Origin of the sequence: Bradyrhizobium sp. Cp5.3, from assembly GCF_000426265.1 — a bacterium.
Lineage (GTDB): Bacteria > Pseudomonadota > Alphaproteobacteria > Rhizobiales > Xanthobacteraceae > Bradyrhizobium > Bradyrhizobium neotropicale.
In genome coordinates this window covers 396,684-453,829 of sequence record NZ_AUFA01000001.1, presented here as the reverse complement: position 1 = coordinate 453,829, position 57,146 = coordinate 396,684, and the positions used below count along the sequence as shown (strand labels likewise).

Genomic DNA, 57,146 nt, shown 5'->3' with positions numbered 1-57,146 from the left:
GGTTGGTAAACGAGACCTTGGCGCCGGTGCGTTCGAGCAGCGTGCGCGCGATGAACACACCCAACCCGAGGCCGCCGCCCTCGTCCTGGGTGCGGCGCCGCGACAGATAGGGCTCGCCGATCCGGTTGAGGAGATCGGGCGGGATGCCGGGACCGTCGTCCGAGATCACGAGTTCGATCGTGTCGTTGTTCCACCAGGCATTCACCTCGACGGTGGTGTGGGCGAAATCGACGGCGTTCTCGACGATGTTGCCAACGCCGTAGAGGATCGCCGGGTTGCGCGAACCGACCGGCTCGGCCGCGGCGGCCACCGCAATCCGAACCTTGATCGCGACGCCGAAATCGCGATGCGGGGCCACCACCTCCTCGATCAGCTCCGACAGTTTCATGCGATCGAACGGCGCACCGGTGGAGGAGAGCTGAGTGATCTTGCTCAAAATGTCGCGACAGCGCTGCGTCTGCTCGCGCAAGGTTTTCAGGTCGGCGGCAAAGCTCGGGTCCTTCACCGTCTTCTCCAGCTCGCGCGAGATCAGGAAGATCGTGGCGAGCGGCGTGCCGAGCTCATGCGCGGCGGCCGCCGCCAGCCCGTCGAGCTGGGTCAGATGCTGCTCGCGCGTCAGCACCAGTTCGGTTGCGGCAAGCGCGTCCGCAAGCTTCCTCGCCTCTTCGGTGACCTGGAAGGAGTAAAGGCTGGTGACGCCGATCGCGAGCACGATCGAGAGCCAGACGCCGACGAGATAGATCGGCGGCAGCACCAGGGGATCGTCCGAGTCCCAGGGCAGCGGCAGATGAAAGAAGAAAAGGATCGAGGCGCAGGCGACGGCCAATAGACCAAGGCCGAAGGTGAGGCGGGCCGGCAGCGCGGTCGCCGAGATCAGCACGGGGGCGAGGAACAGGAACGAGAACGGGTTCTGCAATCCGCCGGTGAAGAAGAGCAGGCCGGCCAGTTCCACGATGTTCAGTGCAAGCAGCGCGGCGGCGTGGACCGGGGCGAGCCGCTGCATCGGATTGGCGGCGGTCTGGAGCACCAGATTGAGCGCTGCCGACAGGGCGATGATGCTGACGCAGGGAACGATCTCGACGTTGAACTCGAGCCCCTGCGCCACGATGAAGATCGCGGCAAGCTGGCCGAGCACAGCGAGCCAGCGCAGCCGCAGGATCGTGTCCAGGCGGATATGCCGCTGTGAGGGGCGGAATTCGGACGTGGCGATTTCGGTCATATCGGCCAATGGGGCGGCGCCTTCTCGATCACAAACACGGTGGCTCACACAATCCGTCTGGTTACAAGCCTTGCGCTTGCCGCTGCAATAGCAGAAGAACGCCCAGCATGACCGAGAATGACAAGGCTTCAAGTCGGCTCACTGTCGCGGACCGCTCCCCGACCGCGGCGATCGAGGTCGACCATCTCGTCAAGGTCTACAAGCAGACCCGCGCCGTCGACGGTATCTCATTCACCCTGCCGCCCGGCAGCATCGCGGGACTTCTGGGCGGCAACGGCGCCGGCAAGACCACCACCATCGCGATGATCATGGGCCTGGTGCTCCCGACCTCGGGGCGCGTGCGCGTGCTCGGCCACGCCATGCCGGAGGAGAGCGCCGAGGTTCTGGGGCGGATGAATTTCGAGAGCCCTTATGTCGACATGCCGATGCGGCTGACCGTGCGGCAGAACCTCACCATCTTCGGCAAGCTCTATGCGGTGAAGAATCTGTCCGACCGCATCGCAAAGCTGGCCGACGATCTCGATCTCACCGAGTTCATCGACCGCGCCAACGGCAAGCTCTCCGCCGGACAGAAGACCCGCGTTGCGCTCGCCAAGGCGCTGATCAATACGCCCGAGCTGCTCCTGCTGGACGAGCCGACCGCCTCGCTCGATCCTGATACTGCCGATTGGGTGCGGGCGCATCTGGAGCGCTACCGCAAGGACAACAACGCCACCATCCTGCTCGCCTCGCACAACATGCTCGAGGTCGAGCGGCTCTGCGACCGCGTCATCATCATGAAGCGCGGCCGCATCGAAGACGACGACACGCCCGAGGCCATCATGGCGCGCTACAACCGCTCGACGCTGGAGGACGTGTTCCTGGACGTCGCGCGCGGACGCGTGAACGGCGTCCGCGAAGAGGCGGCGCGATGAGGGAGGTCGCCCTCCATCGCGGCCTGTCCATGCACCGTATCGGCGCGATGATCCTGCGCTACTGGTACCTGCTGATGTCATCCTGGCCGCGGCTCCTGGAGCTTCTGTACTGGCCGGCGCTCCAAGTCATCACCTGGGGCTTCCTTCAGCTCTACATCGCGCAGAATGCCAATTTCTTCGCGCGCGCCGGCGGCACGCTGATCGGCGCTGTCATCCTGTGGGACATATTGTTCCGGGGGCAGCTCGGCTTCTCCATCTCTTTCCTGGAGGAGATGTGGGCGCGCAACCTCGGCAACCTCATGATGAGCCCGTTGAAGCCGATCGAGTTTCTGCTCGCGCTCATGATCATGAGCCTGATCCGGCTCGCGATCGGCGTCATTCCGATGACGCTGCTCGCTCTGTTCCTGTTTCACTTCAACGTTTACAGCCTCGGCCTGCCGCTGATCGCCTTCTTCTGCAACCTGATCTTCACGAGCTGGGCGGTCGGCATCTTCGTCTCCGGCCTCGTCCTGAGGAACGGCCTGGGGGCCGAGAGCATTGTCTGGACGCTGATGTTCGCGGTCATGCCGCTCGCCTGCATCTACTATCCCGTCAGCGTGTTGCCCGGCTGGCTGCAATACGTCGCCTGGTCGCTGCCGCCGACCTATGTGTTCGAGGGGATGCGCGCGCTCCTGATCGAGCACACCTTCCGGACCGACCTGATGCTGGATGCGCTGGCGATCAATGCCGGCCTCCTGGTTGCATCCTTTTGGGCATTCCTTGCCCTTTTGCGCAGCGCCAAGAAGCACGGGTCACTGCTCTCGAGCGGTGAATAGTCGTCACTTTCCCGTGGATTTTCGCTGTTTTATCCATTCGGGCTACGTAAATGTACGGAAGCATACATTGACGCAATATTACGCATTCGGCAGTATGCTGCGATGCGAGAGGAATTGAATATGCCCATTGGTGAGTTTGGCGGCGCACCGCCCCTGGCGGCCGAAGGCAGTCCGGTCCTGACGACGCCGATGTACTGGATGTACGAGATGGCGCACGCCTCTCTCAATCCGGCACGCGCGGTCACCGACGCCACCAAGATCCTGTTTCAGAATCCCATGAATCCCTGGGCGCACACCGAGGTCGGCAAGTCGGTGGCAGCGGCCTGCGAGCTGTTCGAGCGCACCACGCGCCGCTACGGCAAGCCGGAATGGGGCTTGGACGACACCGAGGTCAACGGCATCCGGGTCCCCGTCGAGATCCGCCCGGTCTGGGAAAAGCCGTTCTGCAGGCTGCTCTACTTCGATCGCAAGTTCACCCGCCCGCTGCGCAGCCCGCAGCCGCGCGTGCTGATCGTGGCGCCGATGTCCGGCCACTATGCAACGCTCCTGCGCGGCACGGTGGAAGCCTTCCTGCCGGCGCATGAGGTCTACATCACCGATTGGGCCGACGCCCGCATGGTGCCGCTCAGCGAGGGCCGCTTCGATCTCGACGACTACATCGACTACGTCATCGAGATGCTGCACGTGCTCGGCGGCAACACCCATGTGATGGCGGTGTGCCAGCCTTCCGTTCCGGTCGTCGCTGCTGTCTCGATCATGGAAGCGCGGCGCGACCCGTTCGTGCCGCTGTCGATGACGCTGATGGGCGGGCCGATCGACACCCGTCGCAATCCGACCGCGGTGAACAAGCTCGCCGAAGAGCGCGGCATCGACTGGTTCCGCAACACCGTCATCAGCAAGGTGCCGTTCCCGCATCCGGGCATGATGCGCGACGTCTATCCGGGATTCCTGCAGCTCAACGGCTTCATCAGCATGAATCTCGACCGTCACATGGACGCGCACAAGCAGCTCTTCGCCAATCTGGTGAAGGGTGACGGCGACCTCGTCGACAAGCATCGCGACTTCTACGACGAATATCTCGCGGTGATGGACCTCTCGGCGGAGTATTATCTGCAGACGGTCGACACGGTGTTCGTGAAGCACGCGCTTCCGAAGGGCGAGATGACCCATCGCGGAACACGCGTCGACCCCTCGAAGATCACGCGCGTGGCGTTGATGACGGTCGAAGGCGAGAACGACGACATCTCGGGTCTCGGTCAGACCGAAGCAACGCACGGATTGTGCAGTTCGATTCCTGATCATCGCCGCGTTCACTACGTCCAGAAGGGTGTTGGACATTACGGCGTGTTCAACGGCTCGCGCTTCAAGTCGGAAATCGTGCCGCGGATTCATGATTTCATGGTCTCGGCCGCGAATCCGAAGGCGGCGCAGGCTCTCGCTGCCGAATAGCCGCGTTTTTCGGCTTTCCCGCTGCAAATTTGGCCTCTGTCGCAGGTCTCGACAGGGCTGCGATACCGCCAGATTCGCGGTATTTAGGTAGTCTTATAAGAGTGAGTCTTCCCTCAACCCTTGGGGAGGCCGCATGCGCCGGGCGGGGGCGAAAAATTGGGGTTCCAACCCCAGTCTGTAGGGTCTCCCGGTCCGCCAACCCCTGTATATTGGGCAAATGATTTGTTTTTGCGCCGAGCGCTTTCCCTGGCGGCGGTTATGGCAGAATCCGGGCGAACTCCTGCTCCCCGGACTCACAGACATGGCCACTCGCGCGCTCCTCTATCGGCGGCCCCACGAACCAAAGACCCTCCTGATCACCCACGGATCGCAATATTTTGCCATCCGATTGCGCCGGCACCGCCGCGCGCGTCGCTACACGCTCAGAATTCATCCGAGCGATCGCGAAGCCATCCTTACAATGCCGCCGCGGGGCACACTCGCCGAAGCCAAAGACTTCGCGCAGCGCCACGGCGCGTGGATCGCGGCACGCCTCGGCCGTTTGCCGAAGGCAGCACCCTTCCAGGCGGGCACAGTGATACCGCTGCGTGGCGTGTCCCATCGCATCGTGCATCGCGCCGGCATTCGCGGGACGGTGTGGACGGAAGTGCGCGATAGCGGCGAGCGCATCATCTGCGTCGCCGGCGGTCTCGATCATGTCGATCGCCGCGTCCATGACTTCCTCAAGCGCGAGGCGCGGCGCGATCTGCAGCGTTCGGCCGAAGCCTATGCCGCCGAGCTCGGCGTCAGGGTCAAGCGGCTCTCGATCCGCGACCAATCGAGCCGCTGGGGCTCCTGCACCTCGGCGGGCTCGCTGTCATTCTCCTGGCGCCTGATCCTGGCGCCGCCCTTCGTGCTCGACTATCTCGCCGCCCACGAGGTCGCCCATCTCGTCGAGATGAACCACTCGGCGCGGTTCTGGCGCGTGTGCGGAAAGGTCTGCCCGTCAATGGAGCGCGCCAAGAAGTGGCTCGACACCCACGGCAACGATCTGCACCGGTACGGGATCGAGGATTAGGGCTCGCTGTTGCCCCAACTGACGCTGTCATCGCCCGCCTTGTGCGCAATTGCGCGCTGGAGCGGGCGATCCAGTATTCCAGAGGCAGTGACGCATTACGGAGAAGCCGCGGCGTACTGGATTCCCCGCTTTCGCGGGGAATGACAGTCGAAAATGCGGCGACGTCTGCGCCCTTCCAGGCGCCGACAACAATTCATCTCCAGGGTCAGGCGTTGAAATCCGCGCTTGTCCCCGGCGGCGTGGGTGACGCGAGATAGGGCGATTGCCGTTGCGCAGTGGCCTTTTGGCCCTCGGCCAGCATCGCCTGGAAAGCCGCGTCGAGTTGATCGCGGCTATAAGCCGCGGAACTGCTTTCACGCGGCGTCCATTGCGATTGCGTGATCGCGGTGGGAGCCTTTTCGACAGTGCCACCAAGCAGCTTGGCGTAGCTGTCGGCCCGCCACTGCGCCAGATCTGGTCCGCTCAGATCCGGAGGGTCCTTGAGGTCGCCGATCCTTGCGGCCGCCTCGTTGGTCATTGCCGACGACCCGCCATTGTACAGAGTGGCAACCACCTTGCCGTTAACCGTCACCCGAGCATAAGTGTTCTCGGGTGCATTGTCCGCGACGGACGATTGAGTTGCAGTCGCGCCGTGGGTCATCAGCCAGTTCGTCGCCATCAGGTCGCGCAGAACGGGATTGTCCGCCGCCGATATTGGCTTGGCACCTTGCAGCGGCTTGAGCTGGGAGACGTCGATCCGGGGGCCACCGGCCGCCGCGTCGCTTGCAGCCGACACCTCCGATTGGACGCCCGCTGTCGATGTCGCATTTGAACTGGACGTTGATGCAGGGCGCAGATAAGTCGACGCCGCACTGGCTAGGCCTGAAATCATGGAACGCTCCTCGGCACTAAACTCAATTCCTCAGCACAACCTAAGGGAGCAAATCCTGGGCCGATGATGGGAGCTTGAAGGGACTGGAGTTTTTGCGTTCAGGGATACCCCGGCCTCGGTAAGTCTTGCCGCCGTAGGCAGGACTTGCCTCTCCGAGCCGCGGATCGCAGGCTTGTGGCATCGCGCGACCGAATGATCCGACGCGTCAATAACTTCGCAAATTCCACCTCGCATCGCGCCGCCAATCACCGGCTACTTTGCATGGGGTTGTTTTCGAGATTTTGGCTTTGACGTCACGAAGACCTCAGGCCGAGGCTACCTGTTGCCGCCAAACAGCCGGTCCATCAGCCAGCCATCGAGCCCCGCCGCCGCTTCCGGCCGCACATTCGCGCGCGTAGGTGGCGGGCGATAGCCGCCGTTGTTCGCCGGGGCCGGCGCGGGCGCTGCCGACGGTGCCGGTGCCGAGACCTGCGACGCCGCCTGCGCGAGGTTCGACAGACCCCAGCTACCTTGCGAGTTCGGCAAGGCTGCCACCGGCACGCCCTCGTGCGCCGTGCGCATGAAGCGTGACCAGACCTCCACCGGCAGGCCGCCGCCGGTCGCCTTCTTGGTCGGCGAGTTGTCGTCATTGCCGAGCCAGACGCCGGTGACGAGGTTGGCGGTGTAGCCGACGAACCAGGCGTCGCGGTAATCCTGGCTGGTGCCGGTCTTGCCGGCCGCCATCCAGCCCGGGATCTCCGCCTTCTTGGCAGTGCCGGAGATCAGCGTCTCCCGCATCATCGTGTTCATCATCGCGACATAGCGCGGCTCGATCACCTGGTTCCGCTCGTCGGGCTGGCGCATGTAGAGCAGCTTGCCTTCAGCCGTCTTGATCCGCGTCACCACATGCGGCGCCACCGCGAAGCCGCCATTGGCGAAGGGCGCATAGGCGCCGACCAGCTCGACGACGGAGACCTCGGAGGTGCCGAGCGCGATCGAGGCGTTGGGCTCGAGCTTGGAGGAGATGCCGAGCCGGTGCGCGGTGCGCACCACGTTCTTCGGCCCGACTTCGAGGCCGAGGCGAATTGCGACCGTGTTGAGCGACATCGCCAGCGCCTGCGTCAGCGTGACCGCGCCGAAATATTCATGGGTATAGTTCTCGGGCTTCCAGCCCTTGACCTCGATCGGCGCGTCCTGGCGGACCGTGTCCGGCGTCAGCCCCTGCTCGAGCGCGGTCAGGTAGACGAATGGCTTGAACGAGGAACCCGGCTGGCGCTTGGCGGTGACCGCGCGGTTGTACTGGCTCTCGGAATAGTTCCGGCCACCGACCATGGCGCGCACCGCGCCGTCCGGCGTCATCGCCACCAGCGCGCCCTGGCTGACGTTGAACTTCACGCTCTTGGCCGCCAGCTCGTCGATGATGGCGGCTTCCGCGACGCTCTGGAGTTTCGGATCGATCGTGGTCTCGACCGTGATGCTCTGGTCGATCTGGCCGACGAGGTCGTCCAGCACCTCGCCGATCCAGTCGGCGACGTAGTTGACGGTGCCGGCGCCGACCGGCTTCACGTTGTACGAAGGATGGCCGATCGAGGCCTGGGCCTGCGCTTCCGTGATGAACTTGGCGTCCGCCATCGCGGCCAGCACGACCTGCGCGCGCGCTTCCGCGCCTTCGGGGTTGCGGTTCGGCGCAAGGCGCGAGGGCGATTTGACGAGGCCGGCCAGCATCGCGGCTTCGGCAATGGTGACGTTCTTCGCCGACTTGCCGAAATAGCGCTGCGCCGCGGCCTCGACGCCGTAGGCGCCGGAGCCGAAATAGACGCGGTTGAGATAGAGCTCCAGGATCTCGTTCTTGGAATGCTTGCGCTCCAGCCAGATCGCGAGCTCGGCCTCCTGCAGCTTGCGCTGGAAGGTGCGCTCCTGGGTCAGGAACAGATTCTTGGCGAGCTGTTGCGACAGCGTCGAGCCGCCCTGCGACACGCCGCGATGGAGCACGTTGGTGACCGCTGCGCGCAAGATGCCGACCGGGTCGATGCCGAAATGCGAATAGAAGCGGCGGTCCTCGATGGCGATGAAGGCCTTGGGCAGATAGGGCGGCAGGTCCTTCAGCGCGACATTGGCGCCGGCCATCTCGCCGCGCTGCGCCAGCATGCTGCCGTCCATGCCGACGATCTGGATCGTCGGCGGCCGTTTGGGAATCTCCAGCGACTGGATCGGCGGCAGATGGGCGCCGACCCAGATCACGACGCCGATCACGGCGATCGCGCCCCACAGGCCGAGCACTGCGCCCCAATAGACGAGGCGGCCGATGCCAAAACCTCTGCGCGACTTCGACCGGCGCTTGGCGCTGCTGCGGTTCGGCTGCGCCTTGCGCTCGCGCGGCGGCTCGGCGTCGGAATCATCGCTTTTGCGCTTGGCGGATGATTTGGCTGATTTCTTCGGCTTGTCGTCCTCGGCGTTCGGGATGCGATCCGCCGCCGTCAGGCGCAGATCGGCGAGCGCCGCGGGCAAGCCGAACAGCGGCTCTTTCCGCCCGCCCTTTTTCTTTCCCCACGCCATACGCAAACGCCCAGTCAGCCGCCCTGCCGCACGCTAGCGGTCGCGGTTTAAGACCCGGTTACCCAAAGCTTAATGCGCGATTAGGAGGTGCGGCGGCGCGGAGATTCCGTTCCGCACTCCGCGTGACGAAGCTAGGATCGGCGGCACAAAGATGAGGGAACTCGAGATGGGCCATATCGATCCGACCAAGGAAATCTTCGCGCAATTCCGGGACAATGACCGCCCGGGTCCGATCCACATGCTCAACCTGGTGCGCTTGCGGAAGGAAGCGGCCTATCCCGACGGCCGCAAGGCGACCGGTGCGGAAGCCTATGCGGCCTATGGTCGCGAGAGCGGTCCGGTGTTCGAGCGCCTCGGTGGCCGCATCGTCTGGCAGGGCAAATTCGAGCTGATGCTGATCGGTCCGCAGGAGGAGCGCTGGGACCACTGCTTCATCGCCGAATACCCGAGCGTCGCCGCCTTCGTCGAGATGATCCGCGATCCCGTCTATCGGGAAGCGGTGAAGCATCGGCAGGCCGCGGTCGAGGACTCGCGGCTGATCCGGCACGCGGTGCTGCAGGTGGGGAAGAACTTTGGGGAGATACCTTCCTGATTCAAGGGTGGGCAAAGCCCCGGAGTGCGCGAATGCGCACCCCGGGGTGTGCCCACCACTTCTATCGCGATCGTGGAGAGGTGGTGGGCACGGCGCTTGCGCGCCTTTGCCCACCCTACAATGTGAGACTAACCCGCCGGGCCCGCATCCTCGAGGATCGGACCGAACAGTTCCCAGCGCTCGCCGTTGAACTTCATCATCTGAAGCTGCTTGTTGACGCGGTAGTCGGTCGGCGTGGTGTTGGCCTTGATGCCGGGCAGCCCGGTGTCGCCGGTCACGTCCTTTAGCGAAGCCGCCTGCTTCATGACGTTTTCCCGGGTGAGGTTGTCGCCGCACTGCTGCAGCACGTGCACCAGGAGCTGGGCGGTGCCATAGCCATAGACGTTGAAGTTCGAATCCTTGTCGCCGTCCGGATAGTACTTGGCCATGAAGTCGAAATACTTCTTCATGCCGGGATCGTCCTTCCAGGTCGGATCGAGCGGATCCTTGCCGTAGTTGACGCTGATCACGCCCTTGGCGGCCTCGAGGCCCGCGGGCTTCATCACCGCGCCGACCGAGGTGGCGTTGATGTCGACGATCTGCACCGGGTGCCAGCCCATTTCGCCGATCTTCTTGATCGCCTGCGCCGCCTGCTTCGGCGTCGTGGCGCTGAAAAACAGGTCGGCGCCGGCGTCCTTGATCTTGAGGATCTGCGAATCGACCGTCGGATCGGAGACCTCGTAGGACGTTTCCGCCACGATCATCTTGGCGGCCTTGTCGCCGAGGCCGGCCTTGAGCCCGTTCAGGTAATCTTTGCCGAGGTCGTCGTTCTGATAGAGGATGCCGATCTTGGCATTCGGATGCTCCTTCAGAATGTACTGGCCGTAGATGCGGCCCTCGACGAAGTAGTTGGGATTGTAACCCATGGTCCAGGGGAAGTTCTTCGGATCGGTGAACTTCGAGGCGCCGGTCGCTGCAAAGAGCTGCGGCACCTTCTTCGCATTGAGGTACTTTTGCACGGCCGCGTTGGATGGCGTGCCGACGATCTGGAAGGTCAGCAGCACCTCGTCGCTCTCGACGAGCTTGCGCACCTGCTCCACCGCTTTCGGCGGCGAATAGGCGTCGTCATACTGGATCAGGTTGATCTTGCGTCCGTTGACGCCGCCCTGGTCGTTGATCATCTTGAAATAGGCGGCCTGGGTCTTGCCGATCGTGGCATAGGCCGACGCGGGCCCTGAGAACGGCACGGTTTGCCCGACCTTGATCTCGGTATCGCTGGCACCCGGATCGTATTTCTTCTGGGCGCTGGCCGCTGAGACCGACAGCGCCATAGCCAGCGCCGTCGCCGTGACCAGGTGCAGAACTCCATTCCTCATTCGCAGTTTCCTCGGATTGTTATTGCCGACAGTCTGTCCAGCGCGCTGTTAAGCACCGGACGCCATCGCTGCGCCGGAGTGTGGCGGAGCGGTTGCTGCGACGCAAGGTCGACGCATGTTAAGAGTTCGTAGGGTGGCTTAGCGGAAGCGTAACCCACCACTTCTGTCGACATGCGGTGAAGAGGTGGGTTACGCCTAGCGGACTGCGCTCCGCGCAGCCGCGGGGGCTAACCCACCCTACGAAGAGGCTAGCCCGACGGACCGGCGTCCTCGATGACCGGGCCGAACAGCTCCCACCGTTCGCCGTTGAACTTCATCATCTGCATCTGCTTGTTGACGCGATAATCGTCCGGCCCGGTGCTGATCTTGATGCCGGGCAGCGCCAGGCTCGGGGTAAAGCCCTTGATGTTGGCGACTCGCTTCATGACGTTCTCGCGCGTCAGGTCGTCGCCGCATTGCTTCAGCACCTGGACCAGCAGCTCGGCCACGGAATAGGCATAGGTGTTGACCGTGTTGAGCTTGTCGCCTTCCGGGAAATACTTGTCCATGAAGGCGAAGAAGGCCTTCACGCCGGGATCGTCCTTCCACTGCGGATCAACGGGCTCCTTGCCGTACTGTGTCGAGATGATGCCCTTGGAGATGTCGAGGCCCGCAGGTTTCAACGTCGCCGAGATCGGGCTCGCATTGATGTCGAGGATGTGCACCGGCGTCCAGCCGAGATCGGCGAGCTTCTTGATAGCCTGTGCCGCGAATTTCGGGGTCGAGGCGTCGTAGAAGAGGTCGACGCCCATCGACTTCAGCTTGACCACCTGCGAGTCGACCGTGGGGTCGGTGACCTCGTAGGACACCTCGCCGACGATCATGCTGGCGGCCTTGTCGCCGAGGCCGCTCTTGAGCCCCGCGAGATAGTCGCGGCCCATATCGTCGTTCTGGTAGAGCACGCCGATCTTGGCGTTGGGGTGATTGGCGAGGATGTATTTTGCGTAGATGCGTCCCTCGGACACGTAGTTGGGATTATAGGCGATGGTCCACGGATAGTTCTTGGGATCGTTGAAGCGCGCGGCACCAGTGGACGCCAGGAGCTGCGGCACCTTCTTGCCGTTGAGATATTTCTGCACGGCCGCGTTGGCGGCGGTGCCGATGAGCTGGAACGTGAACAGCACTTCGTCGCCTTCGACGAGCTTGCGCACCTGCTCGACGGTCTTCGGCGGCGAATAGGCGTCGTCATACTGGATCAGGTTGATCTTGCGGCCGTTGATGCCGCCCTGATCGTTGATCATCTTGAAATAGGCGGCCTGCGTCTTGCCGATATTGGCGTAGACCGAATAGGCGCCGGAGAACGGCACGGTCTGGCCGATCTTGATCTCGGTGTCGCTGGCGCCGGTGTCGTATTTCTTCTGTGCGAGTGCCTGGCTGGCGGAGAAGGCGAAAGCGAGCGCCGCCGTGGCAGTTATGAAAACTCTGCGATTGTTCATGTTGGGATGTTCCTCCTGACGGAATTTTCTGCCGACGGTCTTTTTCCGTTGATTGCAACGGTCGCCATCGCTGCCGAAGATTGTGGAGGAAGGCGAGGTGCCGCGCAAGGATCGCGGCGCCGCGCCGTCACGTCTCAGGCGAGGAACAGTGCAGCCAGCGCGACCGCCGCCGGGAGTGCCTGCACGATCAGGATGCGTGTGCTGACGGTCGCTGCACCGTAAGCGCCGGCCACGATGACGCAGACGAGGAAGAATGCCTTGATCTGGAACGCAAAGGCCGGATTGCCGTGGACGAGGCCCCAGATCAGCCCGGCCGCGAGGAAGCCGTTATAGAGCCCCTGATTGGCGGCCAGCACTTTTGTGATCTCGGCCTTTTCCGGCGTATTGCGAAAGACCTTCAAGCCCTGCGGCTTGTCCCAGAGGAACATCTCCAGGATCAGGAAATAGGTGTGCAGTGCGGCGACCAGCGCCACCAGGATATTGGCGATCAAGTTCAAGTTGAGCCCCCTCAAGCGTCAGCTTTCGGGTGGACGCTAGCATGCCTCGTGTGGCACGTGCGATATCTGTTCTGACGTAATGGTGTCGCAATGAACGCTCGATCGACACATCGACCTGAGAGTTTCGGCCTTGATCGCCTGAAGACGCCGATCGGGATCGCGCTGCTCGTCACCGATGCCGAAGGCGTGCTGCGGGCGCTGGACTGGGAGGATTACGAGCACCGCATGCGCGAGCTCCTGCGCCTGCATTACGGCGCGGTGGAGCTGCGCAATCAGCCGGCGCCCGCCAGCATGAAGGCCGCGCTGTCAGGCTATTTCGACGGCGATCTTGCGCAGCTTGCGACGGTCGCCTGGCGCGTCGCCGGCACGCCGTTCCAGCGCAAGGTCTGGACGGCGCTCGCGACAATCCCCGTTGGCACCACGCTCAACTATGGCGCGCTCGCCGCGAAGCTCGACATGCCCAAGGCTGTGCGCGCGGTCGGTCACGCCAACGGCTCCAACCCGATCAGCGTGGTGCTGCCCTGTCACCGCCTGATCGGCGCCGATGGTTCGCTGGTGAAATACGGCGGCGGCCTCGAGCGCAAGCGCTGGCTGCTCAGGCATGAGGGCGTCGAGGTTTAGGGCGGCGGCGCGCTCACCTCTCCTTTCGCCATTCCGGGGTGCGCGAAGCGCGACCCCGGAATCCATTTATCTGCAGAGCAGGTGGCGAAATGGATTCCGGGTTCGCCGCTGCGCGGCGCCCCGGAATGACGAGGGAGAGAGTAGTGCGCGAAGCCCGTCCTCACGCCGCCGGCTGAACCGCCTTGTCGCCGGTTATCACATGGATCAGCGCGCTCTTGATCGCGGCCTGGCGCGTCGGGGCGCTGATCTGCGCACCGAGCAGGTCGGTGACGTAGAACACGTCGCGCGCACGCTCGCCGAAGGTCGCGACATGGGCCGAGGCGATGTTGAGGTTGAGCTTCGAGATCGCGGTGGTCAGCTCGTAGAGCAGGCCGGGGCGGTCGAGGCCGGACACCTCGATGACGGTGTAACGATCGGACCACTGGTTGTTGATGATCACTTCCGGCTCGATCACGAAGGGCCGCGCCTTGCTGCGCACGGCGCGGCGCGCCACCACTTCCGGCAGGCGCAGCTTGCCTTCCAGCACGTCCTCGATCATCTCGCCGATCCGCGTGGCGCGCCGGCCCTCGTCCTCGTCGCGGTCGTATTCCCGCGAGATCGAGATGGTGTCCAGCGCGCGGCCGTCGGTCGTGGTGTAGATCTGCGCGTCGACGATGTTGGCGCCGGCGGACGCGCAGGCGCCCGCGATGATCGACAGCAGCCAGGGATGGTCTGCGGCGAAGATCGTCAGCTCGGTGACGCCGCGCACCTCGTCGAAGCCGACATTGATCGCGAGCTTGTGGCCGGCCTGCTCGCTCGATCGCACGAAGCGGGCGTGGCGGATTTTCCGCGGCAGCTCGACCTTGAGCCAATAGGCCGGATAGTGCCGGCCGATATAGGCATCGAGCTCGTCCTTCGGCCATTCGGCGAAGGCCATACGGAATTCGGCGTGTGCGGCCGCGAGGCGCTTGCCGCGGTCGACTTCCGAGAAGCCGCCGGTCAGCACCGGCTCGGTCTCATAATAGAGAGAGCGCAGGAGCTGCGCCTTCCAGCCGTTCCACACGCCCGGACCGACACCGCGGATGTCGGCCGTAGTCAGGATCGTGAGCAGCTTCATCTGCTCGACCGACTGCACCACGGCGGCGAAATTCTCGATCGTCTTGCGGTCGGAGAGGTCGCGCGACTGCGCGACCGTGGACATGGTCAGATGCTCCTCGATCAGCCAGGCCACGAGCTCGGTATCGGCCGGGCTGAAGCCGAGACGTGGGCAGAGCCGGCGGGCCACCTTGGCGCCGGCGATCGAGTGATCCTCCGGCCGGCCCTTGGCGACGTCGTGCAGCAGCGTCGCGATGTAGATCACCGGCCGGTGCTCGGGCCGGGTCTTGCGCATGAGGTCGCTGGCGAGCGCGAACTCCTCGATGCCGCCGCGCTCGATGTCCTGCAGGAAGCCGATGCAGCGGATCAAATGCTCGTCGACGGTGTAGTGATGATACATGTTGAACTGCATCATCGAGACGATCTTGCCGAAGGCGCGGATGAAATGACCGAGCACGCCGGTCTCGTTCATCCGCCGCAGCACGATCTCCGCGTTGTCGGACGTCAGGATCTCCATGAAGAGACGGTTGGCCTCGGGATTTTCGCGCAGGGCCCCGTTGATCAAATTGAGCGAGCGCGTCACGTCGCGCATCGCATCCGGATGGAAGGCGAGGTTGTTCTTCTGCGCCAGGCGGAAGATCCGGATCAAATTGACCGGATCGTGCTTGAAGACGTCGGGCGCGGCGACGTTGATGCGGTTGTTGTCGACGATGAAGTCGTCGCTCTCGGGCACGCGCCGCTTCACGGCGCTCGGCCGCAACCGCGCCATCATCCGGCTCAGGACCGGTGCGGGCTTGGCCTGCTGGTCCTCGAGCTTGGCGCAGAGGATGGCGGTGAGATTGCCGACCTCCTTGGCCACCAGGAAGTAGTGCTTCATGAAGCGCTCGACATCCTGCATGCCGGGATGCGAGGTGTAGCCGAGGCGGACCGCGATCTCGCGCTGCAGGTCGAAGGAGAGGCGCTCCTCGGCGCGGCCGCAGTAGAAGTGCAGATTGCAACGCACCGACCAGAGGAAATCGGCGCAGCGGCGGAACGAGCGGAATTCCTGCGCGTCGAACACGCCGCGCTCGACCAGCTCGTCGGTGTCGCGCACGCGGTAGACGTATTTGGCGATCCAGAACAGCGTGTGCAGGTCGCGCAGGCCGCCCTTGCCGTCCTTGACGTTGGGCTCGACCAGATAGCGCGACTGGCCGCCGCGACGGTGCCGCTCCTCGCGCTCGGCGAGTTTCGCGGTGACGAATTCCGACGCCGTGCCCTGCACCACTTCCTTGTCGAAGCGCGCGACCAGCTCGTCATAGAGCGGCTTGTCTCCGGTGAGGAAGCGCGTCTCCAGGATCGCGGTGCGGATGGTCATGTCGCCGCGCGCCTGGCGGATCGACTCGTCGACCGAGCGCGTGGCGTGGCCGACCTTCAGCCCCATGTCCCAGAGGCAATAGAGGATGGCTTCCGCCACCTGCTCGCCCCAGGCGGTCTGCTTGTAGGGCAGGATGAAGAGCAGATCGATGTCGGATTCCGGTGCCATCAGGCCGCGGCCATAGCCGCCGGTCGCGACCACCGACATGCGCTCGGCCCCGCTCGGGATCGGCGAGCGGTAGAGATGCTGGGTTGCGGCCGCGTACAGGATGCGGATGATCTCGTCCTGCACGTGGCACAGCCGCTCGGCGCAGCGCCGGCCGTGGCGGTCCTTCAGCAGGATCTTCTGCGCCTCGGCGCGGGCGGCGATCAGTTCGGCCTTGAGCAGTTGTGCCAGCGCGGAGCGGAACACGTCCTCGCGCCCTTCGTGCTTTTCAGCGAGCGCATCGACCGCGGCGGTGATCCGTGCGGTGTCGAAGCGGTCGTCCACCTCTGCTCTGTGTTGGGTCGCAACGCTATCCATGCTTCACCGGATATAAGAGGTGACAGGCGCTGTCACCCGCCATTCTCAGGCAATAGTCGTTCCATGCTTGAAAAGGCTCGCTTCCGGCAAACTTGTTCTCGGCGGGCAGGCTTTCAAGGGGCGGATTTTCCTGTTGACCTCTAGATGTAACTCATTGAAAAACAATGAAGTTTCTGAGGAGCCGGGTATGACTCAACTTTCACGACGCGTTCTGTTGGCAGGAGCCGTGGCTCTTGCATTGACCCCTGCGGCGCGAGCGGCGGAGCCGCTCAAGGAGATCCGCATCGATTGGGCGACCTACAATCCGGTGTCGCTGGTCCTGAAGCAGAAGGGGCTTTTGGAGAAGGAGTTCGCCAAGGACGGCATCAGCATCACTTGGGTGCAGTCGGCCGGCTCCAACAAGGCGCTCGAATTTCTCAATGCGGGCTCGATCGATTTCGGCTCGACCGCGGGCTCGGCGGCGCTGGTGGCCCGGATCAACGGCAACCCGATCAAGTCGATCTATGTCTATTCGCGTCCCGAGTGGACCGCGCTGGTCACCGGCAAGGATTCCAAGATCGCGAGCGTGGCTGATTTGAAGGGCAAGCGCGTCGCAGTGACGCGCGGCACCGATCCGCACATCTTCCTGGTGCGCGCGCTGCTCGCGGCGGGCCTGACCGAAAAGGACATCACGCCGGTGCTGCTCCAGCATGCTGACGGCAAGACCGCATTGATCCGCGGCGATGTCGACGCCTGGGCCGGCCTCGATCCGATGATGGCGCAGGCCGAGGTGGAAGAGGGCGCAAAGCTGTTCTATCGCAAGGCCGACGCCAACACCTGGGGCATCCTCAATGTGCGCGAGCAGTTCCTGAAGGACTATCCGGACGTCGCCCGCCGCGTGCTGGCGGTGTACGAGGAGGCCCGGAAATATTCGCTGGCGAATTACGACGAGCTGAAGAAGACCTTCATCGCCGTGACCAAGCTGCCTGAGGCCGTCGTCGACAAGCAGCTCAAGGAGCGCACCGAGCTCGCCCACAGCCGCATCGGCGCGCCCCAGCGCGAGTCGATCCTCGCCGCCGGCCTCGCGCTCCAGCAGGCCGGCGTCGTCGACGCCAAGGTCGACGTGAAGGCAACGCTCGATGCCCTGATCGACGACCAGGTCCCGCTGCCGACGAATTGACGCTTCTAACCCTCCCCCTTGTGGGGGCAGGGCTATCGCATATGCCCTTGTAGCGCGAACGCGCTCGGCCTTCATAGTTCGAGACGCGCCGTAAGGCGGCGCTCCTCACCATGAGGGTCTAGGATTTCGCCGCGAAATAAGACCTCATCCTGAGGAGCCCGCCAAAAGCGGGCGTCTCGAAGGATGGGCCGCAAGGAGCCTACCTGCCAAACTCTCTCTCATATGCTTGCCCTACCTTGTGAGGGAGGGTGGCTTCGCGGAACGCGAAGCCGGGTGAGAGGTCTCTATCCTCACGAACGGTCTTGCGCGTGGAGAGAACCCCTCATCCGTCGCGGACTAACGTCCGCGCCACCTTCTCCTACAAGGGGAGAAGGAAGGGAGCCGCTGAGAATGCCGCACGCCCTTGCATTCCCCGGCGAGACGCGCTTCCTACGGCCATGATCTCCGACGCGCCAGTCCTGCAACAATCTTCGGAACAAGCCGAAAGCACCGCCGCGCCCGCGCCGTCGCGGCTTGCGCGTTATGCGCGGCCGATGCTCGGGATCTTGCTGCCGCTGATCCTTGCGGTCGGCTGGGAACTCGTGGTGTGGCTGGGCTACTCCAATGGCCGGCTGGTGCCACCACCCTCGCGCATCTTCGCGACCATTTTGGAGCTTGCGCGCTCTGGCGAGCTGGCGCGGCACATCGCCGCGACGCTGTGGCGCGTCGGGCTCGGCTTCGCCTTCGGCGTCGTTGCAGGGACGGCGCTTGGCGCGATCTCCGGCTACTGGTCGCTGGCGCGGCGGCTCCTTGATCCCACAGTGCAAGCATTGCGCGCGATCCCGTCGCTCGCCTGGGTGCCGCTGTTCATCCTCTGGCTCGGCATCTTCGAGACGTCGAAGATCGCGCTGATCGCGGTCGGCGTGTTCTTCCCGGTTTATCTCGGCGTCATGGGCGCGATCCTCTCGGTCGATCGCAAGGTTGTCGAGGTCGGCCGCGTCTTCCGCCTCTCGGGACCTGCCATGATCCGCCGCATCCTGCTGCCCGCGGTGCTGCCGGCCTATGTGGTGTCCTTGCGTGTCGGCCTCGGGCTGGGCTGGATGTTCGTGGTGGCAGCCGAGCTGATCGGCGCTTCCGAAGGCCTCGGCTATCTCCTGCTCGACGGCCAGCAGCTCGGCAAGCCCGCGCAGATCCTGGCCGCGATCGTGATCTTCGCGATCCTCGGCAAGCTCACCGACTGGCTGATCGAGGTTGCAGCTTTACCTTTCCTGAGCTGGCAGGACGCCTTCGGGCGCGCGAAGGGAGCCTGACGCGATGCTGGCGCTCGACCGGGTCGGCAAGATCTATCCCAACGGCGTGCAGGCGCTGGCGCGCTTCTCGGCGGAGATCGGGCAAGGCGAGATCATCGCCATCATCGGCGGCTCCGGCTGCGGTAAGTCCACGCTCTTGCGTGCGATCGCCGGCCTCGACCGCGCGAGCGCCGGCACGGTGACGCTCGACAGCGAAGCGATCACCTCGCCGCACGCCAAGATCGGGATCATCTTCCAGGAGCCGCGGCTTTTGCCCTGGCTCAGCGTTGCCGACAATATCGGCTTCGGCCTCGCCGACCTGCCTGCGGCAGAGCGGCGCCAGAAGGTGGCGCGTGCGCTCGAACGCGTCGGACTTGCCGACAAGGCCGAGGCCTGGCCGCGCGAGCTCTCGGGCGGGCAGGCGCAGCGCGTTGCGATCGCACGCGCGCTGGTGCCTCAGCCCGAGGTGCTGCTGCTCGACGAGCCGTTCTCCGCGCTCGATGCCTTCACCCGGCGCGACCTCCAGGACCATCTGCTAGACCTCTGGGCCGATACGCGGCCGACGCTGATCCTGGTCACGCATGACGTCGACGAAGCCGTGGTGCTGGCCGATCGCGTGCTGGTGATGCGGCCGCGGCCGGGCCGGCTGTTCGACCAGATCGAGATCAATCTGACGCGGCCGCGCGACCGCAATTCGCCGCTGTTCGAGAATTTCAAGCGCAGTGTGCTGACGTCACTCGATCGTTCGCTCGACCGCAACGTCCCCGACCGTGACGCAACCCAGGGTCCCGGCCAGGCCATGTGGTGGTGACAATCTCGCCTCAAGCCGGTACATCGAAGGGCGATTTTGCCGGGAGAGAACAACATGGACGCCGCTGAACTGCGCCAGATGCAGGCTCCGATCAAGGAGCGCTACAAGACCGATCCCAAAGCCGCACTGATCACGCTGAAGGCGAGGGGCTCGACCGACAGTGATGGCATCGCCTGCAAGGTCGAGACCGGCCGCGCGATCGCGATGGCTGGCCTGCATCCGGCCACCGGCGGCTCCGGCCTCGAGCTCTGCTCCGGCGACATGTTGCTGGAGGCGCTGGTCGCCTGCGCCGGCGTCACGCTGAAATCGGTCGCGACCGCGATCGAGGTGCCGCTGAAGACCGGTAACGTCTACGCCGAAGGCGATCTCGATTTCCGCGGCACGCTCGGCGTCGACAAGGAGACGCCGGTCGGCTTCGCCGAGATCCGCCTGCGCTTCGAGGTCGACACCGATGCGCCGCAGGACAAGCTCGATCTGCTGCTCAAGCTCACCGAGCGCTATTGCGTGGTCTATCAGACCATCAAGAACGGGCCGAAGGTTTCGGTCTCGATGCAGCGGGTGTGATTTTCTTACCCTCCCCCTCCAGGGGAGGGTAAGAAGCAAAAAAATGCCCCCCGAGTTCCATTTCATCCTCCTCCTCGTATTGCGCATGGCGATCGCCGCGGCGTTTGTCGTGTCGGCGTCGATCATCACCGAGCGTTCGGGGCCGGTGATCGGGGCGCTGGTGGCGACCCTGCCGATCTCGGCCGGTCCCTCCTACGTCTTCCTCGCGCTCGACCATGACGCCGCCTTCATTGCGCAGGGCGCGCTGGCGAGCCTGCCGGTCAATGCGGCGACGATCGTTCTCGGGCTCACTTATGTCGTGCTGGCGCAGCGGCGTAGTCTTCTGGTGAGTTGCGGAAGCGCAGTCGCGGTCTGGATCGTGCTCGCGTCGATCATCCGTCTGTTCGACTGGACGCTGGCGGCCGGGCTCGCCGTCAATCTGATCGCGTTCGGTATCTGCATTCCGCTGCTGGCGCGCTACCGCCATGTGAAGATGCCGCTGGTCACGCGCCGCTGGTACGACATTCCGTTTCGTGCGTCCTTGGTTGCGACCCTGGTCGCGATCGTGGTCTCGACGTCGGGATGGGTCGGCCCGCGGGTCTCCGGCGTCATCGCGCTCTACCCGATCGTCTTCACCAGCATGATGGTGATCCTCCATCCGCGCATCGGCGGTCCGCCGACCGCGGCAGTGCTCGCCAATTCCGCCTGGGGGCTGCTCGGATTCGGCATGGCGATCGCGGTCATGCACGTGGCCGTGGTGTGGTTCGGCTCTGCGATCGGCTTGAGCCTGGCGCTCGCGACCTGCGTCAGCTGGAATCTGACGCTCTGGTGGAACGGCCGGCGTGCGACGCGCAAGGCGCTTCGGGCGTCGTGAGATTGCGGACAGGCGCGACGGGTATTTCCGCCCCTTTTGTTAGAACTTTGTTCGAGCTTTTCCCGTACGAATCAACACTGCGTACCCGCATCCGATTCCGTCAGCACGCATTTTGACGGTTCTTTCGATCGCTCGGATCTCGCGGGATTTGTTTGGAGTCCGGCAGCGCTGCCGCCTGGTCATGACCACCAGTTCCGACACGCTGTTTCCCGTCGGTCTTATTTTGAAACGGAGATTCCTTGATGTTTGGTCGCAAGTCCCGCGGTGACTCAGAAGCGCAGCTTGCCGCCATCGGCCGCTCGCAGGCCGTGATCGAATTCGCCATGGACGGCACGGTCCTCGACGCCAACCAGAATTTCCTCAGCGCCCTCGGCTATTCCCGCGAGGAGATCAACGGCAAGAAGCACGCCATGTTCATGCCGGCCGATCAGCGCGATGGCGCCGAGTACAAGGCGTTCTGGACGCAGCTCAACCGCGGCGAGGCCCAGGCCGGCGAATTCAAGCGGATCGCCAAAGGCGGCCGCGAGGTCTGGATCGAGGCGTCCTACAATCCGGTGCTTGATGGCGCCGGCAAGCCCGTCAAGGTCGTGAAGATCGCGACCGATATCACCGAGAAGAAGATTCGCAGCATGGCGGATGCGTCGAAGATCGCCGCCATCAGCCGCGCGCAGGCCGTTATCGAGTTCAAGCTCGACGGCACCATCGTCACCGCCAACGAGAACTTCTGCAATGCGCTCGGCTATTCGCTGAGCGAGATCCAGGGCAAGCATCACAGCCTGTTCGTGCCGCAGGCTGAACGCGACAGCGCGGCCTATCGCGAGTTCTGGGCCGCGCTCAACCGCGGCCAGTACCAGGCGGGCGAATACAAGCGCATCGGCAAGGGTGGCAAGGAGATCTACATCCAGGCCTCCTACAATCCCATCCTCGATCTCAACGGCAAGCCGTTCAAGGTCGTGAAATACGCGGCCGATACCACCAAGCAGGTGCTGGTCCGCATGGGCAACGAACGCGTCCGCGGCATGATGGAGTCGGTTGCCTCCGGTTCGGAGGAGCTGAACGCCTCGGTGCGGGAAATCTCCGAAGCCATGACGAAGTCGCGCGAGACCGCGCTCGGCGCGGTGGAGCAGGTCGCGGCCGCCGATGCACAGGCCCAGCGCCTCACCGAGGCGGCGCAGGCGATGAGCGGTATCGTCGAGATGATCAACAGCATCACCGGGCAGATCAACCTGCTGGCGCTCAACGCCACGATCGAATCGGCGCGCGCGGGCGAGGCCGGCCGCGGCTTTGCAGTGGTCGCTTCCGAAGTGAAGAGCCTCGCCAACCAGGCCAAGCAGGCGACCGACAAGATCGCCCAGGAGATCGGCAGCCTCAATGGCATTTCCGGCGACGTCGTCAGCGCACTCGGCTCGATCAAGCACGCGATCAACAGCGTCAGTGAATATGTGACGTCGACGGCGGCCGCGGTCGAGGAGCAGAGCACGGTGACGAACGAGATGTCGACCAGCATGCAGCGCGCCGCCGCGGAAGCCGCCGCGATCGCGGCAAGGGCATAGCCGGGCACCCGGATCGCAGGGTGGGTTAGCTCTGCGGCTGCGCGAAGCGCAGTCCGCCAAGCGTACCCACCTCTTCTCGAGCGGCGACAAAGGTGGTGGGTTACGCCTTCGGCTAACCCACCCTACGGCATTGTCACTGCTTCGGCAGCTTGGCCTTCAAGGCATAGAGCGCATCCAGCGCCTCGCGTGGCGTCATTTCGTCGGGATGCAGCGCTTTCACCGCTTCCATCAACAAGTCGGCCTCGCTCGGCGGTGCGTCCTCGGCGGCGGCGCGCGAGGGCACCGCGAACAGCGGCAGATCGTCGACGAGGGCGCGCGCGGTCTGGCCGCGATCCTGCGCCTCGAGCTTTGCCAAGACGGATTTCGCGCGCGTGATCACCGCCGGCGGCAGGCCCGCGAGCTTTGCGACCTGGATGCCGTAGGATCGGTCGGCCGAGCCCGGCAGCACCTCGTGCAGAAACACGACGTTGCCCTGCCATTCCTTCACCCGCACCGTCGCGTTGAACATCCGCGGCAGCTTGGCCGAGAGCGCGGTGAGCTCGTGATAGTGCGTGGCGAACAGCGTGCGGCAGCGGTTGCTCTCGTGCAGATGCTCGATCGCCGCCCAGGCGATCGACAGGCCGTCGAAGGTTGCGGTGCCGCGGCCGATCTCGTCGAGGATCACGAGCGAGCGTTCGCCGGCCTGGTTGAGGATCGCCGCGGTCTCGACCATCTCCACCATGAAGGTGGAGCGGCCGCGGGCGAGATCGTCGGCGGCGCCGACGCGCGAGAACAAGCGGTCGATGATGCCGATCCGCGCGCGCGAGGCCGGCACGAAGCTGCCAATTTGCGCGAGGAGAGCAATGAGCGCGTTCTGGCGCAGGAAGGTCGACTTACCGGCCATGTTGGGACCGGTGAGCAGCCAGAGCTGGCCGGACTTTTGCCCAGGCGCCGGCGAGAGATCGCAGGCGTTGGCAATGAACGGCTCGCCATTGCGCTTCAAGGCCTGCTCGACCACGGGATGGCGGCCGGCCTCGATCGCAAAGCCGAGCGAGCCGTCGACCTCGGGCCGCACGTAGCTGTCGTCGACCGCGAGTTTGGCCAGCGACGTTGCGACATCGAGCAGCGCGAAGGCGTGCGCGGCGGCGCGCAGATCGTCGCTGATCGCCAGCGCCTTGGCACAGAGCCGCTCGAAGATATCGAGCTCGAGCCCGAGCGCGCGGTCGCCGGCATTGGCGATCTTGGCCTCGATCTCGCCGAGCTCTGAAGTGGTAAAACGCACCTGGCCCGCCAGCGTCTGGCGGTGGATGAAGGTGGCATTCAGCGGCGGCGACATCAGCTTGTCGCCGTGCTGCACCGTCACCTCGACGAAATAGCCGAGCACGTTGTTGTGGCGGATCTTCAGGCCTTTGACGCCTGTGTCGTCGGCGTAGCGCGCCTGCATCGAGGCCACCACGAGCCGCGAGGCGTCGCGCAGATTGCGGGCCTCGTCGAGCGCGGGCTCGTAGCCCTCGCGGACGAAGCCGCCGTCGCGCTTGATCAGCGGCAATTGCTCGGCGAGCGCGACGGCAAATTCTGCCGCCAGCTCGCGCGACGGCCGCTGCATCGCCGCCATCACGGCCGCGATCTCCTGTGGCGGCTGGTCGAGTTCGGAGAGCCGCGCCAGCACCTGGTCGGCGGCCACGATGCCGTCGCGGATGCCTGCAAGGTCGCGCGGCCCGCCACGGCCGACCGAGAGCCGCGCCAGCGCGCGCGACATGTCGGGCGCACCGCGCAGGATGCTGCGGATGTCCTCGCGCGCGGCTGAATCTGTAGCGAAAGCGCTGACCGCATCGAGCCGACGCGCGATGCCCGCCGCATCCGTCAGCGGTGCCGCGAGCCGCTGCGCAAGCAGGCGCGAACCGGCCGAGGTCACCGTGCAGTCGATGGCATCGAGCAGCGAGCCGCGGCGCTCGCCCGCGAGCGTGCGCGTCAGCTCGAGATTGGCGCGGGTGGCAGGATCGATCGCCATGGTCGCGCCCGACGCTTCGCGCGCCGGCGGCGACAGCGGCGGATGCTTGCCGACCTGGGTACGGTCGACATAGGTCACGGCCGCGGCCGCGGCCGTTGCCTCCAGACGCGTGAGCTGCGCCAGCCCGTCCATGGTGGCGACTGCAAAGTAGTCGCACAGCCGCTTCTCGGCGGTGGCGCCGTCGAAGACATCGCGGGTCAGCGGCGTCACCGCCGGCAGCTCGCGCAAGGTTTGCCCGAGCTCGCTGTCGCCATAAAGCGCGTCGGTGACGATCGCCTCGTTCGGATTGATGCGCGCCAGCGTCGCGGCGAGCTCGCCGCCGCTGCACTCCGTCACCATGAATTCGGCGGTGGAGATGTCGATCCAGGCGAGCCCGAAGCGGTCGCCGCCGGCGGAGGAGCGGGCGCGCGCAATCGCCAGCAGATAATTGTTGGCGCGTGCATCGAGCAGCGTGTCCTCGGTCAGCGTGCCCGGGGTGACCAGTCGCACCACGCCGCGACGGACCACGCTCTTGTTGCCGCGCGCCTTGGCGGCGGCGGGATCTTCGGTCTGCTCGCACACCGCGACCCGGTGGCCCGCGGTGATCAGGCGATGCAGATAATCCTCGGCGCGCTCAACCGGCACGCCGCACATCGGAATATCGGCGCCCTGATGCTTGCCGCGCTTGGTCAGCACGATGCCGAGCGTCTTGGAGGCGATCTCGGCATCCTCGAAGAACAATTCGTAGAAATCGCCCATCCGGTAGAACAGCAGCAGGCCCGGATGCGCCGCCTTGATCTCCAGGTACTGCTCCATCATCGGCGTCACGCGCGCAGAAGTTTCCGCCTGTGGCGCGGGCGTGGCTTCGGAGGCTGGCGCGGGGATGGGGTGTTGGATCGTCATCAGAGCGTTTTCGAGTGAGGTGGGCACCGGTTCGCGTGAAGAAAACGCGTCAAAAACAAGAGGCTTGGAGTGCGGTTCTGACCGTGCTCCAAGCGGCGCAACCTACAAAATTTCGCACCACCCTCCTATCGGTTTGGCCGGGGGAGGCGGGTTTTCCACGTTGTCCGTGTTGTGGAACGCGGTCGACACATTCTCAGTCGTCATTCCGGGATGCGCCGACAGGCGCAGGCCCGGAATCCATAGCCCCGAACAGTGGTTATGGATTCCGGGCTCGCCCTTCGGGCGCCCCGGAATGACAGCGGAGTTTCATGGCGCTTGGTCGAATACGCGCCCCGCGAAACCGTCAATTGACCTGCCGCGGGCGCCCTCCTAAAACTCCGCCGTCATTGAAGAATTTTGGCCGAACCGCGGCATTCAGGGAGAACAACGATGCGTGATGTCTTTATCTGCGATGCCGTGCGGACCCCGATCGGCCGTTTCGGCGGCGCGCTCGCCAAGGTGCGCGCCGACGACCTCGCCGCCGCACCGATCAAGGCACTGATGGCCAAGCACCCCAATCTCGACTGGTCGCAGGTCGACGAAGTCTTCTTCGGCTGCGCCAACCAGGCCGGCGAGGACAACCGCAACGTCGCGCGCATGGCGCTCCTGCTCGCGGGCCTGCCGGATTCGGTTCCCGGCCAGACCCTGAACCGGCTCTGCGCCTCCGGCCTCGATGCGGTCGGCGCCGCAGGCCGTGCGATCCGTTCGGGCGAGATCGAATTCGCCATTGCCGGCGGCGTCGAATCGATGACGCGCGCGCCGTTCGTAATGGGCAAGGCGCAGGAAGCCTTCTCGCGCTCCGCCGAGATTTTCGACACCACGATCGGCTGGCGCTTCATCAATCCGCTGCTGAAGGCGCAATATGGCGTCGACGCCATGCCGGAGACCGGCGAGAACGTCGCCGAGGAATTCCAGGTCTCGCGCGCCGACCAGGACGCCTTCGCAATCCGCTCGCAGCAGCGTGCCGGTGCCGCGATCGCGGCCGGCTATTTCGCGGAAGAGATCACGCCGATCACGATCCCCGGCGGCAAGGCCGGCCCGATCACGGTCGACAAGGACGAGCATCCGCGCCCCGAGACCACGCTCGAAGGCCTCGCCAAGCTGAAGCCGATCGTGCGCAATCCCGGCACGGTGACGGCCGGCAACGCCTCCGGCGTCAATGACGGCGCCGCGGCGATGATCCTGGCCTCCGAGGCCGCCGTGAAGAAGCACGGTCTGACGCCGCGCGCCCGCATCCTCGGTCTTGCCTCGGCCGGCGTGCCGCCGCGCATCATGGGCATCGGTCCGGTCCCTGCCACTCGCAAGCTGATGGAGCGTCTCGGCAAGAAGATCAGTGACTTTGACCTGATCGAGCTGAACGAGGCCTTCGCCTCGCAGGGCATCGCCTGCCTGCGCCAGCTCGGCGTCAAGGACGATGCCGACTTCGTCAATCCGCATGGCGGTGCGATCGCGCTCGGCCATCCCCTCGGGATGAGCGGCGCGCGCCTCGCGCTCACCGCCGTGCACGGCATGGAGAAGCGCGGCGGCAAGCTCGCGCTCGCCACCATGTGCGTCGGCGTCGGCCAGGGCGTCGCGGTCGCGATCGAGAAGCTGAATTGACGGGACGCGTAGCGGCCCGTGATCCTGGGGCAGCCCGAGAGGGCTGAACCCGGGATCTCGAGATTCCGGGTTCGGTCGTTTCACTTGCGCCCCGGAATGACGGGGTAATCGGGAGCCGCGCATGATCATCGAGCGTGAGCAGGACGTCACGGCCGCGGCATTGGCCGTGATGGAGCGGACGTCCGATCCGCGGCTGCGCCAGATCATGATCTCCCTGGTCAAGCACCTGCACGGCTTCGTCCGCGATGTCCGCCTGACCGAGGCGGAATTCCGCGACGCCGCGGCGATCCTGGTCGAGCTCGGCAAGCTCACGACCGACACGCATAATGAAGTCGTGCTGATGGCGGGTTCGCTCGGCGTCTCCTCGCTGGTGTGCCTCTTGAACAATGGCGATCAGGGCAACACGGAGACGGATCAGTCACTGCTCGGACCGTTCTGGCGATTGAACTCGCCGCGGGTGGAGAATGGCGGGTCGATCGTTCGTTCCGATACGCCGGGTGCGCCGCTGTTCGTCAGCGGCCGTGTCGTGGACAGAGACGGCCGTCCCGTCGCTGGCGCAGAGGTCGACATCTGGCACGCCTCGCCGGTCGGTCTCTATGAGAACCAGGATCCCGAGCAGGCGGACATGAACCTGCGCGGCAAGTTCACGACCGACCAGGATGGACGCTTCTCCTTCCGCTCGGTGATGATGGTTGGCTATCCCATTCCGACCGACGGTGTCGTCGGCCGCCTCCTGAAGGCGCAGAGCCGGCACCCCTATCGTCCCGCGCACCTGCATGGCCTGATCTTCAAGCCCGGATTCAAGGTGCTGATCTCGCAGGTCTATGACCCCGCCGATCCTCACATCGACAGCGACGTGCAGTTCGGCGTGACACAAGCGCTGATCGGCAAGTTCCTGCGCCATGATTCGCCGCATCCGACCGAGCCCGACGTCGCGACGCCCTGGTATTCGCTCGACCACACCTACCGGCTCGAGGCCGGCGAGGCCATACTGCCGCGTCCGCCGATCAAGTAGTGCTTCATGCCGGTGCGGCGCGCAGGAGGGGCGATAAACCCGCTTCCCCCGATTAGTTATATATTATAATGATTGGCGGAAGCGTTGACCGGCCGGAGCTAAAATGGCCGGGGAGGAAGTTCGCCAGGAGTTTGGCGCCAGGAGTTTGGCCATGACATTCATCTACCCCGTCGACAGCAACAAGGCGCACCCGCTGCCGCTGTCGCCCGACTACAAGAGCTCGATCAAGCGCGCGCCGAACAAGCCCCTGATCCCGATGCGCCACACGCTGTCGGAGCTCACCGGCCCTGTCTACGGCCACGAGACCGTGCGTGAGGGCGACAATGATCTCACCCGCCAGCACGCGGGCGAGCCGCTCGGCGAGCGCATCATCGTGCACGGCCATGTCCTCGACGAGGACGGCCGCGGCGTGCCGAATTCGCTGGTCGAGATATGGCAGGCCAATGCCTGCGGCCGCTACGTCCATGTCCGCGACCAGCATCCCGCGCCGCTCGATCCGAACTTCACCGGCGCCGGCCGTACCCAGAGCGATGCCTCCGGCTATTATCGCTTCGTCACCATCAAGCCCGGCGCCTATCCCTGGGGCAATCACCACAACGCGTGGCGGCCGGCGCACATCCATCTCTCGGTGTTCGGCCACTCCTTCGTCACGCGACTGGTGACGCAGATGTATTTTCCGGCCGATCCGCTGTTCCCGTTCGATCCGATCTTCAACTCGGTGCCGGACGAGAAGGCGCGCGCGCGAATGGTCTCGGCGTTCGATCTCGAGAACACCCAGCCCGAATGGGCGCTGTGCTACCGCTTCAACATCGTGCTGCGCGGCAAGAACGCCACGCCAATGGAGAACACCTAAAGTGCAGGATTCTGTGAAGCCCAACGGGATCACGCCATCGCAGACGGTCGGTCCGTTCTTCAAATACGGCCTGACGCCGAACGGCGAGTACGCCTGGAACGACGCGTTCACCAACTCGACGCTGACGCCGGACGTCTCCGGCGATCGCATCCGCATCGAGGGCCGCGTGTTCGACGGCGACGGCGTCGTCGTGCCCGACTGCATGCTGGAGATCTGGCAGGCGGACACGCAAGGGCGGTTCGCCGACCCGCAGGACAAGCGCGCGCTGCCCAACGCCAGCTTCCGCGGCTTTGCCCGCTGCGGCACCGACAAGGACGGTAATTACTCCTTCGAGACCATCAAGCCGGGCGTGGTGCCGGATCCCGACGGCAAGCCGCAGGCGCCGCACATTCTCGTGGCGGTGTTCGCGCGCGGCATGCTGCGGCATCTCTACACCCGCATCTATTTCGGCGACGAGGCCGCCAACGCCACCGATCCCGTGCTGGCGCTGGTCCCCGCCGATCGCCGGGTGACGCTGACTGCGGTGCGCGAGGCCGGCAAGCCGGTCTATCGCCTCGACCTGCGTCTGCAGGGGGCCGACGAGACGGTGTTCTTCGACGTGTAAAACCGGGGACGCCTTCTGAGTGAAGGCGGACCGTTCTGGCGCTTCCGGGTGTGTTCGTGCAGTATGGCACGGCACAGGGGCGTCGTGGTTTTCATGACAAATCCGCAACTGCCGGCGGCGGCTGAGGCCGGCCACCTCACTGCGGCGCTGCGCAAGGCGGGCGCGCTGGACCGCGGCGCCGTCCGTGAGGTGAAGGTGCTGCATCAGCGCGACACCATCGTCTCGCACATCATCCGGCTCGGGCTGCGCTATGTCGGAGAGTCCGACGGCGCGCCACAATCCCTGATCCTCAAGACACCGCATGCCAATTTCGCAAAGACCTTGGCGAATGCGGGCCGGCAGGAAGTGGCCTTCTACACCCAGCTCGCGCCAAAGATGCCGGCACAGGTCGTGCCACGCTGTTTCGACGGGACGTTCGACGAGGAGAGTCTCGCCTGGCATCTCCTGCTCGAGGACCTCACCGACAGCCATGTGATCGCGACCCAATGGCCGCTGCCACCGTCGCGCGGCCAGGCGATGGCGATCGTCACGGCCTTGGGGCGTATGCACGCGGCATGGTGGGATCACGCCAGCCTCGGCGAAACCGTCGGAACCTGGATGAGTACCGATGACAGCAGAAGGCTGATGGAGACCTTCGCTGGTCATTACGATCGCTTCGCCGATCTGCTCGGCGATCGCCTCAGCGAGGAGCGGCGGATCATCTACCGTCGCTTCATCGAGCAGTCGGGCCGGCTATTTGAGCGCTACCATTCGCGCCGCAACGTCTCGATCGCTCATGGCGACGCTCATATCTGGAATTTCCTGCTGCCGCGCGCCGGCGTCGCGGACGTCGTGCGCATCTTCGATTTCGACCAGTGGCGCATCAACGTACCGACCGGCGACCTCGCCTACATGATGGCGACGCAATGGTATCCGGAGCGCCGGCAGGCGCTCGAACGCCCGCTGCTCAACCGCTATTACGAGACGCTGATCGCGCACGGCGTCACCGGCTACACCCGCGGGGCGCTCGACCAGGATTATCGCCGGTCGGTGCTCTGGCACATCACCAAACCGGTCTGGCAGTGGAGCATCAACATCCCGCCGGTGATCTGGTGGAACAATCTGGAGCGGGTGTTTTCGGCGGTGGATGATCTGGGCTGCGAGGAGTTCTTGTAGCGCTCTCGTGTCCCGGGCGCGGTACAGCGCAGCGATGCGCCGCAGAACCGGGACCCATCTTGCCATAAAGGGCATGGGCCCGGCTCGGCAGCGTGTCACCGCGTGCTGCGCTGCGCGCGGGGCACGCCAGAAGTCGAACCTACTCCATCACCGCATGTTCCGGCCCCGCGGCCTGCTTGCGCAGGGCGGCCTTGGTGGAGCCGATCATCAGCGCGAGCGGGATGGTGCAGAGGATGAAGATCATCACGAGCTGGTAGTCGTGCGCGAACGCGATGATCTGCGCCTGCACGCCGACGAGCCTGTCCGCCATGGCGCGGCCGGCGTCGGTGGAGAGGTCGATCATGCGGCTGACGTCCGGCATCTGCAGCGCATGGTTGAACGGGTTGATGTACTCGGACAGGGTCGCATAGGTCTTTCGCGTGCCCTGCGTCAGCTCGGCGATCACGACGGAAATGCCGACGGAGCTCGCGACGTTGCGGAGCAGCGTCAGCATCGCGGTGCCGTCGGTGCGCAAATTGTTCGGCAGCGTCAGGAAAGCCACGGTCGAGAGCGGCACGAAGACGAGGCCGAAGCCAAATCCCTGGATGATGCTGACGGTGACGATCTCCGGCACCTGGGTCTGGTCGGTCCAGCCGGTCATCCAGAACAACGAGCCCGCGGTCAGCGTCAGGCCGGAGATGATCAGGGTGCGCGCTTCGAAATAGCGCATCATGCGGCCGACCAGCATCATGGCGAAGAAGGTGCCGAAGCCGCGGCTCGCCAGCAACAGGCCGGCGGTGATGATGGGATAGCCGATCACGTTCTGCAGGTAGGGCGAGGCCAGCGCCATGGTCGAGAACAGCACGAGGCCCATCACGATCATGAAGATGCAGCCGGTGACGAAATTGCGATCCTTAAAGAGCGCGAAGCGGATGAACGGCGTCGACGTCGTGAAGGAGTGCGCGAGGAAGAAGTAGAAGGCGACGGCCGAGACGATGAATTCGGCGATGATCTCGTTGGATTCGAGCCAGCCGAGCTGCTCGCCGCGGTCGAGCGCGAGCTGGAGCGAGCCGATCGCGATCGCCAGCGCAGTGAATCCGAGCCAGTCGAATTTGAGCGTCAGGTCCTTCTTCGTCTCATCCATGAAGACGATCAGCCCGAGCACGGTGATCGCGCCGAACGGCAGATTGACGAAGAACACCCAGTGCCAGGAATAGGTCTCGGTCAGCCAGGCGCCGAGCGAGGGGCCCATGATCGGCCCCATCATCACGCCCATGCCCCAGATCGACATCGCCTTGGCGCGTTCCTGGAGTGTGTAATAGTCGAGCATCACCGACTGCGACAGCGGCACCAGCGCGGCGCCGAACACGCCCTGGAGCAGGCGGAACAGCACCATCTGGTTGATGTCCTGTGCGAGGCCGCACAGCACCGAAGCGATCGTGAAGCCGGCCGAGCAGATGATGAAGATGCGCTTGCGGCCGAAGCGGTTGGCGATCCACGCCACCGGCGCCGTCATGATCGCGGCGGCGACGATGTAGGAGGTCAGCACCCAGTTGATCTGGTCCTGCGAGGCCGACAGCGTGCCCTGCATGTAGGGCAGGGCGACGTTGGCGATGGTGGTGTCCAGCGCCTGCATGATGGTCGCGGTCATGGCGCAGATCGTCACCATGTTCCGGCGCAGGCCGGGGACCATCAGATTGGTCGCGGGACCGGACATGAGGTTAGTCCTTGTCCTGGTTCGCGGTGGCAGACAATCCGAGCAGGCCGGCGAGCGAGCGCTGGTGGCCGGTGTCGATGGTGGCATAGACGCTCATGCCGGCCTTCAGCTTCTTCACGTATTTGTCGTCCTCGTCGAAATAGATGCGGACCGGCACGCGCTGCACCACCTTGACGAAATTGCCTGTGGCGTTCTGCGGCGGCAGGATCGCGAACTGCGCGCCGGTGCCGGGCGCGAGCGAACCGATCTTGCCCTTGAAGACGTGGTTCGGGAACGCGTCGACCTCGAGCGTGACGGGCTGGCCGACTGCGACATAAGTGAGGTCGCTCTCCTTCGGATTGGCGTCGACCCAGGGATGGGCCACGTCGATGATCGAGAACACCGGCGAGCCGGCGGCAACGAAGCGGCCGAGCTGGATCTGCTCGACCTGCGTCGCCACGCCGCTCATCGGCGCGCGCACCACGGCGTGGTCGAGATTGCGCTCGGCGTTGTCGAGCTTGGCCTTCGCCTGCGCATAGGGCGGGAATTTTTCCAGCGGCAGGTCGGGATCGCCGAGCAGTTGTGTCTTGGCCGTCGAGATCTGCTGCCTGACATATTGCGCGATGGAGCCGGACGTGACCAGCGCGTTCGCCGCGTTGTCGAGGTCGAGCTGCGAGCCGTAGCTGTTCTTGACCAGCGCTTGCTTGCGTTCGACGTCGCGTTGCTTCAGGTCGACGCCCTGCTGGGCGAGATTGAGCATGTCGCCGTAGATCTTGATGTTGGCGCGGAGATTGTCATAGGTCGTCTGCGCTTGCGCGAGCTGCGCCTTGTCCTCGTCGACCGCCAGGCGGAACGGCACGGGGTCGATTTCGAACAGCACGTCGCCCTGCTTGACGAGCTGGCCCTCCTTGACGACGACCTTCTCGATCTTGCCGGAGATGTCGGGCGTCACCAGCACCTTCTGGGCGCCGACATAGGCGTCGTCGGTGCCGACATAGCGGCCGCCGTTCAGATAGAAGGTGATGCCGCCGATGGCGGCGACGATCGGCAGCACGACCATGAGCAGGAAGCGGCGGTAGCGCCGCAGGGCGGCCATCAGGCGGCGGCGCGGCTCGGTGCCGGCTTTCTTGGTGGGCTTGCCGCTGTCGATTTTCTGCTCGGGCGGGAACCTGAGAACCTGATCAGCCATAGCGCTGCTCCTTACGCGCTTGTTCCGCTCCGCTATTCTGGGTCGCGTTCCGCACGTTTTCCTTGATTGTTTCCAGTTGGGTGAGGAGACGGTGGGCGTCCGCCGGGTTGATGCCGTCGAGCGCGTTCGCCGTGAGCTCGGACTTGAGGCCGCTCATCCGGCCGAGCAGTTGCCGCCCCGCTTTCTTGAGATACAGGCGTTTGACCCGACGGTCCGAGGCGTCGTTGCGGCGTTCGATCCAGTCGTTGTCGCAGAGCTTGTCGATCAGGCGCGTCAGCGTGATCGGCTGTATCTCGAGCAGGTCGGCGAGCTCCGACTGCTTCATGCCCTCGCTGCGCTCGACCTTGGCCAGCACCGCCCATTGCGCGCGGGTGATGCCGAAGCGCGAGGCCTCCTTGTCGGCATAGACGCGCAGCAGGCGGTAGAGTTCACCGAGCGTGAAAAGGAAGTTCTGGTCCACGGACCCGCGGCTCATAAGCTTTGTCTCCAATAAGCTTGGGATATAATAAGCAAGCTTATGATTATTTCATGGCGGATTGGCGGAATGCTGTCCCGCCGCAAAAGCATGGCTGACCGCCGTTTGCCGGCCCGCGCTTTGGGTTCCCGGACCAAAATGCTAAAATGCTCGGCGATGACCCTCGCAAAGCCGGCCTTTCCCGCACCTGACCACGATCACGGCCGCTGCACCGCGGACGCGCTGGCGCATGCCGAGGAGGTCTGCGAGCAGCGCGCGCAGAAATTCACGCCGATCCGGCGGCAGGTGCTGGCGGCGCTGCTCTCCAGCCATCGCCCGCTCGGGGCCTACGAGGTCATCGACGAACTTGCCAAGTCGATGCCGCGGCCGGCGCCAATCACGGTCTATCGCGCTCTCGATTTCCTGATGGCCAACGGCCTCGTGCACCGGATCGAGAGCCGCAACGCCTATCTCGCCTGCGCCGCCCACGACCATGACGCGACCTCGGCGGTGGCGTTCCTGATCTGCGAGCGCTGCGGCCTCGTCGGCGAGATTCCGTCAGCGTCCTTTGCGCAAGACCTCAGCTCCGCGGCGCGTGCCTCGGGCTTTGCACCCAAACTGTCCGTGGTCGAGATCACGGGCACCTGCGCCCATTGTCAGAAGACTTCTTAAAACAACAACGGCGCCAAGCCGGCTTTTCGGGAACCATGTCCTCACCACCAGCCACACCGTCCGCCGAGCGCCCTCTCAGTGCCGGTGCCATCGCCCTGATGCTCATGCTGTGCCTGACCTGGGGGTTCAACCAGATCGCGGTGAAGCTGGTGTTGCCGGACATTCCGCCGATGCTCCAGGCGACGATCCGCTCGATCGGCGCGCTGCCGGTGCTGTTCATCATCGGCACGCTTCGCGGCGTCAAATTCTTCGAGCGCGACGGAACGTGGAAGCCCGGCCTTGTGGCCGGCCTGATGTTCGGCGTCGAGTTCGTGCTGATCTACCAGGGTATCCGCTTCACCTCCGCATCCCGTGCGGTGGTGTTTCTCTACACCGCGCCGTTCTTCGTCGCGCTCGGTTCCTATCAGGTGCTCCGCGAGCGGCTTGGCGGATCGCAATGGCTCGGGCTCGCCGTGAGCTTTGCCGGTGTCGCGCTCGCGATCGGCGTGCCGCAGCCGGATGTCGATACCAAGGTTCTGCTCGGCGACCTCATGATCGTCGGCGGCGCCGCGCTGTGGGCGGCCACCACGCTGGTCGCCAAGGCAACGCGGCTCCGCTTTGCGGCGCCCGAGAGGGTGCTGAGCTATCAGGTCGCGACCTCGATCCCGATTCTGGGTGGGGCGGCCTGGCTGTTTGGCGAATCGATCACCCACACGCCGGCGCCGCTGTCCCTGGCGCTGCTCGCGTTCCAGGCGATCTGGGTGGTCGGAACCACGTTCACGCTTTGGTTCGCGCTGGTGAAGGCCTATTCGGCCAGCAAATTGTCGGCTTTTACCTTCATCACGCCTTTGTTTGGCGTGGTGGGTAGTTATTTCATCATGCATGACAGCCTGAGCCTGGCTTTCGGGGCGGCCGCCCTCCTTGTAATTGCTGGGCTTTTTCTGGTTAACCGTCCCAGCCAACAGGCTGCGGCGCCGCGCGACGCATTGCTGAACGTCACCAAAACCTGATATTTGGACCCCATGAACAAGCTCGAAAACACCATCGATTCCGACATCGCGGGCCCCGCGCCACGGCACCGGACCACCCAGGTCAAGGTCGGCAACGTCGCCGTCGGCGGCGGCGCGCCGATCGTCGTGCAGTCGATGACCAACACCGACACCGCCGATATCGACGGCACCATCGCCCAGGTCGCAGCGCTCGCGCGCGCCGGCTCCGAAATGGTCCGCATCACGGTGGACCGCGAGGAGGCCGCCGCCGCCGTTCCGCATATCCGCGACGGCCTGCTCAAGCGCGGCATCACCACGCCGCTGATCGGCGACTTCCATTATATCGGCCACAAGCTGCTCGCGGCCTATCCGGCCTGCGCCGAAGCGCTCGCCAAGTATCGCATCAATCCCGGCAATGTCGGCTTCAAGGACAAGCGCGATACGCAGTTCGCCGACATCATCGAGATCGCCAACAAGAACAGCAAGCCCGTGCGCATCGGCGCCAATTGGGGTTCGCTCGACCAGGAGCTGCTGACCAAGCTGATGGACGAGAACGCGGCCTCCGCCAATCCGCGCGACGTGCGCGCGGTGACGCGCGAGGCCATGGTGCAGTCGGCGCTGCTCTCGGCCGCGCGCGCCGAGGAGCTTGGCATGCCCAAGGATCGCATCATCCTCTCCGCAAAAGTCTCGGCGGTGCAGGATCTGATCGCGGTTTATCAGGATCTCGCCAGCCGTTCCGACTACGCGATTCATCTCGGCCTCACCGAGGCCGGCATGGGCTCGAAGGGCATCGTTGCCTCGTCCGCGGCGCTCGGCATCCTGCTTCAGCAGGGCATCGGCGACACCATCCGCATTTCGCTGACGCCGGAGCCCGGCGGCGACCGCACCCGCGAGGTCCAGGTTGCCCAGGAACTGCTGCAGACCATGGGCTTCCGCACCTTCGTGCCGCTGGTTGCGGCCTGCCCGGGCTGCGGCCGCACCACCTCGACCACGTTCCAGGAACTGGCCCGCTCGATCCAGGATTTCATCCGCGACGAGATGCCGACCTGGAAGACCAAATATCCGGGCGTGGAAGAGCTCAACGTCGCGGTGATGGGCTGCATCGTCAACGGCCCCGGCGAATCCAAGCACGCCAATATCGGCATCTCGCTCCCCGGCACCGGTGAAGCGCCGGCCGCGCCGGTGTTCGTCGACGGCAAGAAGTTCCGCACGCTGCGTGGGCCGACGATCTCCGCCGACTTCAAGGCGCTGGTGATCGACTACATCGACCAGCGCTATGGGCAGGGCGCCAAGGTGCCGGCGCCCGCGGCGGAGTAAAGCGTCGCTCGAACAGGTAGGAGTCGCGGGGCGGGTCAGCGCGAGCGCAACCCGCCCCGATTTTTTGCGCGTTGGGCCCGTGTGAGACGACCGGTTCTAGCCCGGATGGAGCGCAGCGAAATCCGGGGACCTCGCCCGAGGCGGAACGACTGTTCCGGGATTGCGCTGCGCTTCGCCCGGGCTACGATGTCCCAATCAAGACGATCGGGAGACGCGCCATGAGCTCACTCGCCGGCAAGCAGGGTCCGCGCTATCGCCACACGGCCGACGCCGGCGCACCGTATGAAACGATCGCCGTCGAAAAGCTCACGCCCATCATCGGGGCCGAAATCACCGGTGTCGACATCGGCAAGCTCGTCTCGGACGATGCGCGCTCCAACCGGCAGATGGACGAGATCCATCGCGCGCTCGCGGAGAACCTCGTCATCTTCTTCCGCGACCAGCAGATCACGCCGCAGCAGCATCTCGCCTTCGGCCGCAAGTTCGGCGAACTGCATTTCCATCCCGCTGCGCCCCACGAGGACGAAGATCCGGCGCTGATGAAGATCTACGCCGACAAGAACTCGCCGCGCGCCAATGGCGAAGGCTGGCACTCCGACGTGTCCTGCGATCTCGAGCCCCCGATGGGCTCGATCCTCTACATCAGGCAATGCCCGCCGCGGGGCGGCGACACGCTGTTCGCCAACATGTACGCGGCCTATGACGCATTGTCGGATCGCATGAAGACCTACCTCGACGGCCTGACCGCGCTGCATGACGGAGAGCCGATCTATCGCGGGCTCTATGCCAATTACGGCGTCGCCGACCGTCCTTCCTATCCGCACGCGGAGCATCCCGTGGTGCGCACGCATCCCGTCACGGGCAAGAAGGCGCTCTACGTCAATCGCGGCTTCACCCGCCACATCAACGGCATCCCCCGCGACGAGAGCGACGCGATGCTCGCCTATCTCTACCAGCACGCCGAAAACCCGCTGTTCCAGTGCCGCTTCCGCTGGACCGAGAACGCCATCGCCTTCTGGGACAACCGCTGCACCCAGCATCGCGCGATGTGGGATTATTGGCCGCACACGCGCTCGGGCACGCGCGTGACGGTGAAGGGTGAGCGGCCGGCGTGAGCGCAGCCGCTGCCATGCGCTGCCGCGCTGATCTCGGTTGAGATCGATGCTCGCAGCCTAGCCCGAAAGGGCTAGGTCAGGGGTCGCCCATGCGAGTTATAGAATCCGCGATCCGCTGAGCCCTATGATGCTGCATCAGAATGGGCCATATCACCATGCGACAGGTGATAGTGGACGCGGCGAGACATGAGAGCATCGTCATTCGCAATGATGACGGGAACTCGACTTGTGAAAGTGCCGGCTCGCGCGTCAAATCGGATCACGTGCCACTTCCGCCGAGGACGATGAGGCGTCCGGCGGCTCCTCTATGGTTTGCCGCCGCCCTCGTGGCGATGTGTGTTTCGAACCCGCCGGGGTCAGGCAGCGCGCACGCGCAGTCCAATGGCATCGCGGGCGATTCCCAGCAACCCGGACAGGCAAAGCCGGGCGATGCGGGCGAGGCGCGTCAGGCCGGAGAACAAGAGCAAACGCCGGAGATCCTTGCCAGCGAGCCCGCGACAACGCGGCGAGATCTCGAATCGCTGCAGGACTTGCTGAAGAAGGAGCGCGAGGAGCGGGTTCAGGTCGAGAAGGTCTTGCAGAAGTCGCTGGAACAGGAGCACGCGCGGGCCGCACGGTTGGAGCGCGATCTTGGGGCGGCTCGTCATGATGTGGAAACGCTGGCCGCACTGGCGGTCAAGGCAAACGAAGAAGCGGCGAAGCTGAAGCAGGCCCCGCAAAGCGGCGCGGCGGATTTGCAGAAGTCGCTGGAGCAGGAGCGCGAGCGAGCTGCGCGATTGGAGCAGGACCTTGCGACCTCCCGTCGCGACGTGGAAAAGCAGGCCGCATTGGCGGCCGAGGCAAGCGATGTAGCGGCGAAGCTGAAGCGGGCCCCGCAAGGCGGCGCGGCGGACCTGCAGAAGTCGCTGGAGCAGGAGCAGGCGCGGGCCGCGCAGTTGGAGCAGGACCTTGCGGCGTCGCGTCGCGACGTGGAAGCGCAAGCCGCGCTGGCGACCAAGGCAAGCGATGAAGCCGCGAAGTTGAAGCAGGCTTCGCAGAGCGGCGCGGCGGACTTGAAGAAGTCGCTGGAGCAGGAGCAGGCGCGGACCGCGCAGTTGGAGCAGGACCTTGCGACGGCCCGTCGTGACGTGGAAAAGCAGGCCGCATTGGCGGCCGAGGCAAGCGATGAAGCTGCGAAGCTGAAGCAGGCTTCGCAGCGCGGCGCGGCGGACTTGAAGAAGTCGCTGGAGCAGGAGCAGGCGCGGGCCGCGCAGTTGGAGCAGGACCTTGCGACGGCTCGTCGTGACCTGGAAAAGCAGGCCGCGCTGGCGACCGAGGCAAGCGATGAAGCTGCGAAGCTGAAGCAGGCTTCGCAAAGCGGCGCGGCGGACCTGCAGAAGTCGCTGGAGCAGGAGCACGAGCGAGCTGCGCGACTGGAGCAGGATCTTGCGGCGTCCCGTCGTGACGTGGAAACGCAGGCCGCGTTGACGGCGAAGGCAGGCGACGAACTCGCCAGGCTGAAGCTGACGACGGAAGCCGGCGCCGTGGAACTGCGCCGATCGATGCAGAAGGAGCACGAGAGAGCCGATGCATTGGCGCAAGATCTCTCGATGGCGCGCACCAAAATCTACGCGTACGAGGCGCAGGCGGCCAAGGCCAATGACGAAGCAGCCCAGCAGAAAAAGTCGGAGGCAGGCGATACCGCTGAATTGCGGCAATCACTCCAACGAGAGCGGCAGCGCGCTGAGCAACTGGCCCGTGATCTTGCAACAAAGAGCCGCGAACGCGATGCGCAGGCCACCGAAGCGAGTGCGCAAGTCGCCGCGATGAAGCAGGCCGCGGAGCAGGCTGCGACCGAGCAACGTAGCCTGCTGCAGCGGGAGCGTGGCAGGACCGAGCAACTGGAGAAGGATCTCGCATTGGCGCGCCGCGACATCGGTGCGCACGCAGCGAAAGTGCCGTCCGCTGCGCCTCAGGCGGTCACCGCGGGCGCCACTGGCCGCGCCGCGCCGGAGGCGCCGGCGCGCGCGCCGGTGCGACCAACCGAGAGCCAGGCCACGGTGGCGCGTACTCCGGCTAACGCCGAGGTCCATCTTAACGACGGTGCGCAAGAGGCGAGACTGATCGCGCGGGCACGCTTGCTGGTTGAGCGCGGAGACATCGGTGGTGCGCGGATCGTGCTGGAACGCGTCGCCGAGATGGGCAGTGCCCAGGCAAGTTTCGCGCTCGCCGAGACCTACGATCCGCGGATCCTCTCCACCTGGGGAACGTACGGAACGCGCGGCGATGCGACCAAGGCACGCGATCTCTACGCCAAGGCTGAGGCCGGGGGAATCAAGGAGGCAAAGGCGCGATTCGATGCGCTGCGTCGATAGATCTTCGCGGCAAGGACGAACGCGCCGAAGGGGTGTTGTGCAAAGGAGCTGGTCGATGAAAAGGTCTATCGGATTGCGTCCGCTGTTGTTGCTTGCGGCCCTGGTGCCGTTGCTCCTGGCCTTTCAGCCGTCCCCGGCGGATGCGCGGCCGCAGCACGTTCAGCCTCACAAGGCTCGCCTGATCCGGGCTGAACCACCCCGGATCAAGCCCGAAATACAGGCAATGAACGCCTGGACCGTGGGCCTCGCCGGCGGTCTTCTCGAGGGCGCGCCGATCCGCCTGGCCGCGGAGATTGCCCGCGTGGTCGATGATGGCGACAATTTGCACGTTCTGCCGGTGGTGACGCGGGGGGCCACGGAAAATCTGAACTCGCTGCTGTATTTGCGCGGCATCGACGCGGCGATCATCAATTCCGACGCGCTCGAGGAATACAAGAGCCAGGTGCCGGACATCCAGCAACGGATTGCCTATGTGTTGAATTTGTTCCCGTCTGAACTGCATATCTTCGTCCGGCCGGAGATTCAGAGTCTGGGCGACCTCGCCGGCAAGAAGGTGAACTTCAACAGCCAGGGTACGGCCGCGGCCTATTCAGGGCCGCTGATCTTCAGTCGCCTCGGCATCGATATCGAGAAGACGTTCATTCCGCATCAGATCGCACTCGAGCAGATGCGCAAAGGCGAGATGGCGGCCGTCGTCTTCATTACCTCGAAGCCGGTCGATGCATTTGTGAAAGGCCGCTTTGAACCGGGCTTCAAGTTCCTGCCCGTGCCGTATGAGAGCAAGTTCGAGGACTATTATCTTCCCGCAGCTCTCGATGCGGCCGATTACCCAAATCTGATCAAACAAGGTGATCGCGTGGCGACGATAGCCGTGCCGACCGCTCTCGTTGCCTTCAATTGGCCGGCCAACACGAATCGTTTCGACCGGGTTGCACGCTTCGTCGATCATCTGTTCTCGCGTATCGACAAGCTGCAGGGGCCGGGCTTCGATGCGAAGTGGAAGTCGATCAACCTCGGCGCGACGGTGCCCGGTCTCACGCGCTTTCCTGCCGCGCAGGCGTGGATCGATCGTCAGCCGCGCACGACACAGGCATCGCAATGACCAGGCTCGCCGCCCCGCTCCTCGTTGCAATCGCCGCCATCAACGGCATTGCCCTGGCGCAAGGGACGGAAGACCCGATGGCACAGCTTCGTGCCTGTTCCCAGTTGGAACGCGAGGCGCGTCTGGAGTGCCTCGACAAACTGTCGCAGGCGGCGGCGCCGTCCCGTCGCGAAGCGTCGAGAGCGGATAATTGGACGATCAGCCAGACGACGTCTCCCGTCGACTATTCGCCGATCGCGACCGCGACGACATCGCCGCGCGCCGGTTCGGTCGAATCATCCATGAAGCTGTCGATCCGGTGTCGCGGCGGGCGGACCGAACTGTCTCTCACGGCGCCCGGCATCTCCGGCCGGGGCGACGACTATGTGATTTCCTATCGCGTCAACGACGGTCAGCCGGTGCAGGTTGCGGCAGCCGTGCCGGCATTAGGCTCCGGCGTTGCAGTCGCAGGCGATGTTGTCCGCTTGTTGCAGTCGCTTCCGGACAACGCGGACCTTGCTGTCCACCTCGCGCCCCGCACCGGGGCCGCCCATGACGCAAGATTCTCCCTCGCGGGGCTGGATGCGATGCGCGCGAGGATGGCCGCGATCTGCAAATGGCCGCTCGCTGTCGCAAGGCCGGGCAATTGAGAATGGTGTTCTTATTTTTCAGGAATGGAGAAGTGCAATGTGTAGTTTTGGATCTGTTACGAAATTGATTGCGATGGGTGCCGTCGCTTTTCTGGCGTCCACGTCATGCACGGTGGCGCAGCATAAATACTGGACGGCGAACGAGCAGCCCGCGACTTACCGGGCGGGCGAGGTTCGGAAAGCCGAAAAGCCGCGAGCCGCGGCCGAGATACGCAAGCGTGCTGCATTTGCGCGCATGCACAGTCCGGCGGCGCCGAAGGAGAAGGAACATCATCTGATCCTACAGGTGAATACCAACGATCCTGCCGCCATGAATCTCTCGCTCAACAACGCGACGAACGTGGCCGAATACTACAAAGGCCTTGGCGAAAAGGTGAAGATCGAGGTGGTCACGTTCGGCCCGGGCCTGCACATGCTCCGCGACGATACCTCGCCGGTGAAGGCTCGCATCGAGGAGATGGCCCTCAGCGCGCCCGAAGTGTCGTTCAAGGCCTGCGGCAACACCCAGGAGAAGATGCAGAAGGCCGAGAACAAGTCCATACCGATCATCAAGCAGGCCGAGGTCGTGAAATCGGGCGTCGTGCGCGTGATGGAGCTGCAGGAAAAGGGATGGACCTACGTGAAACCGTGAGCTGGAGGATTGGCTTGCTCTGAACCCTCCTGAGCGAGTGCGGTTGGCGCAGAAATCGCGCACAGATCCGGGTCAGGCGGGCGGCGGGCCGCGCCGGCAATCCATTGACGTCTCGCATCCGCTACGCCAAGCTCCGGGAAAATCAAAAATAATCCCGGAGGATTCGCTATGCTCCGCGCCGAGGACAACACATTCCTGACCGAGTCGGGTGCCGGAACGGGCATGGGCGAACTCTTGCGACGCTTCTGGATTCCCGTCCTGCTGTCCGAGGAGCTCCCCGAGCCCGACGGCGAGCCGAAAAAGATCATCGTTCTCGGCGAGGAGCTGCTCGCCTTCCGTGACTCGCGCGGCGTCGTCGGCGTCATCGACCAGTACTGCCCGCATCGCGGTGCCAATCTCTGGCTCGGGCGCAACGAGGAATGCGGCATCCGCTGCGTCTATCACGGCTGGAAGTTCGACACCGACGGTCGCTGCGTCGACATGCCGACCTCCTATCCCGATCTCAGCGCCAAGGACCTCATCCGCATCAAATCCTATCCGGTGCGCGAATGGGGCGAGATGATCTGGGCCTATATGGGTCCCTTGGAGGTCATGTCCGAGCTGCCTGACCTCGAAATGGCGCTGCTGCCGGCCTCCCACCGCTACGTCAGCAAGAAATGGCAGGACTGCAACTGGGTGCAGGCGCTGGAGGGTTCGATCGATACCGCGCATTTCACCTTCGCGCATCTCTCCTTCGACAAGGAGGAGGACGAGATCTTGGACATCAAGAAGCACTTTGTGAATCCACTTGTGCGCATGAACACCGATCACATGCGCTGGATCGCAGAGGATCCACGCCCGGTGATCAAGGTCAGTCCGCACGATGCTGGGTTGACGATTGCCGGCGGTCGGCTCACCGGCGGCGACAATATCTACTGGCGCATCGCGCAGTTCCTGATGCCGTTCCACGCCTACGCGCCGAGCGCGATGCCGGGCGAAAACATCTTTGGTCAGACCTTCGTGCCGGTGACAGATACCAATTGCTGGATCTACACCTATGCCTGGAATCCGGAGCGGCCGCTGACGCAAGCCGAACGCGAGGCCTATGACCGCGGCCATGGCGTGATTGCGGAGGTCGACGACAATTACGTGCCGCTGCGTCACAAGGGCAACGACTATCTGATCGACCGCAGGCTCCAGAAGACCAAAAGCTACACCGGCATCAAGGGCGTGTCCGAGCAGGACGCCGCCGTGCAGGACAGCCAGGGCCCGATCGCCGATCGCACGCGCGAGCATCTCGGCCCGACCGATCTCGGCATCATGCATTTCCGCAAGACCGTGATGGATCTGGCGCGCGCGCTGCAGCAGGGCGAGGCGCCGCCGCAGGTCGCGCATCAGGATCGCTACGCGGTGCGCTCCGGCGCCTGCGTCACCAGCAAGGCCAAGGACCTGCCTGCGGTGATGCTGGAACGCTTTGGCGATATCGCGGGTTTCGTCGGCCGGCCGCGGATAGCAGCGGCGGAGTAGGACTTGTCGTTGCGGGGCATCGTCGCAGCCATCGTCGTTTTGCTTGTCGCGCTGGTGTTCTCGCCGACCGACCGCGGCCACGCCGCGCATGCGCGGAAGGTCACCAAAGCCAGGCCAAAGGCGCCAGCGCCGGGGAAATGCGAGCCGCGCAAATTCCGGATCATCCTGGATGTCGGACATACGCCGGAGTCGTTCGGTGCGACCAGCGCGCGCAACGATACCGAATTCGGCTTCAACTTCCATTTGGCGAAGCTGATCGGTGAGAGATTGAAGTCCGAGGGGTTTGCCGCGACCCGGGTCCTCGTCACGGATGGCAAGGCGAAAGCGAGCCTGTTCAAGCGGGTTGCCGCGGCGAACGCCGCGCATGCCGATCTCGTCCTGTCGATCCATCACGACTCGGTGCCGGACAAGCTGCTCGAAGAGTGGGAGTTCGAAGGCGCCAGGAGCTGGTTCAGCGATCGCTTCAGTGGCCATTCAGTGTTCGTGTCGGAGCGCAATCCGAGGTTTGCCGCCAGCCTGGCGTTCGCCCGACTTATGGGCAAGGAGCTGAAGAGCCGTGGTCTGCAATATGCGAGCCAATACAGCCTGCCGGTGATGGGACGCTATCGCCGCCAACTGCTCGACAAGGACGTCGGCGTCTACCGCTATGACGCCCTCATCGTGCTCGCCCAGACCCGAAGCGCCGCGGTGCTGCTCGAGGCCGGCTCCATCATCAACCGCGACGAGGAGATGGCGATGAACTCGCCCGAGCGGCAGGAGCTGATCGCGGGAGCCGTGGCAGCGGCGATGGGGGAGTTCTGCGAGAAGCGGTAGGCGGCGGCCCAACCATCGCCCTTGCCTACAGCGGCGCCCCCCGATACTCCCTGTTCGCCAGGCTCGCCTCCTCCAGGTCGAGATCGCGCTCGATCCGGCGGCGTGTCTCGTCGGTGATCCGGCCGTCGCGCAGGAGGTCGTGGATGAACTTGCGCTCGGCGACGATCAACTCGCGGGTCAGTGCGGTGCCGGCCGCGGAGACATCGTGGTGGGCGGGATCGAGCGAGTCCGGGAGCTGATTGACTCGGATCTCGTGGCGCGCGCGCAGGAGCCGCATCACTTCCTCCGACACCTCCTTCTCCGTCGTCAGCGCGTCCAGTGATTGCAGGGCGGCATCGAGCGCCTGGCGCCGTGCCGCTATCTCGGCCTCGTGCTCGGCGATGTGCTCGCTGCGTCCGGCATCGGCGATGCCGAGCCATCGCACCACCGCGGGCAGCCCGAGGCCGATGCCGACCAGCGTGATGAAGATGACGCCAAAGGCGACGAACAGGATCAGATCGCGGAACGGAAAGGCCTCGCCGCCCGGCAGCGTGAACGGCAGCGCCAGCGCCGCCGCGAGCGAGACCGCGCCGCGCACGCCGGTGAAGGCGAGGGTGAACGCCCATTGCCAGGGCGGCGACGGATCGCGCGCGCGCAGCGACCGGCTCAGGATCCGCGGCAGATAGGTCGCGGGAAAGAGCCAGGCAAAACGCGCGATGACGACGATCACAACCACCACAGCGGTCGCGATCATGATCTCGTCGAGCGGGAATGCCTTCGACTTCTCATAGAGTGCGCGCATCTGGAAGCCGGTGAGCAGGAACAGAACGCCCTCGATCAGATAGATGATGAGATCCCAGAAGAATATGCCTTGCAGACGCGTCGTCGAGGAGATCAGCAGCGGGCCGTTCCAGCTCACATACAGGCCGCAGGCCACCGTAGCGATCACGCCGGAGCCGCCGACGTGTTCGGGCAGCCAGTAGGAGACATAAGGCGTGATCAGCGACAGCGTGAGCTCGACCTGTGGGTCTCTGGACCACTTGCGGAAACGCAGGGAGAGCCAGCCGACACCGATGCCGAAGGCGATCTCGCCGGCGACGATGAGAGAAAACTCGCCGGCCGCGAGCGGCAGCGAAAAATGCCCGACCATGATCGCGGCGAGCGCGAAGCGATAGAGGATCAGCGCTGTGGCGTCGTTGGCGAGTCCTTCACCCTCGAGCACGACCAGAATCCGGCGCGGCATGTTCAGCCGGCGCGCGATCGCGAGCGGCGCTACCACGTCGGGCGGCGCGACGATGGCGCCGAGCAGGAAGCCGATGGTCCATGGCAGGCCGATCAGGTAGTGGGTGGCGGTTGCCACCATTGCCGCGGTGAAGATCACCGCGCCCACCGCGAGCAGCACGATCGGGCGAAGATTCTTTTTGAACTCGCGCCAGCTCATCGCGACGCTCGCCGAATAGATCAGCGGCGGCAGCACCATCAAGAGCACCAGTTCCGGTGGCAGCTCGATCGGCGGCATACCGGGCACGAAGGCAAGGCCGACGCCGGCCAGCATCAGGAGAATGGCCGGCGCGATGTTGAAACGGCGTGCGGCGAGTGCCGTGCCCGCCAGCACGGCGAGCAGGATGAGAAAGGTCTGAAACTGCGCTGCGATCATGGCCTGTCTTCGCCCGGAAGCGGCCGCGAGGTCAATGCGCTGGGATCAGGCCAGCCGCTCGGCAACCATCCGTCCGATGCGCGCGAAAACCGCCTCGATCTGTGCGGGAGACGGTGTGCCGCCCTGGGTGTAGGCCGCGATCACGAGCGGCTTGTCTGGGCTCGGCCAGACAAGCGCGAGGTCGCCCGATGCGTCCTTGCCGTTGTTCCCGGTCTTGTCGCCGATCTTCCACGTCCCGGGCAGCCCGCCACGCAGCCGGTTGGCGCCGGTTTTGCAGTTCACCATCCAGTCGGTGAGCTGGCCGCGCGATGCCGGTGACAGGCTTTCGCCCAGCACCAGCCGGCGCAGATTGCCCGCCATCGCGGCGGGCGTGGTGGTGTCATGGGGATCGCCGGGCGGGGAGCGGTTGAGCTCGGGCTCGTTGTGGTCGAGCCGTGAGGTGGTGTCGCCGATCGTGCGCCAGAATGCGGTGAGCGCGGCGGGCCCGCCGACCCGCGCCAGCAATAGATTAGCGCAGGTGTTGTCGCTGAGCTCGACGATCGCCTTGCACATGTCGGCAACCGACATGGTGCCGGCTGCGAGATTTTGCCGGGCGACCGGCGCGTACTCGAGCAGGTCGGCCTGGCTGTAGGGGATCATGGCGCTGAGCTGCTCCTCGCCGCGATCGACCCGCGCCAGCACGCAAGCCGCGAGCGAGGCCTTGAAGGTCGAGCACATGACAAAGCGCTCGTCGGCGCGCCAGGCCAGCTTGGCGCCGGTGGCGAGGTTTTCGGCATAGACGCCGATCCGCCCGCCGCTCTCGCGCTCGTAGCTTGCGAGCTCAGGCGGTGCGTCTGCGGCAAGCGCTGGGCCGGCGGCCATCCAGCACAGCGAGGCCAGCACGGAACGACGATCGAGAGGCATGGGAAATCCTTTGAGGCGGGGCCGAGCCTGCCTGATCGATCTCCTCGACGAATCTATGGCAAGGCTTCAGGCAGGCAAAAGAAATTGCCTACGCGCCGATCCGGCGCAGGGCCTCGGCGATCGTCACGATCGGCATGCCGCGCGATTGCGCCGCCTTCAACGCGTGGCGCAGCAGCGGCGGCGAGCAGCCATAGGGGCTCGGCTGGTCGACGACATCGTGGCCGTAGAAGATCAGCCAGCCGCCGCTGTCGAGCGCCACGTCGAAATAGCGGTCGATGCCGCCCGTGTGGATCTCACAATCGATCAGGGGCGAGGCGCGCAGGAACTGGAGGTCGATCACGTCGCGGTTGACGCCGGGAAGAATGCCGCGCGCGGAGCGGAAGTTTCTCGCGAGCTGCGGCTTGCGCCAGACCGAGGCGAGCCCATAGGGGTAAGCGAAATTCTCCAGCTTGATCTCGGGATCGACGCCCATGAAGTAGCGGCGATTCCGCTCGATCTCACGCGCCATGGCGGTCTCGTCGAGATCGACCGCGGGCAGGTGCGAGAAGGTATGGCACGCGATCTCGTGTCCGGCCTGGTGCAGTCGCACGATGGCTTCGTTCGACAGCGCGTGCCAGTGGTCCGACGGCCGGTCGATCAGGCTGCCGGCGAGGTAGAACGTGCCGCGCCCGCCATGATCTTCCAGGAGCGATGCGCCGAGGCTAGCTGCGCTGTCGGGCGCGTCATCGAATGTGAAGCTCACCATCGGGGCATGGGTCGTCAGCCGGTGCGGCGCCGCGCGAAAATGCCGGGCCAGCCGATTGCTCACGCGTCCGTTGACCGCCGACCACACGACCGCATTCCCTGTTTGCCCCGACCTCGTCGACTGAACCATCCGCTCATCGTCCGAGGCAAGGTTAACGCCTGATTAATCCTAACATAAGACGTGCGGTCTTCGCCTAGCGCGCAATCAGCGCGGCTTCCGCATCCGCGGCGAGATAGCTCAGCCAATTCCGGAACAGCGCCGCGGCGGCGCTTCCGGCTGCAATATTGGTGCGCAAAGTCAGTGCGGGCAACTCGCTTGCCAGCGCCGGGTGGCACTGCTGCCGCGCTTTCTTCTCGAAGCGCGCGAGTTTCTCCTCCGTCGCTGCGTCGAAATAGCTCACCGGCACGGCCGGATAGTTCTCGCGCTCGCGCGCGAGATAGCGACCGATGTCGCGCAGGTATTCGCGCTGCAGCGACAGGGCGTCATATTCGGGATGGCCCTGGAAGAAAACGAATCGGCTGGCATATTGCCGGACGAAGATGTCGACGCCGGCTTGAGCCGACCGCGTCAGCACCTGGTAGCCGGCCTGGGTGAGATCGCTTTCGGCGACCTCGTTGAGACGCGAATGCGAAACCTTGAGCGGCGCGGGCGCCGCTCGCGTCAGCGGGTCGCTCGCGATCGCCTCGCAGTTGAAGATGCCATGACACTTGGCGGGTAGCCGCCGCCGCGCGATGCGATCGAGATGCAGCACCGCCGCATGCGCGGCGAGGCACGACCAGATCGCCGAGCGCGTGTTGACCTTGGCCCAGTCGATCAGCTCGGTGAGATCGCGCCAGTAGGGCTCCTGGTCGAGCTCGGGCGCAACCGGCTCGGCGCCGGTCACGATCAGCCCGTCGAATCTCTGACGCTTGAGATCGGAGAGATCGGAATATTCGCTCTCGACATGCCACCTCGCTTCCGGCGAGCGCTTGACCGAGGGCAGCGAAAAGCAATGGAAGCGGATGCGGCGCGGGCCGGCCGCGGCCTGCAGCAGCTTCATGAACTGCCGCTCGGTCGCCTTCAGCGCCGGGTCGGGCATGTTGTTGATCAGCCCGATGGTGAGCTCGGCGCCGCCGCGCTCGTGCGCGAAATCCTCCTGCGCCGGCACCAGCGCCGGGCTCGGCACACCCTGATCTCTCTCGATCAAGATGCTCATCGGCGTCGTCGCCTACTCCGCGGCCTGAAGACGCGCCGACGGGCAGGCTTTATCCAGCGCCTGATCGATGTCCTCGATGATATCTGCGGAATGCTCGATGCCGATCGAGAGGCGGATCGTCTCCGGCAGCACGCCGGCGGCGCGCTGCTGCTCGGCCGACATCTGCCGATGCGTGGTCGAGGCCGGATGGCAGGCTAGCGACTTGGCGTCACCGATATTGACGAGGCGCGTGATCAGCTTCAGTGCATCGTAGAAGGTCTTGCCGGCTTCCATGCCGCCCTTGATGCCGAAGGTGAACAGCGAGGAGGCGTCGCCGTTCAGATATTTCTGGACCAGCGGGTAATAGGGGCTGTCCGGGAAGCCGGTGTAGTTGACCCAGGCTACGCGCGGATCGCCGCGCAGGAATTCGGCGACCTTGCGCGCATTCGCGACGTGGCGCTCCATGCGCAGCGCCACGGTCTCGATGCCCTGGAGCAGCAGGAAGGCGTTGAACGGCGACAGCACCGAGCCCATGGTGCGCTGATAGACGCTGCGTGCGCGCTCGATATAGGCGGTCCGGCCGAATCGCTCGGCATAGACGAGGCCATGGTAGGAGGCGTCCGGCTTGTTGTAGGCCGGGAAGCGATCTGCGTGCTTGGCCCACGGGAAGTTTCCGGAATCGACGATGGCGCCGCCCAGCGTAGTACCGTGACCGCCCAGAAACTTGGTCAGCGAATGCACGGCGATGTCGGCGCCGTAGTCGAACGGCTTGAGCAGGATCGGGGTCGCGACCGTATTGTCGACGATCAGCGGCACACCATGCGCATGCGCGATTCTGGCGAGGGCCTCGATGTCGCAGACATTGCCGGCGGGATTGCCGATCGTCTCGGCGAACACCGCGCGGGTGTTTTCGTCGATCAGCTTTTCGATCGCCTCGGGCTTGTCGCTCTCGGCGAAGCGGCCGGTGATGCCCTGGCGTGGAAGGATATGGGAGAGCAGGGTGTGCGTGGTGCCATAGAGCTGCGGCACCGAAACGACGTTGCCGCCGTGATCGGCGACGTTGACGAAAGCGAAATGCAGCGCGGCCTGGCCGGTCGCGACCGCGAGCGCGCCGACGCCGCCTTCGAGCTGGCTGATGCGTTTCTCCAGCACGGCGCTCGTCGGATTGGCGATGCGGCTGTAACGAAAGCCCTCGGCCTCGAGATTGAAGAGCGCTGCGCCATGATCGGCGCTGTCGAAGGCATAGGCTGCGGTCTGGTAGATCGGCACCGCGACTGCGTGCGTGGTCGCTTCGGGTTCATAGCCGGCGTGAATAGCGATCGTCTCGTTGCGCATCGTCCACCTCCGAGTGGGGCGGGCCGCACTTATTGGCCTGAAAAGCGATGTGCGTTGGCCGCCGTCCTCGTGTTAGAGGCGGGTGGTAAAGCGGGCAATAATTCGCCTAGAGATCGATGAAGTAACCCTAACGGTTATTGGCGAATTGGCTAAAATTTGAGACAAATTGGGTTAGTGAATTGTGTGCAGGGTTGGCGTCGCGTGGTGCGCTGCTTTCCCTTCTCCCCTTGTGGGAGAAGGTGGCGCGAAGCGCCGGATGAGGGGTATCTATCCATACGGCGACGTGAGTTCGCGGAGAGAGACCCCTCACCCGTCTCGCCGCTTCGCGGCGAGCGAGAGGGTAAGATGCGCCTTACCCTCCAACCGCCCGGCGCACCTGCTCGCCGATCTGCGACAGCACGAGCTGCGCCTGCGGCAGGATCGCGCCCATGGCATGGAAATTGTGAACCATGCCGTCATGGCAGACATGTTCGACCACAACGCCCGCGGCGAGCAGCTTGCGTGCATAGGCATTGCCTTCGTCGCGCATCGGGTCGAACTCGGCGGTGTGGATGATCGCTGTCGGCAGTCCGGCGAGCCGCGTCGCGCGCAGCGGCGAGATGCGGGGATCGGCGGCGTTGATGCCGTCGGGAAGATAGTCGGCGAGGTCGGCTTCGATCGTGACGCGATCGATCAGATGTCCCTCGGCAAAGGCCTCGCGCGAAGGCGAGGTCTCCTCGAAATCCAGCACCGGGCAGATCAGGCACTGCGCGACGATCGCGAGACCTGCGTTCTGCAGCGCCTCCTGGCATACGATCGCTGCGAGTGTGGCGCCCGCGGAATCGCCGCCGACCACGAGCCGTTCGGCATCGATGCCGAGCGCCGGCGCTTCCCGCGCGACCCATTCGGTCGCGGCGATGGCGTCATCAACGGCGGCAGGGAATTTATGCTCGGGCGCGAGCCGGTAGTCGGTCGAGACCAGCCGGCAGCCGGTGGCGTGGGCGAGCGCCGCGGCAATGCGGTCGTGCGTCGAAATGCTTCCGGCGACCAGCCCGCCGCCATGGAAGAAGACAAACCCAGGCGCGCGCTCACCCGCGCTCGCGGGCGTGTAGAGGCGATAGGGGAGGCTCCCGGCAGGACCGGGCAGCGTTCCGTCGGAGGCCGTCACATCCGGCGCCTCGGCGCGCGCAAACTGCATCAGCTTCGCCAGCGACTGCCGCCGTGCCTCGACGCTCGGCCGGCTTCGCGCCTGCGGCGCGGCCGCGGCCATCATGGTCAACAAACGCTTTGCGAGCGGATCAAGCGGCATGGGACACTCCGTAACGTAGCCGCACTATAGCCGGTTTGTTCCAGTATTCGATGCTGGTTGGCGTCGCTGTTTAGCCTCCAGCGGAGGGTGCAGTTCCCCGCAGCAAATCATTTAGGAATTGGGGACAATAGTGGCGCCGAATGCGGCATCACGCCAGGGGAGGCCGGTCATGGCCGAGATCAAGAAGCCCATCGAATATTCGCCGAGCTGGACCTTCTTCGAGGGCGCATGGCATGACGGCAACGTGCCGATCATGGGCCCGCGCACGCATGGCGCCTGGCTCGGCTCGGTCGTATTCGACGGCGCGCGCGCATTCGAAGGCGTCGCGCCGGACCTCGACCGCCACGTCGCCCGCGCCAATCAATCCGCGATCAATTTCGGCCTGAAGCCGGTGGTCGACACCGACACCTGGCTCGCGCTCGCGCGCGACGGGCTGGCGCGCTTTGCGCCGAATGCCGAGCTCTATATCCGTCCGATGTACTGGGCGCAGAACGGAAGCGGCGGCGGTGTGCTGTTCGACCCCGAGACCACCAATTGGTGCCTGTGCATCTACGAGGCGCCGATGCCGAAACCCGTCGGCAACGCCATCACGCTGTCGCCGTTCCGCAGGCCGACCGCGGAATGCGCTCCGGTCGAGGCGAAAGCTGCCTGTCTCTATCCGAACAATTCGCGCGCGCTGGCGGAAGCTGCCTCGCGCGGCTTCCAGAACGCGCTGATGCTGGACATGCTCGGCAACGTCGCGGAGTTCGGCAATTCGAACGTGTTCATGGCGAAGGACGGCGTGGTCTATACGCCGGTGCCGAACGGCACGTTCCTGAACGGCATCACGCGGCAGCGCGTCATCAGCCTCCTCCGCGCCGACGGCGTCACCGTGGTCGAGAAGACGCTGCGCTATTCCGATTTCGTCACCGCCGACGAGATCTTCTCGACCGGCAATTTCGCCAAGGTCGCTCCCGTCACCCGCATCGATGACCGCGAGCTGAAGCCGGGCCCGTTCTACACCAAGGCGCGCAAGCTCTACTGGGACTTTGCGCATGCGATGAAGCTGGCGGCGTAGGTGCCATATACTCCGTCATTGCGAGCGCAGCGAAGCAATCCAGAATCTTTTCGCGGAGACACTCTGGATTGCTTCGCTGCGCTCGCAATGACGAGGTTGGGGCGACGCCCAGTATGACGGCGGAGAAACGAGGAGCAAGCGGCCCACCTTGTGCTGGCCGCCCGCCTCACGGACCGTACAGCACGAGTTCCGTGTCCGTGAGATCGGCGAGTTGCGGCCGGTGCGGACCCTTGAAATATTTGCGGCCGCGCCGGTCGCTGTAGATACCGACGAGGCCGCGAATCGGGCCATTGGAATCGACGATCACCGAGATCTTGCCGAGCCGCAGCAACAGCCGGCCGATACGGCCGGCACAGGTGACGTATTCTGCGGTGTCCCTGCAGTAGATCAGCCGCATCGCCGGTGGCGCGACGAAGCCGCGGCGGATCCGCACCGCCTGCAGGATGAACGGGAAGGTGCCCTGCGGCGTGCGGCAGACCACGCTGAGGCAGTTGTAGCGCGCGTGCCGCCTCAACAGTTCGGTCTCGTCTTCGGACAGCCCCTCGATCTGCTTGGCGTGTGGCGAAATGACCTCGATCTTGCTCCATCGCGGCGGGCGCGTCAGTGCCGGGACGGAGAAGAACATGCCGCCGGAATAGGCACGGAATCCCTGCGTCTCGATGATCGGCCAGGTCCACACCGCCGGACTGATGTTGAGATAGGTCACGTCCTTGTGCCGCTGCGCGATCTTGGTCAGCAGCGGCGCGTAGTTGCGATACGCGGGGTCGACATACCAGCTCGAGAGATTGCACTGGATGGCGGTCTCCTCGCCGATCTTCCGCGCGGTGTAGATCAGCAACAGCACCCCGACGGGTGTGCCGTTGTCGTCGAGCATGTAGCCGAAGCGCGGATAGCCCTCCGGCACAGGGCGGAAGGCCTGCCGGCGCAGGCCCTGGATCCAATAGTTGCGCGAGCGGCCGACAAAGCCGCGCGTCAGCAAGTCCGCAATCGCCTCGACGTCGGACTCAGTGATCTCGCGGCATCGGACCTTGGTGTGGATCACGCTCGTCTTGCCCGTGGAAATGGTAAGCCTCGTTGCTTTAGCGCCAACCCTCGCCATGGGCATCGGCCGGAACGTGCGGCTGCATGCCCATGATGTTCCGCACCTTGGTGGGCCAGGCGGAGAGATCGGTGCCATGGGTGTGGAACATGGCGACCGCGAGCCGGTCCATGCCGAAGGCGACGCAGCCGGTGTGGGCGGGTTCGCCATTGGCGTCCTGGATGCCCCAGGTGGTGCCGAAATGCTCCCGATGATAGTTGAAGCTCATGCACGCGGTCGGCTGTTCTTCCGAACGCAGCGGAATCAGGAGCTCGAACTTGAGCTGCTGCTGCTTCTGGCTCACCGCCTTCATCTGGCCGACGCGGCCGAAGAAGGGATCGCTGGCATAGTCGACGCGGAAGGTCAGGCCGAGGTCGCAGGCGATCGCCTGCGCGCGCACCATCCAGCGCTCGCGGAAATCGGCGACGTCATCGGGCGTGCCGATGCAGACATATTCGCGCATCCGGAACGATTGCAGCCGGTCGAGATGCTTCGATGGCTCGCGGCGGAAGCAGTCGGCGGCGACGTCGAAGCGCAGGCCGCCCTTCGGCAGCTGGCCGCGGCTCGCCGCGATCGGATAGACGGGATAGCAGGCGGCCGGCGACAGCACGAGGTCGGCCGGGGAGAGCGAGGTGGTCCAGTCACCGCCGGCATCGAAGCGGCTCACCGCGGCGTTGATCTCGCGCTCGGTGCCGTGCAGGCCGCAGACGCAGCCGAGCAGGTTCGGAAAGCTCTTGAGATAGCCGGACTTCTCGAGCTGGGCGCGGCTCATCACCGGCGGGAAGCGCATCACCTCGGTGCCGGCCTCGCGATGGTTCGTGATCAGCGTGGCGAGCCGCTCGACGACGCCCTCATAGAGCGCGGTGCGGGCGTAGACGCCATCCGAGCCCATGCGGTGGAACAGGGTGTCGGCGAGGTGATCGAGCGGATCGGCGATCTGCGGCGCAGTCTCAGGGGAATTGGGGAGAACGGCAATATTCATGGATGCGAGTCCTGCTATCTCAAATTGTTTTTGTTGGTCGCGAAGGCTTGTTAGTCCCTAAGGCTTGCCGGCACGCCGCTCATCAGCGTCGATGTCGCGGCATTGGCGAGGATGCGGTCGTTGTTGATCATGATCGGCGACGACAGCACGTCGCGCAGGTGACGGCCCATGGTGAACTCGCCGTCGTTGCGATAGCCCGAGAGGCCCGTGGTGCGCATCGCATGCATCACGGTCTCGACCGCGAGCTCGGAAGCCTGGACCTTCAGGAGCGTGATCGACGACTGGAAGTCGAGCGAGCTCAGCGCGCGCTCGTCATGCTCGGCGCGGGCGAAGGCGTCGACATTGGAAGCGATCAGCGCGCGCAGCTTGGCGAGCGACATTTTCGCGGCGGTGAAGTGCGCTGCGGCGGGAGGCATCTGCCCGCCCGCGCCGCGCGCCGCCTTGCGGACGAAGGCTTGTGCGCGCGTCACGGCTGCGGCCGCGATGCCGGCCCAGGCCGACGACCAGCACAGATGCGCGAATGGCGTCATGGTCTGAGCGTGAATCTTGTCATAGGATTCGGGAAAAACGCGGTCGCTGGGGCAGTCCACCTTCAGCTCGAAGCCGGTCGAGCAGGTGCCGCGCATGCCGAGCGTTTCCCAGCCCAGCGTCCGCTTCAGCGAATAGTCGTCCTTGGCGAGCGCCAGCAGCACCTGGTCGGATGCGGCGGCCTCGGTGGCGCGGCGGGCGATGGTGACGAGGCCGTCGGCCTCGGCGCCGTAGGAGATCACGGTGGCGTCGCGCACGAGCGAGACGGTATCGCCGGCGTGGTCGACGGCGGCCGCGCTGGCGCGGATATTGCCGCCATTCTGGCCTTCGGTGGTGGAGGAGGCGAGCAGCCACTGGTCGCGGGCGACCCGGCGCATCATGGTTTCCATCCAGGGGATACCGTGGCCGTGCCTGACGACGCAGGCGACCTTGGTCTGGTGCATCGCATAGATCATCGCGGTCGAGGCGCAGGCGCGCCCGAGCGTGTAACAAATATCGGTGACATCGTAGATCGAGGCACCAAATCCGCCGTACTCGACGGGGATCATGACGCCGAGCAGCTTCTGCTCGCGCGCAATTTCAAAAGCCTTGTAGGGGAAGCGGGCGTCGCGATCGACGCCCTCGGCGTCAGCGGCGGCTGCCGCGGCGGTCTTGGCCGCGCGCTCGACCAGCGAGGGGCCCTGTTCGAGAAAGCTTGCTTGCGCGTCGTCGATAGACTGAAGGACCGCTTCACGCACGTTCATGCTCGTCCGCCTCTCCATTTCGCCGTTCGAGATCACCCGCCATCATTTGCGATGCAGCCAGCGATCATCCGACAATCTTTGCTTGTGATGTGAGGCTACGGATTTAATTCAAATTCGTCGATGAAATAGAGGGTAAACGAACCCCAATTCCGAACGGACAGTTAAAGTCCGGTTGTTCGCATCACCGAGATTTCGGCCAACGCGTTAGGACTCTGGAAGCGGCCTGATTTTTGGACAATCTGAGTCATCGTTTACTAAGAAACGCGAAGTAATGGTCACGCCCATTGCGGGATCGGCCGCCCCTGCCCATCGTAGCCGGCAGTCCGGTCCGACCTTGATAGACAGATGGGAATTTGCCGATGCAGGCCTTCGATACCGACGTGCGCAATCGCATCATCAAGCTGGTGAAGGCCATCCTCGAACAGAATTCGCTTTCCGCTGACGTCGCCCCGTCGGCAAAGCTCGTCGACGTCGGCCTGACCTCGATGGACATGGTCAACCTGATGCTCGGCGTCGAAGCCGAGTTCGACTTCACCATCCCGCAGTCCGAGATCACC

The 57,146-nt window shown here is 64.8% G+C and carries 49 protein-coding genes (2 of these 49 cut by a window edge); 29 read left to right on the top strand and 20 right to left on the bottom strand.

Features of this window, described 5'->3' with window-relative positions; all coding sequences use genetic code 11:
- On the bottom strand, positions 1-1,219 hold the 5' portion of the coding sequence (locus K289_RS0102080; RefSeq protein WP_027549940.1) for an ActS/PrrB/RegB family redox-sensitive histidine kinase. Its footprint begins 92 nt before the window's first position; the window shows 1,219 of its 1,311 coding nt (coding positions 1-1,219); its start codon is at positions 1,217-1,219; its stop codon lies off the left edge, out of view.
- Positions 1,220-1,326: 107 nt separating this feature from the next.
- On the opposite strand from K289_RS0102080, the gene K289_RS0102075 reads away from it, so the two are divergent.
- The 4 genes from K289_RS0102075 (at position 1,327) to K289_RS0102060 (ending at position 5,454) form a co-directional block, all read left to right on the top strand.
- Positions 1,327-2,133, top strand: coding sequence for an ABC transporter ATP-binding protein (locus K289_RS0102075; RefSeq protein WP_027549939.1), 807 nt, complete (start codon positions 1,327-1,329; stop codon positions 2,131-2,133).
- Complete coding sequence (locus K289_RS0102070; RefSeq protein WP_027549938.1) at positions 2,130-2,948, top strand: ABC transporter permease; 819 nt, start codon at positions 2,130-2,132, stop codon at positions 2,946-2,948. Before K289_RS0102075 ends, K289_RS0102070 begins: the two co-directional genes overlap by 4 nt.
- A 120-nt stretch (positions 2,949-3,068) precedes the next feature.
- Positions 3,069-4,397 (top strand): polyhydroxyalkanoate depolymerase, encoded by a 1,329-nt coding sequence (locus K289_RS0102065; protein WP_027549937.1) that lies wholly within the window; start codon positions 3,069-3,071, stop codon positions 4,395-4,397.
- 217 nt (positions 4,398-4,614) lie between these two features.
- A complete protein-coding gene (locus tag K289_RS0102060; protein WP_027549936.1) occupies positions 4,615-5,454 on the top strand; it encodes a M48 family metallopeptidase in 840 nt (279 codons plus the stop codon).
- Positions 5,455-5,659: 205 nt separating this feature from the next.
- Here K289_RS0102060 and K289_RS0102055 read toward each other — a convergent pair whose 3' ends face one another.
- Positions 5,660-6,325: a hypothetical protein gene (locus K289_RS0102055; RefSeq protein WP_027549935.1), complete on the bottom strand. Its 666-nt coding sequence runs from the start codon at positions 6,323-6,325 to the stop codon at positions 5,660-5,662.
- A 315-nt stretch (positions 6,326-6,640) separates the two neighbouring features.
- Positions 6,641-8,860: a transglycosylase domain-containing protein gene (locus K289_RS0102050; RefSeq protein ID WP_027549934.1), complete on the bottom strand. Its 2,220-nt coding sequence runs from the start codon at positions 8,858-8,860 to the stop codon at positions 6,641-6,643.
- 166 nt (positions 8,861-9,026) lie between these two features.
- Between K289_RS0102050 and K289_RS0102045 the strand changes: the two genes are divergently transcribed.
- Entirely contained in the window at positions 9,027-9,452 is a 426-nt protein-coding gene (locus K289_RS0102045; protein WP_027549933.1) for a DUF1330 domain-containing protein, read from the top strand.
- Between the two features lie 128 nt (positions 9,453-9,580).
- On the opposite strand, the gene K289_RS0102040 is transcribed toward K289_RS0102045, so the two are convergent.
- The 3 genes from K289_RS0102040 to K289_RS0102030 form a co-directional block, all read right to left on the bottom strand.
- Entirely contained in the window at positions 9,581-10,807 is a 1,227-nt protein-coding gene (locus tag K289_RS0102040; RefSeq protein ID WP_027549932.1) for an ABC transporter substrate-binding protein, read from the bottom strand.
- A gap of 248 nt (positions 10,808-11,055) precedes the next feature.
- Positions 11,056-12,282, bottom strand: coding sequence for an ABC transporter substrate-binding protein (locus K289_RS0102035; protein ID WP_027549931.1), 1,227 nt, complete (start codon positions 12,280-12,282; stop codon positions 11,056-11,058).
- Between the two features lie 134 nt (positions 12,283-12,416).
- Positions 12,417-12,773: a DUF1304 domain-containing protein gene (locus tag K289_RS0102030; protein WP_027549930.1), complete on the bottom strand. Its 357-nt coding sequence runs from the start codon at positions 12,771-12,773 to the stop codon at positions 12,417-12,419.
- 96 nt (positions 12,774-12,869) lie between these two features.
- Between K289_RS0102030 and K289_RS0102025 the strand changes: the two genes are divergently transcribed.
- Positions 12,870-13,400, top strand: coding sequence for a methylated-DNA--[protein]-cysteine S-methyltransferase (locus tag K289_RS0102025; protein WP_027549929.1), 531 nt, complete (start codon positions 12,870-12,872; stop codon positions 13,398-13,400).
- 160 nt (positions 13,401-13,560) lie between these two features.
- Here K289_RS0102025 and K289_RS0102020 read toward each other — a convergent pair whose 3' ends face one another.
- Entirely contained in the window at positions 13,561-16,350 is a 2,790-nt protein-coding gene (locus K289_RS0102020) for a [protein-PII] uridylyltransferase (protein ID WP_027549928.1), read from the bottom strand.
- A gap of 187 nt (positions 16,351-16,537) precedes the next feature.
- Between K289_RS0102020 and K289_RS0102015 the strand changes: the two genes are divergently transcribed.
- The 6 genes from K289_RS0102015 to K289_RS0101990 all read left to right on the top strand — a co-directional run bounded on the left by K289_RS0102015 (position 16,538) and on the right by K289_RS0101990 (position 22,558).
- Entirely contained in the window at positions 16,538-17,509 is a 972-nt protein-coding gene (locus K289_RS0102015; RefSeq protein ID WP_027549927.1) for an aliphatic sulfonate ABC transporter substrate-binding protein, read from the top strand.
- A gap of 437 nt (positions 17,510-17,946) precedes the next feature.
- A complete protein-coding gene (locus K289_RS0102010) occupies positions 17,947-18,798 on the top strand; it encodes an ABC transporter permease (protein WP_027549926.1) in 852 nt (283 codons plus the stop codon).
- A gap of 4 nt (positions 18,799-18,802) precedes the next feature.
- A complete protein-coding gene (locus K289_RS0102005) occupies positions 18,803-19,588 on the top strand; it encodes an ABC transporter ATP-binding protein (RefSeq protein ID WP_027549925.1) in 786 nt (261 codons plus the stop codon).
- 54 nt (positions 19,589-19,642) lie between these two features.
- The gene (locus tag K289_RS0102000; RefSeq protein ID WP_027549924.1) at positions 19,643-20,152 is read left to right on the top strand and encodes an OsmC family protein; all 510 of its coding nucleotides are present in this window, start codon (positions 19,643-19,645) and stop codon (positions 20,150-20,152) included.
- Positions 20,153-20,195: 43 nt separating this feature from the next.
- Positions 20,196-21,005 (top strand): hypothetical protein, encoded by an 810-nt coding sequence (locus K289_RS0101995; RefSeq protein ID WP_027549923.1) that lies wholly within the window; start codon positions 20,196-20,198, stop codon positions 21,003-21,005.
- A gap of 242 nt (positions 21,006-21,247) precedes the next feature.
- Complete coding sequence (locus K289_RS0101990) at positions 21,248-22,558, top strand: PAS domain-containing methyl-accepting chemotaxis protein (protein ID WP_027549922.1); 1,311 nt, start codon at positions 21,248-21,250, stop codon at positions 22,556-22,558.
- Positions 22,559-22,691: 133 nt separating this feature from the next.
- Here K289_RS0101990 and mutS read toward each other — a convergent pair whose 3' ends face one another.
- Positions 22,692-25,430: a DNA mismatch repair protein MutS gene (mutS, locus tag K289_RS0101985; protein WP_027549921.1), complete on the bottom strand. Its 2,739-nt coding sequence runs from the start codon at positions 25,428-25,430 to the stop codon at positions 22,692-22,694.
- A 429-nt stretch (positions 25,431-25,859) separates the two neighbouring features.
- On the opposite strand from mutS, the gene pcaF reads away from it, so the two are divergent.
- The 5 genes from pcaF to K289_RS0101960 all read left to right on the top strand — a co-directional run bounded on the left by pcaF (position 25,860) and on the right by K289_RS0101960 (position 30,695).
- Positions 25,860-27,068, top strand: a complete 1,209-nt coding sequence (gene pcaF / locus K289_RS0101980) for a 3-oxoadipyl-CoA thiolase (RefSeq protein WP_027549920.1) — start codon at positions 25,860-25,862, stop codon at positions 27,066-27,068.
- Positions 27,069-27,189: 121 nt separating this feature from the next.
- Positions 27,190-28,083: a dioxygenase gene (locus tag K289_RS0101975; protein ID WP_027549919.1), complete on the top strand. Its 894-nt coding sequence runs from the start codon at positions 27,190-27,192 to the stop codon at positions 28,081-28,083.
- 151 nt (positions 28,084-28,234) lie between these two features.
- Complete coding sequence (gene pcaH / locus K289_RS0101970; RefSeq protein ID WP_027549918.1) at positions 28,235-28,936, top strand: protocatechuate 3,4-dioxygenase subunit beta; 702 nt, start codon at positions 28,235-28,237, stop codon at positions 28,934-28,936.
- Position 28,937: 1 nt separating this feature from the next.
- The gene (pcaG, locus tag K289_RS0101965; RefSeq protein ID WP_027549917.1) at positions 28,938-29,540 is read left to right on the top strand and encodes a protocatechuate 3,4-dioxygenase subunit alpha; all 603 of its coding nucleotides are present in this window, start codon (positions 28,938-28,940) and stop codon (positions 29,538-29,540) included.
- Between the two features lie 63 nt (positions 29,541-29,603).
- On the top strand, positions 29,604-30,695 hold the full coding sequence (locus K289_RS0101960) for a phosphotransferase (RefSeq protein WP_027549916.1): 1,092 nt from the start codon (positions 29,604-29,606) through the stop codon (positions 30,693-30,695).
- A 139-nt stretch (positions 30,696-30,834) separates the two neighbouring features.
- Here K289_RS0101960 and K289_RS0101955 read toward each other — a convergent pair whose 3' ends face one another.
- From K289_RS0101955 to K289_RS0101945, 3 genes are read right to left on the bottom strand one after another with little or no spacing between them, the layout of a single operon-like run.
- Entirely contained in the window at positions 30,835-32,391 is a 1,557-nt protein-coding gene (locus K289_RS0101955) for an MDR family MFS transporter (protein WP_027549915.1), read from the bottom strand.
- A gap of 4 nt (positions 32,392-32,395) precedes the next feature.
- A complete protein-coding gene (locus K289_RS0101950) occupies positions 32,396-33,559 on the bottom strand; it encodes an HlyD family secretion protein (RefSeq protein WP_027549914.1) in 1,164 nt (387 codons plus the stop codon).
- Positions 33,552-34,034: a MarR family winged helix-turn-helix transcriptional regulator gene (locus tag K289_RS0101945; RefSeq protein WP_027549913.1), complete on the bottom strand. Its 483-nt coding sequence runs from the start codon at positions 34,032-34,034 to the stop codon at positions 33,552-33,554. The genes K289_RS0101950 and K289_RS0101945 overlap by 8 nt, the downstream gene beginning before the upstream one ends.
- 156 nt (positions 34,035-34,190) lie before the next feature.
- Here K289_RS0101945 and K289_RS0101940 point away from each other — a divergent pair, with 156 nt between their 5' ends.
- The 10 genes from K289_RS0101940 (at position 34,191) to K289_RS0101895 (ending at position 45,120) form a co-directional block, all read left to right on the top strand.
- A complete protein-coding gene (locus K289_RS0101940) occupies positions 34,191-34,685 on the top strand; it encodes a Fur family transcriptional regulator (protein ID WP_027549912.1) in 495 nt (164 codons plus the stop codon).
- 35 nt (positions 34,686-34,720) lie between these two features.
- Positions 34,721-35,674, top strand: a complete 954-nt coding sequence (locus tag K289_RS0101935; RefSeq protein WP_027549911.1) for a DMT family transporter — start codon at positions 34,721-34,723, stop codon at positions 35,672-35,674.
- A gap of 12 nt (positions 35,675-35,686) precedes the next feature.
- The gene (gene ispG / locus K289_RS0101930; protein ID WP_027549910.1) at positions 35,687-36,970 is read left to right on the top strand and encodes a flavodoxin-dependent (E)-4-hydroxy-3-methylbut-2-enyl-diphosphate synthase; all 1,284 of its coding nucleotides are present in this window, start codon (positions 35,687-35,689) and stop codon (positions 36,968-36,970) included.
- Positions 36,971-37,188: 218 nt separating this feature from the next.
- Positions 37,189-38,085, top strand: coding sequence for a TauD/TfdA family dioxygenase (locus tag K289_RS0101925; RefSeq protein ID WP_027549909.1), 897 nt, complete (start codon positions 37,189-37,191; stop codon positions 38,083-38,085).
- Between the two features lie 140 nt (positions 38,086-38,225).
- Positions 38,226-40,439, top strand: a complete 2,214-nt coding sequence (locus tag K289_RS43790; RefSeq protein ID WP_245283830.1) for a hypothetical protein — start codon at positions 38,226-38,228, stop codon at positions 40,437-40,439.
- Positions 40,440-40,494: 55 nt separating this feature from the next.
- A complete protein-coding gene (locus K289_RS0101915; RefSeq protein ID WP_027549907.1) occupies positions 40,495-41,541 on the top strand; it encodes a TAXI family TRAP transporter solute-binding subunit in 1,047 nt (348 codons plus the stop codon).
- Positions 41,538-42,170 carry a hypothetical protein gene (locus K289_RS0101910; RefSeq protein WP_027549906.1) on the top strand — a complete coding sequence of 211 codons (633 nt, stop codon included), beginning with the start codon at positions 41,538-41,540 and terminating at the stop codon, positions 42,168-42,170. Before K289_RS0101915 ends, K289_RS0101910 begins: the two co-directional genes overlap by 4 nt.
- 37 nt (positions 42,171-42,207) lie before the next feature.
- A complete protein-coding gene (locus tag K289_RS0101905; RefSeq protein ID WP_027549905.1) occupies positions 42,208-42,801 on the top strand; it encodes a DsrE family protein in 594 nt (197 codons plus the stop codon).
- Between the two features lie 168 nt (positions 42,802-42,969).
- Positions 42,970-44,307 (top strand): Rieske 2Fe-2S domain-containing protein, encoded by a 1,338-nt coding sequence (locus K289_RS0101900; protein ID WP_027549904.1) that lies wholly within the window; start codon positions 42,970-42,972, stop codon positions 44,305-44,307.
- Between the two features lie 3 nt (positions 44,308-44,310).
- Positions 44,311-45,120 carry an N-acetylmuramoyl-L-alanine amidase gene (locus K289_RS0101895; protein ID WP_027549903.1) on the top strand — a complete coding sequence of 270 codons (810 nt, stop codon included), beginning with the start codon at positions 44,311-44,313 and terminating at the stop codon, positions 45,118-45,120.
- 25 nt (positions 45,121-45,145) lie between these two features.
- On the opposite strand, the gene K289_RS0101890 is transcribed toward K289_RS0101895, so the two are convergent.
- The 6 genes from K289_RS0101890 to K289_RS0101865 form a co-directional block, all read right to left on the bottom strand.
- Positions 45,146-46,756, bottom strand: coding sequence for a Na+/H+ antiporter (locus K289_RS0101890; RefSeq protein WP_156917755.1), 1,611 nt, complete (start codon positions 46,754-46,756; stop codon positions 45,146-45,148).
- Between the two features lie 45 nt (positions 46,757-46,801).
- Positions 46,802-47,659, bottom strand: coding sequence for a class A beta-lactamase (gene bla / locus K289_RS0101885; protein WP_027549901.1), 858 nt, complete (start codon positions 47,657-47,659; stop codon positions 46,802-46,804).
- A gap of 88 nt (positions 47,660-47,747) precedes the next feature.
- Positions 47,748-48,491 carry a polysaccharide deacetylase family protein gene (locus K289_RS0101880; RefSeq protein WP_027549900.1) on the bottom strand — a complete coding sequence of 248 codons (744 nt, stop codon included), beginning with the start codon at positions 48,489-48,491 and terminating at the stop codon, positions 47,748-47,750.
- Positions 48,492-48,597: 106 nt separating this feature from the next.
- Positions 48,598-49,599 (bottom strand): homoserine O-succinyltransferase, encoded by a 1,002-nt coding sequence (locus tag K289_RS0101875; RefSeq protein WP_027549899.1) that lies wholly within the window; start codon positions 49,597-49,599, stop codon positions 48,598-48,600.
- A 12-nt stretch (positions 49,600-49,611) separates the two neighbouring features.
- Positions 49,612-50,913 carry an O-acetylhomoserine aminocarboxypropyltransferase/cysteine synthase family protein gene (locus K289_RS0101870; protein ID WP_027549898.1) on the bottom strand — a complete coding sequence of 434 codons (1,302 nt, stop codon included), beginning with the start codon at positions 50,911-50,913 and terminating at the stop codon, positions 49,612-49,614.
- Between the two features lie 352 nt (positions 50,914-51,265).
- Positions 51,266-52,201 carry an alpha/beta hydrolase gene (locus tag K289_RS0101865; RefSeq protein ID WP_027549897.1) on the bottom strand — a complete coding sequence of 312 codons (936 nt, stop codon included), beginning with the start codon at positions 52,199-52,201 and terminating at the stop codon, positions 51,266-51,268.
- Between the two features lie 169 nt (positions 52,202-52,370).
- Here K289_RS0101865 and K289_RS0101860 point away from each other — a divergent pair, with 169 nt between their 5' ends.
- Positions 52,371-53,258, top strand: a complete 888-nt coding sequence (locus K289_RS0101860; RefSeq protein ID WP_027549896.1) for a branched-chain amino acid aminotransferase — start codon at positions 52,371-52,373, stop codon at positions 53,256-53,258.
- A gap of 166 nt (positions 53,259-53,424) precedes the next feature.
- Here K289_RS0101860 and K289_RS0101855 read toward each other — a convergent pair whose 3' ends face one another.
- Genes K289_RS0101855 through K289_RS0101845 form a run of 3 tightly spaced genes read right to left on the bottom strand, consistent with a single transcriptional unit; the run spans position 53,425 to position 56,589 of the window.
- Positions 53,425-54,300, bottom strand: a complete 876-nt coding sequence (locus K289_RS0101855; protein WP_027549895.1) for a hypothetical protein — start codon at positions 54,298-54,300, stop codon at positions 53,425-53,427.
- Positions 54,301-54,337: 37 nt separating this feature from the next.
- Entirely contained in the window at positions 54,338-55,318 is a 981-nt protein-coding gene (locus K289_RS0101850; protein WP_027549894.1) for an amino acid--[acyl-carrier-protein] ligase, read from the bottom strand.
- A gap of 50 nt (positions 55,319-55,368) precedes the next feature.
- Complete coding sequence (locus K289_RS0101845; protein WP_027549893.1) at positions 55,369-56,589, bottom strand: acyl-CoA dehydrogenase family protein; 1,221 nt, start codon at positions 56,587-56,589, stop codon at positions 55,369-55,371.
- A 359-nt stretch (positions 56,590-56,948) separates the two neighbouring features.
- Between K289_RS0101845 and K289_RS0101840 the strand changes: the two genes are divergently transcribed.
- Positions 56,949-57,146 carry the 5' portion of a phosphopantetheine-binding protein gene (locus K289_RS0101840; RefSeq protein ID WP_027549892.1) on the top strand. Its footprint extends 75 nt past the window's final position, so only the first 198 of its 273 coding nucleotides appear in the window; its start codon is at positions 56,949-56,951; its stop codon lies off the right edge, out of view.

Excerpts from the sequence above, each read along its gene's own strand:
- K289_RS0102075 (WP_027549939.1), top strand. The coding sequence starts at position 1,327 with ATGACCGAGAATGACAAGGCTTCAAGTCGGCTCACTGTCGCGGACCGC.
- K289_RS0102070 (WP_027549938.1), top strand. The coding sequence starts at position 2,130 with ATGAGGGAGGTCGCCCTCCATCGCGGCCTGTCCATGCACCGTATCGGC.
- K289_RS0102065 (WP_027549937.1), top strand. The coding sequence starts at position 3,069 with ATGCCCATTGGTGAGTTTGGCGGCGCACCGCCCCTGGCGGCCGAAGGC.
- K289_RS0102060 (WP_027549936.1), top strand. The coding sequence starts at position 4,615 with ATGATTTGTTTTTGCGCCGAGCGCTTTCCCTGGCGGCGGTTATGGCAG.
- K289_RS0102055 (WP_027549935.1), bottom strand. The coding sequence starts at position 6,325 with ATGATTTCAGGCCTAGCCAGTGCGGCGTCGACTTATCTGCGCCCTGCA.
- K289_RS0102050 (WP_027549934.1), bottom strand. The coding sequence starts at position 8,860 with ATGGCGTGGGGAAAGAAAAAGGGCGGGCGGAAAGAGCCGCTGTTCGGC.
- K289_RS0102045 (WP_027549933.1), top strand. The coding sequence starts at position 9,027 with ATGGGCCATATCGATCCGACCAAGGAAATCTTCGCGCAATTCCGGGAC.
- K289_RS0102040 (WP_027549932.1), bottom strand. The coding sequence starts at position 10,807 with ATGAGGAATGGAGTTCTGCACCTGGTCACGGCGACGGCGCTGGCTATG.
- K289_RS0102035 (WP_027549931.1), bottom strand. The coding sequence starts at position 12,282 with ATGAACAATCGCAGAGTTTTCATAACTGCCACGGCGGCGCTCGCTTTC.
- K289_RS0102025 (WP_027549929.1), top strand. The coding sequence starts at position 12,870 with ATGAACGCTCGATCGACACATCGACCTGAGAGTTTCGGCCTTGATCGC.
- K289_RS0102020 (WP_027549928.1), bottom strand. The coding sequence starts at position 16,350 with ATGGATAGCGTTGCGACCCAACACAGAGCAGAGGTGGACGACCGCTTC.
- K289_RS0102015 (WP_027549927.1), top strand. The coding sequence starts at position 16,538 with ATGACTCAACTTTCACGACGCGTTCTGTTGGCAGGAGCCGTGGCTCTT.
- K289_RS0102010 (WP_027549926.1), top strand. The coding sequence starts at position 17,947 with ATGATCTCCGACGCGCCAGTCCTGCAACAATCTTCGGAACAAGCCGAA.
- K289_RS0102005 (WP_027549925.1), top strand. The coding sequence starts at position 18,803 with ATGCTGGCGCTCGACCGGGTCGGCAAGATCTATCCCAACGGCGTGCAG.
- K289_RS0102000 (WP_027549924.1), top strand. The coding sequence starts at position 19,643 with ATGGACGCCGCTGAACTGCGCCAGATGCAGGCTCCGATCAAGGAGCGC.
- K289_RS0101995 (WP_027549923.1), top strand. The coding sequence starts at position 20,196 with ATGCCCCCCGAGTTCCATTTCATCCTCCTCCTCGTATTGCGCATGGCG.
- K289_RS0101990 (WP_027549922.1), top strand. The coding sequence starts at position 21,248 with ATGTTTGGTCGCAAGTCCCGCGGTGACTCAGAAGCGCAGCTTGCCGCC.
- mutS (WP_027549921.1), bottom strand. The coding sequence starts at position 25,430 with ATGACGATCCAACACCCCATCCCCGCGCCAGCCTCCGAAGCCACGCCC.
- pcaF (WP_027549920.1), top strand. The coding sequence starts at position 25,860 with ATGCGTGATGTCTTTATCTGCGATGCCGTGCGGACCCCGATCGGCCGT.
- K289_RS0101975 (WP_027549919.1), top strand. The coding sequence starts at position 27,190 with ATGATCATCGAGCGTGAGCAGGACGTCACGGCCGCGGCATTGGCCGTG.
- pcaH (WP_027549918.1), top strand. The coding sequence starts at position 28,235 with ATGACATTCATCTACCCCGTCGACAGCAACAAGGCGCACCCGCTGCCG.
- K289_RS0101960 (WP_027549916.1), top strand. The coding sequence starts at position 29,604 with ATGGCACGGCACAGGGGCGTCGTGGTTTTCATGACAAATCCGCAACTG.
- K289_RS0101955 (WP_027549915.1), bottom strand. The coding sequence starts at position 32,391 with ATGTCCGGTCCCGCGACCAATCTGATGGTCCCCGGCCTGCGCCGGAAC.
- K289_RS0101950 (WP_027549914.1), bottom strand. The coding sequence starts at position 33,559 with ATGGCTGATCAGGTTCTCAGGTTCCCGCCCGAGCAGAAAATCGACAGC.
- K289_RS0101945 (WP_027549913.1), bottom strand. The coding sequence starts at position 34,034 with ATGAGCCGCGGGTCCGTGGACCAGAACTTCCTTTTCACGCTCGGTGAA.
- K289_RS0101940 (WP_027549912.1), top strand. The coding sequence starts at position 34,191 with ATGACCCTCGCAAAGCCGGCCTTTCCCGCACCTGACCACGATCACGGC.
- K289_RS0101935 (WP_027549911.1), top strand. The coding sequence starts at position 34,721 with ATGTCCTCACCACCAGCCACACCGTCCGCCGAGCGCCCTCTCAGTGCC.
- ispG (WP_027549910.1), top strand. The coding sequence starts at position 35,687 with ATGAACAAGCTCGAAAACACCATCGATTCCGACATCGCGGGCCCCGCG.
- K289_RS0101925 (WP_027549909.1), top strand. The coding sequence starts at position 37,189 with ATGAGCTCACTCGCCGGCAAGCAGGGTCCGCGCTATCGCCACACGGCC.
- K289_RS43790 (WP_245283830.1), top strand. The coding sequence starts at position 38,226 with ATGGGCCATATCACCATGCGACAGGTGATAGTGGACGCGGCGAGACAT.
- K289_RS0101915 (WP_027549907.1), top strand. The coding sequence starts at position 40,495 with ATGAAAAGGTCTATCGGATTGCGTCCGCTGTTGTTGCTTGCGGCCCTG.
- K289_RS0101910 (WP_027549906.1), top strand. The coding sequence starts at position 41,538 with ATGACCAGGCTCGCCGCCCCGCTCCTCGTTGCAATCGCCGCCATCAAC.
- K289_RS0101905 (WP_027549905.1), top strand. The coding sequence starts at position 42,208 with ATGTGTAGTTTTGGATCTGTTACGAAATTGATTGCGATGGGTGCCGTC.
- K289_RS0101900 (WP_027549904.1), top strand. The coding sequence starts at position 42,970 with ATGCTCCGCGCCGAGGACAACACATTCCTGACCGAGTCGGGTGCCGGA.
- K289_RS0101890 (WP_156917755.1), bottom strand. The coding sequence starts at position 46,756 with ATGATCGCAGCGCAGTTTCAGACCTTTCTCATCCTGCTCGCCGTGCTG.
- bla (WP_027549901.1), bottom strand. The coding sequence starts at position 47,659 with ATGCCTCTCGATCGTCGTTCCGTGCTGGCCTCGCTGTGCTGGATGGCC.
- K289_RS0101875 (WP_027549899.1), bottom strand. The coding sequence starts at position 49,599 with ATGAGCATCTTGATCGAGAGAGATCAGGGTGTGCCGAGCCCGGCGCTG.
- K289_RS0101870 (WP_027549898.1), bottom strand. The coding sequence starts at position 50,913 with ATGCGCAACGAGACGATCGCTATTCACGCCGGCTATGAACCCGAAGCG.
- K289_RS0101865 (WP_027549897.1), bottom strand. The coding sequence starts at position 52,201 with ATGCCGCTTGATCCGCTCGCAAAGCGTTTGTTGACCATGATGGCCGCG.
- K289_RS0101860 (WP_027549896.1), top strand. The coding sequence starts at position 52,371 with ATGGCCGAGATCAAGAAGCCCATCGAATATTCGCCGAGCTGGACCTTC.
- K289_RS0101850 (WP_027549894.1), bottom strand. The coding sequence starts at position 55,318 with ATGAATATTGCCGTTCTCCCCAATTCCCCTGAGACTGCGCCGCAGATC.
- K289_RS0101845 (WP_027549893.1), bottom strand. The coding sequence starts at position 56,589 with ATGAACGTGCGTGAAGCGGTCCTTCAGTCTATCGACGACGCGCAAGCA.